Annotated in this window: 52 protein-coding genes, 4 tRNA genes and 1 pseudogene (2 of these 57 cut by a window edge); 26 read left to right on the top strand and 31 right to left on the bottom strand. The window is 31.3% G+C overall.

The window, feature by feature from the left end; translation table 11 throughout:
• From EF513_RS07760 to fumC, 4 genes are all read right to left on the bottom strand, one after another.
• Positions 1-1,584, bottom strand: partial view of a hypothetical protein gene (locus EF513_RS07760; RefSeq protein WP_125216819.1) — the 5' portion only. Its footprint begins 762 nt before the window's first position; only the first 1,584 of its 2,346 coding nucleotides appear in the window; its start codon is at positions 1,582-1,584; the stop codon falls past the left edge of the window.
• An 83-nt stretch (positions 1,585-1,667) separates the two neighbouring features.
• Positions 1,668-4,010 (bottom strand): hypothetical protein, encoded by a 2,343-nt coding sequence (locus EF513_RS07755; RefSeq protein ID WP_125216818.1) that lies wholly within the window; start codon positions 4,008-4,010, stop codon positions 1,668-1,670.
• Between the two features lie 88 nt (positions 4,011-4,098).
• Positions 4,099-7,002 carry a hypothetical protein gene (locus EF513_RS07750; protein ID WP_125216817.1) on the bottom strand — a complete coding sequence of 968 codons (2,904 nt, stop codon included), beginning with the start codon at positions 7,000-7,002 and terminating at the stop codon, positions 4,099-4,101.
• A 139-nt stretch (positions 7,003-7,141) separates the two neighbouring features.
• The gene (gene fumC, locus EF513_RS07745) at positions 7,142-8,536 is read right to left on the bottom strand and encodes a class II fumarate hydratase (protein WP_125216816.1); all 1,395 of its coding nucleotides are present in this window, start codon (positions 8,534-8,536) and stop codon (positions 7,142-7,144) included.
• 176 nt (positions 8,537-8,712) lie between these two features.
• On the opposite strand from fumC, the gene EF513_RS07740 reads away from it, so the two are divergent.
• Both EF513_RS07740 and EF513_RS08115 read left to right on the top strand, forming a co-directional pair.
• Positions 8,713-9,291, top strand: a complete 579-nt coding sequence (locus tag EF513_RS07740) for a ClpXP protease specificity-enhancing factor SspB (protein ID WP_125216815.1) — start codon at positions 8,713-8,715, stop codon at positions 9,289-9,291.
• A 727-nt stretch (positions 9,292-10,018) separates the two neighbouring features.
• Positions 10,019-10,195 (top strand): annotated as a pseudogene (locus EF513_RS08115) (DUF4385 family protein); the annotation flags it as partial.
• A gap of 570 nt (positions 10,196-10,765) precedes the next feature.
• On the opposite strand, the gene EF513_RS07730 reads toward EF513_RS08115, so the two are convergent.
• The 7 genes from EF513_RS07730 to EF513_RS07690 all read right to left on the bottom strand — a co-directional run bounded on the left by EF513_RS07730 (position 10,766) and on the right by EF513_RS07690 (position 15,285).
• On the bottom strand, positions 10,766-11,620 hold the full coding sequence (locus EF513_RS07730) for an OmpA family protein (RefSeq protein WP_125216814.1): 855 nt from the start codon (positions 11,618-11,620) through the stop codon (positions 10,766-10,768).
• 521 nt (positions 11,621-12,141) lie between these two features.
• Positions 12,142-12,232: transfer RNA gene (locus EF513_RS07725), tRNA-Ser, on the bottom strand.
• Positions 12,233-12,383: 151 nt separating this feature from the next.
• Entirely contained in the window at positions 12,384-13,097 is a 714-nt protein-coding gene (trhO, locus tag EF513_RS07720) for an oxygen-dependent tRNA uridine(34) hydroxylase TrhO (RefSeq protein WP_125216813.1), read from the bottom strand.
• Positions 13,090-13,617, bottom strand: a complete 528-nt coding sequence (gene ppa, locus EF513_RS07715; RefSeq protein ID WP_125216812.1) for an inorganic diphosphatase — start codon at positions 13,615-13,617, stop codon at positions 13,090-13,092. The genes trhO and ppa overlap by 8 nt, the downstream gene beginning before the upstream one ends.
• Before the next feature lie 24 nt (positions 13,618-13,641).
• Positions 13,642-13,718: transfer RNA gene (locus EF513_RS07710), tRNA-Arg, on the bottom strand.
• Between the two features lie 39 nt (positions 13,719-13,757).
• Complete coding sequence (locus EF513_RS07990; protein WP_164503881.1) at positions 13,758-15,170, bottom strand: phosphomannomutase/phosphoglucomutase; 1,413 nt, start codon at positions 15,168-15,170, stop codon at positions 13,758-13,760.
• A 38-nt stretch (positions 15,171-15,208) separates the two neighbouring features.
• Positions 15,209-15,285, bottom strand: a tRNA-His gene (locus tag EF513_RS07690).
• A 68-nt stretch (positions 15,286-15,353) separates the two neighbouring features.
• Between EF513_RS07690 and EF513_RS07685 the strand changes: the two genes are divergently transcribed.
• Positions 15,354-16,166, top strand: a complete 813-nt coding sequence (locus tag EF513_RS07685; protein WP_125216810.1) for a tetratricopeptide repeat protein — start codon at positions 15,354-15,356, stop codon at positions 16,164-16,166.
• A 201-nt stretch (positions 16,167-16,367) separates the two neighbouring features.
• On the top strand, positions 16,368-17,360 hold the full coding sequence (locus EF513_RS07680) for a hypothetical protein (protein WP_125216809.1): 993 nt from the start codon (positions 16,368-16,370) through the stop codon (positions 17,358-17,360).
• A 296-nt stretch (positions 17,361-17,656) separates the two neighbouring features.
• Here EF513_RS07680 and EF513_RS07675 read toward each other — a convergent pair whose 3' ends face one another.
• Entirely contained in the window at positions 17,657-17,971 is a 315-nt protein-coding gene (locus tag EF513_RS07675; RefSeq protein ID WP_125216808.1) for a hypothetical protein, read from the bottom strand.
• A 25-nt stretch (positions 17,972-17,996) separates the two neighbouring features.
• Between EF513_RS07675 and EF513_RS07670 the strand changes: the two genes are divergently transcribed.
• Entirely contained in the window at positions 17,997-18,368 is a 372-nt protein-coding gene (locus EF513_RS07670) for a hypothetical protein (protein ID WP_125216807.1), read from the top strand.
• 201 nt (positions 18,369-18,569) lie between these two features.
• A complete protein-coding gene (locus EF513_RS07665) occupies positions 18,570-19,520 on the top strand; it encodes a hypothetical protein (RefSeq protein ID WP_125216806.1) in 951 nt (316 codons plus the stop codon).
• A gap of 296 nt (positions 19,521-19,816) precedes the next feature.
• Here EF513_RS07665 and EF513_RS07660 read toward each other — a convergent pair whose 3' ends face one another.
• The 6 genes from EF513_RS07660 to xth all read right to left on the bottom strand — a co-directional run bounded on the left by EF513_RS07660 (position 19,817) and on the right by xth (position 23,642).
• Positions 19,817-20,263 carry a DUF892 family protein gene (locus EF513_RS07660; protein ID WP_125216805.1) on the bottom strand — a complete coding sequence of 149 codons (447 nt, stop codon included), beginning with the start codon at positions 20,261-20,263 and terminating at the stop codon, positions 19,817-19,819.
• 220 nt (positions 20,264-20,483) lie between these two features.
• A complete protein-coding gene (locus EF513_RS07655) occupies positions 20,484-21,653 on the bottom strand; it encodes an EAL domain-containing protein (RefSeq protein ID WP_125216804.1) in 1,170 nt (389 codons plus the stop codon).
• Between the two features lie 101 nt (positions 21,654-21,754).
• Positions 21,755-22,378 (bottom strand): thiamine diphosphokinase, encoded by a 624-nt coding sequence (locus tag EF513_RS07650; protein WP_125216803.1) that lies wholly within the window; start codon positions 22,376-22,378, stop codon positions 21,755-21,757.
• Between the two features lie 39 nt (positions 22,379-22,417).
• Entirely contained in the window at positions 22,418-22,585 is a 168-nt protein-coding gene (locus EF513_RS07645; RefSeq protein WP_125216802.1) for a Trm112 family protein, read from the bottom strand.
• Positions 22,585-22,842 carry a DUF2312 domain-containing protein gene (locus EF513_RS07640; RefSeq protein ID WP_125216801.1) on the bottom strand — a complete coding sequence of 86 codons (258 nt, stop codon included), beginning with the start codon at positions 22,840-22,842 and terminating at the stop codon, positions 22,585-22,587. Before EF513_RS07640 ends, EF513_RS07645 begins: the two co-directional genes overlap by 1 nt.
• A gap of 2 nt (positions 22,843-22,844) precedes the next feature.
• Positions 22,845-23,642, bottom strand: coding sequence for an exodeoxyribonuclease III (xth, locus tag EF513_RS07635; protein WP_125216800.1), 798 nt, complete (start codon positions 23,640-23,642; stop codon positions 22,845-22,847).
• Positions 23,643-23,970: 328 nt separating this feature from the next.
• Between xth and EF513_RS07630 the strand changes: the two genes are divergently transcribed.
• The 3 genes from EF513_RS07630 (at position 23,971) to EF513_RS07620 (ending at position 28,420) form a co-directional block, all read left to right on the top strand.
• Positions 23,971-24,047: transfer RNA gene (locus tag EF513_RS07630), tRNA-Arg, on the top strand.
• Positions 24,048-24,078: 31 nt separating this feature from the next.
• On the top strand, positions 24,079-27,528 hold the full coding sequence (dnaE, locus tag EF513_RS07625; RefSeq protein WP_125216799.1) for a DNA polymerase III subunit alpha: 3,450 nt from the start codon (positions 24,079-24,081) through the stop codon (positions 27,526-27,528).
• A gap of 196 nt (positions 27,529-27,724) precedes the next feature.
• Positions 27,725-28,420 carry a M15 family metallopeptidase gene (locus EF513_RS07620; RefSeq protein ID WP_125216798.1) on the top strand — a complete coding sequence of 232 codons (696 nt, stop codon included), beginning with the start codon at positions 27,725-27,727 and terminating at the stop codon, positions 28,418-28,420.
• A 48-nt stretch (positions 28,421-28,468) separates the two neighbouring features.
• Here EF513_RS07620 and EF513_RS07615 read toward each other — a convergent pair whose 3' ends face one another.
• On the bottom strand, positions 28,469-32,920 hold the full coding sequence (locus EF513_RS07615; protein WP_125216797.1) for a hypothetical protein: 4,452 nt from the start codon (positions 32,918-32,920) through the stop codon (positions 28,469-28,471).
• A 277-nt stretch (positions 32,921-33,197) separates the two neighbouring features.
• Between EF513_RS07615 and EF513_RS07610 the strand changes: the two genes are divergently transcribed.
• Positions 33,198-34,382: a BaiN/RdsA family NAD(P)/FAD-dependent oxidoreductase gene (locus EF513_RS07610; protein ID WP_241208584.1), complete on the top strand. Its 1,185-nt coding sequence runs from the start codon at positions 33,198-33,200 to the stop codon at positions 34,380-34,382.
• An 87-nt stretch (positions 34,383-34,469) separates the two neighbouring features.
• On the opposite strand, the gene EF513_RS07605 is transcribed toward EF513_RS07610, so the two are convergent.
• The 6 genes from EF513_RS07605 to EF513_RS07580 form a co-directional block, all read right to left on the bottom strand.
• Positions 34,470-35,384, bottom strand: a complete 915-nt coding sequence (locus EF513_RS07605; RefSeq protein WP_125216796.1) for a patatin-like phospholipase family protein — start codon at positions 35,382-35,384, stop codon at positions 34,470-34,472.
• A 228-nt stretch (positions 35,385-35,612) separates the two neighbouring features.
• Positions 35,613-36,182, bottom strand: a complete 570-nt coding sequence (locus EF513_RS07600) for a hypothetical protein (protein ID WP_125216795.1) — start codon at positions 36,180-36,182, stop codon at positions 35,613-35,615.
• Positions 36,183-36,395: 213 nt separating this feature from the next.
• Entirely contained in the window at positions 36,396-36,797 is a 402-nt protein-coding gene (locus EF513_RS07595; protein WP_125216794.1) for a GtrA family protein, read from the bottom strand.
• Complete coding sequence (locus tag EF513_RS07590; RefSeq protein ID WP_125216793.1) at positions 36,784-37,734, bottom strand: glycosyltransferase family 2 protein; 951 nt, start codon at positions 37,732-37,734, stop codon at positions 36,784-36,786. The genes EF513_RS07595 and EF513_RS07590 overlap by 14 nt, the downstream gene beginning before the upstream one ends.
• Before the next feature lie 25 nt (positions 37,735-37,759).
• Positions 37,760-39,118, bottom strand: a complete 1,359-nt coding sequence (locus EF513_RS07585) for a hypothetical protein (protein WP_125216792.1) — start codon at positions 39,116-39,118, stop codon at positions 37,760-37,762.
• Between the two features lie 501 nt (positions 39,119-39,619).
• Complete coding sequence (locus tag EF513_RS07580; RefSeq protein ID WP_125216791.1) at positions 39,620-40,066, bottom strand: YiiD C-terminal domain-containing protein; 447 nt, start codon at positions 40,064-40,066, stop codon at positions 39,620-39,622.
• Positions 40,067-40,430: 364 nt separating this feature from the next.
• On the opposite strand from EF513_RS07580, the gene EF513_RS07575 reads away from it, so the two are divergent.
• Positions 40,431-40,889 (top strand): NUDIX domain-containing protein, encoded by a 459-nt coding sequence (locus EF513_RS07575; protein WP_125216790.1) that lies wholly within the window; start codon positions 40,431-40,433, stop codon positions 40,887-40,889.
• Positions 40,890-40,915: 26 nt separating this feature from the next.
• Here EF513_RS07575 and EF513_RS07570 read toward each other — a convergent pair whose 3' ends face one another.
• A complete protein-coding gene (locus EF513_RS07570; protein WP_164503879.1) occupies positions 40,916-41,449 on the bottom strand; it encodes a phosphotransferase-like protein in 534 nt (177 codons plus the stop codon).
• A 525-nt stretch (positions 41,450-41,974) separates the two neighbouring features.
• Between EF513_RS07570 and EF513_RS07985 the strand changes: the two genes are divergently transcribed.
• From EF513_RS07985 to EF513_RS07545, 7 genes are all read left to right on the top strand, one after another.
• Positions 41,975-42,118 carry a hypothetical protein gene (locus EF513_RS07985; protein WP_164503877.1) on the top strand — a complete coding sequence of 48 codons (144 nt, stop codon included), beginning with the start codon at positions 41,975-41,977 and terminating at the stop codon, positions 42,116-42,118.
• Between the two features lie 610 nt (positions 42,119-42,728).
• Positions 42,729-43,760 carry a hypothetical protein gene (locus tag EF513_RS07560; protein ID WP_125216788.1) on the top strand — a complete coding sequence of 344 codons (1,032 nt, stop codon included), beginning with the start codon at positions 42,729-42,731 and terminating at the stop codon, positions 43,758-43,760.
• A gap of 89 nt (positions 43,761-43,849) precedes the next feature.
• A complete protein-coding gene (locus tag EF513_RS07980; protein WP_164503876.1) occupies positions 43,850-44,026 on the top strand; it encodes a DUF1788 domain-containing protein in 177 nt (58 codons plus the stop codon).
• Between the two features lie 880 nt (positions 44,027-44,906).
• On the top strand, positions 44,907-45,515 hold the full coding sequence (locus EF513_RS07555) for a hypothetical protein (RefSeq protein ID WP_125216787.1): 609 nt from the start codon (positions 44,907-44,909) through the stop codon (positions 45,513-45,515).
• 163 nt (positions 45,516-45,678) lie between these two features.
• Complete coding sequence (locus EF513_RS07975; protein ID WP_164503875.1) at positions 45,679-45,822, top strand: hypothetical protein; 144 nt, start codon at positions 45,679-45,681, stop codon at positions 45,820-45,822.
• A 16-nt stretch (positions 45,823-45,838) separates the two neighbouring features.
• Entirely contained in the window at positions 45,839-46,477 is a 639-nt protein-coding gene (locus EF513_RS07550; RefSeq protein WP_125216786.1) for a hypothetical protein, read from the top strand.
• A gap of 162 nt (positions 46,478-46,639) precedes the next feature.
• Positions 46,640-47,437 (top strand): GNAT family N-acetyltransferase, encoded by a 798-nt coding sequence (locus EF513_RS07545; protein WP_125216785.1) that lies wholly within the window; start codon positions 46,640-46,642, stop codon positions 47,435-47,437.
• 119 nt (positions 47,438-47,556) lie between these two features.
• On the opposite strand, the gene EF513_RS07970 is transcribed toward EF513_RS07545, so the two are convergent.
• The 3 genes from EF513_RS07970 to EF513_RS07535 all read right to left on the bottom strand — a co-directional run bounded on the left by EF513_RS07970 (position 47,557) and on the right by EF513_RS07535 (position 48,647).
• Complete coding sequence (locus tag EF513_RS07970; protein ID WP_164503874.1) at positions 47,557-47,724, bottom strand: hypothetical protein; 168 nt, start codon at positions 47,722-47,724, stop codon at positions 47,557-47,559.
• Positions 47,725-47,732: 8 nt separating this feature from the next.
• Positions 47,733-47,936 (bottom strand): GrpB family protein, encoded by a 204-nt coding sequence (locus tag EF513_RS08225; RefSeq protein WP_206425230.1) that lies wholly within the window; start codon positions 47,934-47,936, stop codon positions 47,733-47,735.
• 81 nt (positions 47,937-48,017) lie between these two features.
• A complete protein-coding gene (locus EF513_RS07535; protein ID WP_125216784.1) occupies positions 48,018-48,647 on the bottom strand; it encodes an NUDIX hydrolase in 630 nt (209 codons plus the stop codon).
• 63 nt (positions 48,648-48,710) lie between these two features.
• On the opposite strand from EF513_RS07535, the gene EF513_RS07530 reads away from it, so the two are divergent.
• The 6 genes from EF513_RS07530 to EF513_RS07965 all read left to right on the top strand — a co-directional run bounded on the left by EF513_RS07530 (position 48,711) and on the right by EF513_RS07965 (position 51,894).
• The gene (locus tag EF513_RS07530) at positions 48,711-49,841 is read left to right on the top strand and encodes a GNAT family N-acetyltransferase (RefSeq protein ID WP_125216783.1); all 1,131 of its coding nucleotides are present in this window, start codon (positions 48,711-48,713) and stop codon (positions 49,839-49,841) included.
• Positions 49,817-50,356 carry a P-loop NTPase family protein gene (locus tag EF513_RS07525; protein WP_206425201.1) on the top strand — a complete coding sequence of 180 codons (540 nt, stop codon included), beginning with the start codon at positions 49,817-49,819 and terminating at the stop codon, positions 50,354-50,356. The genes EF513_RS07530 and EF513_RS07525 overlap by 25 nt, the downstream gene beginning before the upstream one ends.
• Complete coding sequence (locus EF513_RS07520) at positions 50,353-50,901, top strand: hypothetical protein (protein WP_125216782.1); 549 nt, start codon at positions 50,353-50,355, stop codon at positions 50,899-50,901. The genes EF513_RS07525 and EF513_RS07520 overlap by 4 nt, the downstream gene beginning before the upstream one ends.
• Before the next feature lie 2 nt (positions 50,902-50,903).
• Positions 50,904-51,434 (top strand): dihydrofolate reductase family protein, encoded by a 531-nt coding sequence (locus tag EF513_RS07515; RefSeq protein WP_125216781.1) that lies wholly within the window; start codon positions 50,904-50,906, stop codon positions 51,432-51,434.
• A 122-nt stretch (positions 51,435-51,556) separates the two neighbouring features.
• Positions 51,557-51,742 carry a GNAT family N-acetyltransferase gene (locus tag EF513_RS08220; protein ID WP_206425200.1) on the top strand — a complete coding sequence of 62 codons (186 nt, stop codon included), beginning with the start codon at positions 51,557-51,559 and terminating at the stop codon, positions 51,740-51,742.
• Positions 51,739-51,894, top strand: a complete 156-nt coding sequence (locus tag EF513_RS07965; protein ID WP_164503873.1) for a hypothetical protein — start codon at positions 51,739-51,741, stop codon at positions 51,892-51,894. The genes EF513_RS08220 and EF513_RS07965 overlap by 4 nt, the downstream gene beginning before the upstream one ends.
• Before the next feature lie 374 nt (positions 51,895-52,268).
• Here EF513_RS07965 and EF513_RS07505 read toward each other — a convergent pair whose 3' ends face one another.
• Complete coding sequence (locus tag EF513_RS07505) at positions 52,269-52,649, bottom strand: GFA family protein (protein ID WP_164503872.1); 381 nt, start codon at positions 52,647-52,649, stop codon at positions 52,269-52,271.
• A gap of 200 nt (positions 52,650-52,849) precedes the next feature.
• Here EF513_RS07505 and EF513_RS07500 point away from each other — a divergent pair, with 200 nt between their 5' ends.
• Positions 52,850-53,131, top strand: a complete 282-nt coding sequence (locus tag EF513_RS07500) for a GNAT family N-acetyltransferase (protein WP_164503871.1) — start codon at positions 52,850-52,852, stop codon at positions 53,129-53,131.
• Positions 53,132-53,503: 372 nt separating this feature from the next.
• Here EF513_RS07500 and EF513_RS07495 read toward each other — a convergent pair whose 3' ends face one another.
• A complete protein-coding gene (locus EF513_RS07495) occupies positions 53,504-56,212 on the bottom strand; it encodes a coiled-coil domain-containing protein (RefSeq protein WP_125216778.1) in 2,709 nt (902 codons plus the stop codon).
• Between the two features lie 286 nt (positions 56,213-56,498).
• Between EF513_RS07495 and EF513_RS07490 the strand changes: the two genes are divergently transcribed.
• Positions 56,499-57,671, top strand: the 5' portion of a protein-coding gene (locus tag EF513_RS07490) for an ankyrin repeat domain-containing protein (RefSeq protein WP_125216777.1). The gene runs 1,089 nt beyond the window's last position; the window shows 1,173 of its 2,262 coding nt (coding positions 1-1,173); it begins with the start codon at positions 56,499-56,501; its stop codon lies off the right edge, out of view.

Below are 57,671 nucleotides of genomic sequence, written 5' to 3'. Positions count from 1 at the left end.
AATTTTATCGATAACAAGCCCTTTTTTCTGCCGCTTTATAAGTGCTTTATATAAGTCTTCTAGTGCGATATTTTGATCTGTTGCATCGAGTATGAATGATCTTATGCATGTAATATTTATTAAAATGTCATTCAGTTGTCTGGAGGATACCTCGGAAGCATTAAGGCTTGTAAGTGTAAAATTTCTAACCTTTCTGGAGATGCCGGCTAGATACTTACCAACATTTGCTTGTGATTCAATGTTGCTAACTACTCTATAATCACTTATACCTGTAAGTTTGACTTTTGGATAAAAATGTTTTTGGTTTAACATTTTGTAATATGCTTTACAGGAGTTAAAATCATCTAAACAAATTGCTTTTAAGAACTTATAAGAAAAGTCAAAGGAAGCTAAATCATAAGAAGACTCATAGGAAGCTAAATTAAGATTTAAATTATAAGCGTGAGTTGCTATAGTATTGATTTGTTGTACAAAGTTATTAGCCGTTACTATATCATTACTACCGTCTGTATCTATAATGAACTCTATATTTGGAAAGTTAGCTGGGTTTAGTTCTGTTGATAATAGATGACTATCGTTAAAAAGTATAATATTTGTAAAATTATTTAATATTATTTTCCAGTGTAAGTTGGTATTGTTAAATATAGTTAATTTTTGTTTAGCATCCCCTATGTTTGCATGCGTGAAATCAAATGTTATTCCCAAAATAACCTCTGGTTTAGCTTTCGCAAAGGAATCTGCTTTAATATGCTTAGCTAATTCCTGGTCTATGATTGATACATCCACCTCATTAAGTGCATGGTTAATAATATCATCTTGTTGAATTAGATTAAAAATAGTTAGCTTGCAATCCGGATTAATTTGCTTCAGTTTATTAATCACCATTTTAGCTTGTTCCAAAGTAATAGGAAAATCTAGGGTTAGTTTGCTAGTATGCCTTAAAATCTCGTCAGTAGTTGGATCATTACTATTAATATCGATTAAAAATTGCTGATGGAAACTAAAGGGGCTATTATTATAACCTTTTGTAATAGTAAGATTAAATTTATAGGTACGTTGCTTTTTATTTTGAGCGGTGAAACATTTTCTAAATTCTGTGCAAAATTTTCCCCAATGGTTGTATGTGGTTGCAGTACTTGCTAGTTCTATATCTTCAAAAATAACTTCCTGTTTTGCAGTAGGGTCAGTTGTGTTATCTTGAGCGGTTACTTGGCCTAAATAACTATTATGATCGGTTAATCTACCAGAGCTTTTAAAATATTCTTTTAAAGTTTCTAGGTTACAGTTTTCAAACTTAAGTTTTTTAACATGTAGCAAATCTATTTTTTGCTCATCCGTTAAGCTTGGCAAGATGCGCGCATCAACATTAGCTGTAATTTCCTGAGCAATAGTAGCATTGATTAGCTTTGATAGTTGTTTGCTAGTTCCTCTTAAAGCTAGTAATTCCTGAAAGGTTAGAAACTGAAAAGTATTAACAGTCATTTCCTCTGGAATATAAATTGGATTTGCTGTATTATTAAAAAATGTTATTCCTGCTTCAGACTCTTGGTCAATAGCATTCATAGAAGATGCATTGTTTGACATAATTTTATTATTTTAAATTTAAATTAATAATAATATGCTATTAACATATTTATCATATTTGTGCAATCTTTAAGTAATTTGCTTTAAGCTTCCCTGGTAGGCTGTACTTGCTCTGCTTGTCTTTCTCCAAGTATCTTACGGGTAAAGTTACCGCAGGCTTTGTAGGCTTTATATATATTATTACAGACAGAGAGGTTACGCATATCAACTACAGTATTAACCAGCCGTATTCTAACCATCTGCGGTTCTTGCGCATATAAAAGTTTAAAGTCACGATCGTTTTCCATAGATTCCGGGAGAGTAATTTGATAGGAGTAGCTTATAATAAAAACTATAGTTGTAATTGCAAAGCAAGCTAAAGAGATGATACAAGTAATCTTGCCCATTTCTTTAAGAAGTGATTGATTGGAATGTATCCTAAAAAATTCTCTTACTGCAGTAGAAAAATTATTATAAAAATATTTTATAGGATTGGTTTTTTGGCCCTTAAATAGATTTGCAGCAGAAATTATAATAGTATCTAACCCGGAACAAAACGCAAAGAATAAGCTGGCGGTTGATATAACTAAGCCACCGAAGAGCATGGATGTAGGCAAGCTTAAAGCTATACCATCAATCATATATGGTAAAAATCTTACAAGGTTAAATATTGTTCTATTACATTTGCTATTAAATTTAACTTTTTTAGTTGTTAGCCAGCATGTTTTAGCAAGATATAATAAGTTTGGAACTGATAGATTGCTATTTTGGAATTCAATAATAGTTTGATTTTGTGGAGTTGAAATTATCTCAGTAACGAATTTTTTATACTTATGAGTAAAAGCATTAAGGTTTTGAATAATAATTTTTTGAGTAATAAGTCCGTTCTCTTGGCGTTTTTTTAATGTTTCAAATAAAATTTGTAATTTTTCAGGGGTTAGTGTGGGATTGGATGCATCAATAATTAAAGATTCTACTTTAGATGCTTTGCCTAAAATTTCAGATAATTGTTTATCAGAAAAGTTAATATTATCAAGTTGTGTAATTTCTACTCTACGGTCTTTCCGAGTAATACCAGTTATATATTTAGCATAATCTGTTTGTTGGTTAGCCGCTATAGCAAAATTGTTAACATTATTAATTTCTATTGGAGCTGTATTTAATTGTCCAATTTTGACATAAGGGTAATTTGTTTTTTGATTTAATAATCTATAATAGTACCTTAATGTATTTAAATCGCTAATGCTATTATCAATGCTAAATTGTAAGTACATTATCTGCTTAAAAGGGGTAAGGTCATTATTAAGCATGGTTGCTAAGTTATCAGCTGTAGATGCAGTGATATATGGTAAAGTACCTGTTAGGTTTCTTGCTGCTATACATGGTTTAAGAGTATATTCAAGATTTGGGAAATTGCCTGAGTTTAATTGTGTAGCTAGATAGTTAGTATTAAATAAAGTGTTAGTATAAAACCCATACAAATTGATTTTGAATTTATAATTTGTGTTATTAAGGTTGGTTAAAACAGCACTGGCATGCGGTATGGATAAGTTATCATAATCATAATTTAATCCTAAAATAACCTGTGGTTTAGTAGGAAAATCTGCTTTAATATGCTCACGTAGATCCCTATCTATGCTTGATTCATCTATTGAATAGTCATCATTAATAATATCATCTTGTTGAATTAGATTAAAAATAGTTAGTTCACAATCCGGATTGATTTGCTTCAGTTTGTTAATCACCATTTTAGCTTGTTCCAAAGTAATAGGAAAATCTAAGGTTAGCTTGCTAGTATGCCTTAAAATCTCGTCAGTAGTTGGATTATTACTATTAATATCGTCTAAAAATTGCTCATACCAATTAAGGGCGGTAATATTATATTCTTTAATAGCAAGATTAAATTTATAGTTACGCTGTTTTTTATTTTGATCGGTAAAAGATTCTCTAAATTGTGTATGAAATTGTTCCCAAGGGGTGTATATCTCTGCTCTAATCCTTATTAGTTCTATATCTTCAAAAGCAACCTCCTGTTTTGCGGTAGGGTCAGTTGTGTTATCTTGAGCGGTTACTTGGCATAAATAACTATTATGATCAGTTAAACTACCGGAGCTTTCAAAATATTCTTTTAAAGTTTCTAGGTTACAGTTTTCAAACTTAAGTTTTTTAACATGTAACAAATCTATTTTTTGAGCATCAGTTAAGCTTGGCAAGATGCGTGCATCAATATTAGCTGTAATTTCATGAGCAATGGTAGTATTGATTAACTTTGATAGTTGCTTGTTAGTTCCTCTTAAAGCTAATAACTCCTGAAAGGATAGAAATTGAAAAGCATTAACAGCCAGTTCATCTGGAATATAAATTGGATTTGCTGTATTATTAAAAAATGTTATTCCTGTTTCAGGCTCTTGGTTCATAACATTTATAGAAGATGCATTGTTTGACATAATCTGATTATTTTAAATTTAAATTAATAACAATATGTTTTTAATATATTTATAATACTATATTTGTGCAATCTTTAAGTGATTCACTTTAAGCTTCCCTGGTAGGCTGTATTTGCTCTGCTTGCCTCTCTCCAAGTATCTTACGGGTAAAGTTACCACAAGCTTTGTATAAGTTACTACCAAGGTTTATTACTTTTTGCTCTGTCCTATAAATTTGATTACAAACAGAGAGCTTATAATAGTTATGGATAATTTTTTTAAATCTAGGAGCGCTATTTTCAAGCTGTACTTCAGATGAATAAAACTTATCTAAATCATTTCTAAACGGATCATCGTTATTCGCTAGTTCTCTGTAATCATATATTAATTTAACTATAGTTAGAATGAGAGTCTCCATGGCTGCAAATGGTATAATTATTAGTATAGCTAACCTGGATAGCTCCTTTGTAATATTACTGAAAGTTTTATCTTGTAACGAAACTGATAAAAAACGTAGGAATTTAAATTTGTTACAAAGGCTCTTTAAATCTTTAAAGAAAGGGTCGTTACTACGCTTTTTAAGCGTATTATACATTATATCTTGAAAGCTTTCTTTAAAATATTGAAATATATTAGAACTATTCTTTGGATACTTTACAGTTAATACTGAATTCAGCACCAGCACTGTAAAAAATGTAGTAATGCCTATAACAAGTATCATTAGAGCAAATAATATAGTACTATAGAAATATTTATCAATCAGCGTTGGAATATGCCTTAAAGTTTTAAACCATGATTTATTGTTGGTTTGATTAAAAATCACTTCTTTCCTAGTTATCCAGCAAGCTTTAGCTAATTGAGCTGTTCTGAATTTGGATAACTTGCATGATTCTAGAGTGATTTTTTTAATGCTTGTATTGTTGCTAATAAAGCGAGCTAATGCTCCTGCAGCTTTAGGTTGAGTAGATTTGAAATTTCTAATAATTAATTCTCGTGGTGCTACATTTGATCTAGTTAGGCGTAGTAGCATTTGAGGAAGAATATTTTCAATATTACTAAACTTATCTGCATCAATTATTAGCGTTTTAATATTAGGAGATTTTGCCAAGACTATCTCTAATACTTCTAGAGAAAAGTGTGATATATCAAGCTGCTCGCTATTAAGCGTAATATTTTGGTTTTTATTAAATAGTTCTGTTAAATATCTATTATATTCTGCATTATATTCTGCTTTTTGATCATTAGAAAGATTTTCAGTAGATAAGTTAATATTAATCGAGCTAAAAAAGGTGGCAGGCGGGCTGCTAGGTAGACAACTTAAAATTATTGAAGCAACCTTTAGATCGAGCAAGGTGACTATATCAATCTCACCTCCTTTAGGGTAAACAACGTTATTTATACTGATGTGTTCTAAATAGGTTTGAGAGGCGAAGTATGTTGCGATTGATGTTATAAGCTGAGAGTTTGAAGAATCGATGTTTATAAAATTTACCGCGGTAAATTCAGTATTGCCCTCCCTACAAGTAGCAAGAGTTTGAACTAACCTAGCCTCTAAATTATTAAATTGAGATGCATTAATGTTAATTTGCTGCAGTTCGGTAATGCTTGATAAAACCTTAGGGAGCTGCTCACTAGGAATAAGAGTAATATCTAATTTATAAGATGAAATTATAATATTAGGAAATTTATTAATAACTTCTAATATAGATTGACCGACTTGGACAGATTGCCCAGGAGTATATTGAAGGTAGCAAAGATTTATTTTTTTGATATTTGGAGCTGCCATGTCAATGTTAGAAAAATATACTTGGCTGTTTAGCATCCTTACTAAATATTCTAATTCATCATAAGAGTAAATTGCTAAAGATGATGGTAATATGATCTTCCATTTTTTATCAAGATTATTATTATTTAGTCCATTTAATAAGCATTCAATTGAAGTCATACTAAGTTCATTATTTAACTTTATAGTAAAGTTAATATCCGGAAAATGGTGAGGAGATAATTGAGTTATGATCTCAGCTATTTGCCACTCGATAATGTTATTACTAAGTTGTAAGCCCAATATAATATTCCAGGGTAATCTAGTTTGATTAAAGCTATCTAATGCCTGAGATGCAGTGTTAATTTCTGTGTTGTACTTAGCTTTAATAGTTAATTTAGAACCCATTTTTTTAGCAAAAGAGCTTAAATCAGTAATTACGCCGTTTAACCCTATATCTCCATTAAAAAATACTTCCATAAGTTGGTTAATAATTACTTCACACTCGGGGTTGGTGTTTTGAATAACGGTTAATATTTTATCTGCATCAAAAGAGTAACATGGAAAATCTATAACAAGTTTTGAGCAAGCTTTGAAAACTTCCTGTGTTGTGGGATTATCAAAGGCTTCATTGAAAAGGTTGTACCTTCGAATAAGGTTTGTTAAAATTAATGAAGAAAAGTTATATTTACGTCCTTTAATATTCTCTGGAGTAAAGCTTGTTAATAATGAGTTGAAATCTTCAGAAGTAAAATTTATTATAGTTTCAGTAATAAAATTGACTTGTTGTATAGCTGTTGCATCTGAGTTGGTACCTTTGTCATACGGTAAGTACCCAGCATGATTAGTTAATCTACCAGAAGCTGCAAAATAGTGCTGTAATGTAGCTATGGTTAAATTAGATATACTAAGGCTTTTCATATGTAATAGATCAAGTATTTCCTGATCATTTAATTTGAGCAATTTTTGTGCATCAATTTCATGGTGTAGGTAATTAGCAAAATAAAATCTTACTTCTCTATAAAAATCTTTTGAAATTAATTTAGCTTGAGTTTGTTCAGGTAATAATAAATATTTTAATATCTCTTCATATACATCCAGGGGAATTTCATTAAATTTTTTAGGAAAGACGGCTGGCAATAATGTATTATCATTATTTACATCTAAATTTGCCAGTTGCAAATCTGCTATGTTAGTTTCTTTATTAATATCTTTCATATTCTGAATTAAGTTATTCGATATATTAGACATATTATTTTGCCTGAATTCGTAATATTTTATTGCATTATTAACTTGATTTTAACTTGTTGACAATGATAAAAAATAACCTGTCATTGTTATGACAATGACAGGTTATTTAGTAATGTGGTGATGTAAGGCAAGCAAAAAATTAAGCTTTTTCTCCTACCATATTTTCTGGTTTAACCCATTGTTTAAATTGTTCTTCTGTAAGTAATTCTAAAGCAAGAGCGGCTTCTAGCAGACTACTGCCATCTTTATGAGCTTTTTTGGCAATTTTAGCAGCATTATCATAACCAATATATGGGTTTAAAGCTGTTACCAGCATTAGGGATTGTTCCATAAGCTGTTTAAGCCTTAGGTGATTTGGTTCGATGCCTTTTAGACAATTATCCACAAAACTGCGGATGCCATCGCTAATTAATTCAATTGATTTTAATACGTTAAATATCATTACTGGCTTAAATACGTTAAGTTGCAGATGTCCATTCGAACCGCCTATAGTTACTGCAATATGGTTACCCATCACTTGTGCCGCCACCATAGTTAGAGCTTCACATTGGGTAGGGTTAATTTTACCCGGCATAATCGAAGATCCAGGTTCATTTTCAGGAAGGTTTAATTCAGCAATTCCTGAACGAGGTCCTGAGCCTAATAATCTGATATCATTGGCAATTTTCATAATGCTTACCGCAATCACATTAAGTGCTCCAGATACTTCAACCATAGCATCATTCGAGGCAAGAGCTTCAAACTTATTAGGAGCGGTTTTAAATTCATAGCCTGCAATAACGCTAACTTTGCTTGCAAATTTTTCAGCAAAACCTTTTTTAGCATTAAGCCCGGTACCAACTGCAGTTCCACCCTGGGCTAATAAAGCCAAGCGAGGTAGGGTGTTTTTTATCCTTTCAATGGCAAATTCTATTTGAGTCAGGAATGCTGAGAATTCTTGGCCTAAGGTCATCGGTGTAGCATCTTGCATATGGGTACGGCCAATTTTAATAATATCTCTAAATGCATTAACTTTTTCGGCTAAAGCTTCTTTGATATATTCTAGTGCCGGTAATAATTCCTTATATATGGCAATAGTAGTAGCAATATGCATTGCTGTAGGGAAGGTGTCATTAGAAGATTGCCCCATGTTAACATGATCATTAGGATGAACTGGTTTTTTGCTGCCCATTTCTCCCCCCATCATTTCAATGGCCCGATTCGAGATTACTTCATTAGTATTCATATTAGTTTGGGTGCCCGAGCCAGTTTGAAAAATAACTAAAGGAAAATGCTCCATAAGTTTACCTTGGATAACTTCATCAGCCGCTTGGATGATATATTTGGCAATATTGGCATCAAGACCTGCAATTTCTTGGTTAACGATTGCAGCAGCTTTTTTAACCATTCCTAGCGCTTGAATTAAAAATTTAGGCATTTTATCAGTGCCAATTTTAAAATTTTGTAATGATCTTTGGGTTTGAGCACCCCAATAAAATTTAGATTCAACTTTGATTTCACCAAAACTATCTGTTTCAATCCGATGTTGTACCATATAAGTAACCTTGCTTTTAACTAATTATGTGAACTAGATTAACAAATGATGTCGCAATTTCAATTGTTTATTATATTATTTTAATAATGAAAATACTTGTATTATTTTTAAAAAAATATTAACATTAAATAAAGAGTGAAAAGTTAACATATTAATACAACTGTAATATTATTCAAATGAATCATAATAACGATATAAATTACGCACTGATTATTGAGAAATCACTATATTATGTAGTGAGGAATGTATTAGAAATTGTAGTAAACCATGGTTTGCTAGGACAGCATCATTTTTTTATATCATTCTTAACTAATTATCCTGGAGTCGAGTTATCAGAAAAGCTTAAGAATAAATATCCACATGAAATTACTATTGTGCTTCAGCATCAATATGATGAGCTAATAGTTAAAGAGGATTATTTTAGTGTGGTATTAAGTTTTGGTGGATTAAAAGAACGTATTGTAGTTCCATTTGCTTCTCTTACTGCTTTTGCCGATCCAAGTGTTAAGTTTGGATTGCAATTTAGACATGCTCATTTGTTTTTACACGAGCATGATGTTCATCATGTTACTTCTAAAGAAAATAAAGAAGAAAAATTTCTTAATTTTGAAACCAAAAAGGAAGTAGCCCAAAAAGCCTCTAAGCAAACTGAAATTAAGTCTGATAATGCTAAAGATGCTGATAATAACATTAAATCTAACGTCATTGACTTTAAATCATTTTTAGCTAAAAGAAAAAAGAATAATGAATCATAAGCTCAGCTGATTGTAATATATTATTATCTTAACCTGTCATCTTGCTCTATTTTCACAATAAATAAAAATTTATATATCTTGGTTGCAGCAAATACTCTAATATTTCGCTTTAATAAATAAATTTTTTCATCTTTAATTTGATAGCGCTTTTATATTAATTTTAGCTTATATTAATGAATTAAGATTAGCCTAAATGTAGGATTTTTAGGAATACAAGTAGGTCTGTTGTAAGTAGGTATGCTAGAGCTTATAATATTATTTACAAAATATTATATCAATCCCGTGGTAAAAAATATTAAATCTCTTGGAGAATTCAGAAAGGGGTAAAAGAAATTAAGGTGAGCACCGAGGAATATCTAAATCTATTTGAAAGCATAAGATTTGATCTTGATAGCAAAAGTACCATTCATAACAAACTAAGCAATAGTCCTATAAAAAAAAGAAGAACTAGAAAAACTTATTTATTGAACTCGCCTATACTCACCATTAAGAATAATCCATAATAGGCTTTGGGCTGCAAATGATTAAAAACTTTGAGCATAATAAATATTCTTTTAAGGCAGATATTGATTATCACAAGCATCCTGAGAAATATAGGGTAGCTAAGGGTGCATGCAGGGTGTATTAATTGGTGAGCCTTATAAAATGAAATTTTACCTTATTGACGATTTGCAGGGCCGATTATAGCTCAAGAAAGTGCTGATAAAACCTTTATCTTTTTAAACAATATTTAACTGAAGGCGAATTTGTTGACGCCGATATAGCGCGTAAATTTTTACAAATGGGCTTTACTAGAAACGCGCGTTATTATAATTATAAAGGTGGTAGAAAATTAAAGATAATCATCAAACTTTATTACCATATGTATGGCGCAAGTGATCCTAAAAAAATGCAAAATTCTTGAATATTTTATAAAAAATGGTGGCAAGCAGAAAATGATCAAGATTATAAGGTATTGAAAGTTGAGTGGAAGAAAAAATACGGGTGGATTTTAATGGAAAGAGCCTGCTATTTTCTAGAGTTAAGTGGGTCATAACTTTTGCTGCGCATATATAATAGAGCATGGCAATTTCTTCTCAAACCATTTTTTATAAATCTTTATTATTAAGTAGCGCATAAAACATAAAGTTATATATGCCTAATGCTGGCTAAGAAGTTACTTTCTGGATTGGTTAACGCTGTTCTCTAGTTTCTCTTTTAAAACCTGATGGTAAACCCCAATAAGGTAATCCTTTTTCTTTTAGCAAGACGGCAATTGAGCCACCAATATTTACTGCCATTGGTATTACTTTAAGATGTAAGTTTTTTTGGTGAGGGTTATCGCAAGGAAGTTTAGTATTCTTGTATCCGTTAACGTTGGGGGCATCTTCCGTCCAGAAGAAGTTTGCGCCCCCATAATCTCTCCAAATGTAAATATATTTTATTAAAAATTAAAATAACCGGACAATAATTTAACCCAACAATGGTGGAGAAATTATCTTACGAAATCAATTTCAACTCTTCTGTTTTTTGCAGAACTGCCTTTAGTATGTTTAATAGGTTTTTCTTCACCATAGTTTAAAATTTCAATGTTGTGTTCATGCACCCCTAATTCCATTAAAGCTTCTTTAATATGAGCTGCTCTTTCCAAAGCAAGTCTATGGTTAGCAGCATCGCTACCCACTTTATCAGCATGAGCAGAAATTACGATTTTTGATAATCCCATATTCTCATGCATCGCTTTGTTTAAAGCTCTCATAAGAATAGTTTTACCTAATTTACTTACATAGCTTGAATTGTTGTTGAAATATAATGTTTCGCTGTGAACAATATCATTATGCGCTAAATGGGTAAAATGGTGATGACCTAATAAATGGTTATGACCAAAGAAATATCTTGCATTTTTAATGAAAGCATCACGTTTAGTAAGAATACTTTCAATATCATTTCCTTCCGCTTGTTCATCTAACAAATTATCATATGAACTGATAAGAGCAGCAAGCGCACGTGGATGGTTCTTTCTATTATGAGGAGTATCTAACCATAATATCTCATTACGATATTCTTGGAATGTAGCTTTTAATTCAGGGGTAAGCCAACGATATGCTGGATTATCAGGTGTTACTTCTCTATAATGTGCAGCATCAACAGCTTTTTTAGCAAATCTTTCTGCATCTATCCAATTGAAAATTCTAGCTTCTTCATTAGCCATTTTTCTATATTGCGAAGATAAACTGGAATTGAAGTCACCTCTATCTCTATCACCTATATGTGATGTTTTAAGGTGATGAAAATTGTTACAAGCAGTAACAGCTACCAAAAGCGGTAAAGTTAACCATTTTTTTTTCATATCGTGTTCTCCGTAAAATTTAAAACTAAAATAAATTACTTTAAGTAATTATTATTAAATGGTAACTGTAGAAAAAATAAATAGCAATAATAAAAAATTAATAAATTGAGTTTTTGGTAATATTGAAAATTATAATTATATGTTATGGGCGGCAAAAGAGGTGGAAAGCTGCAGGGATGCACTTCGGTATTTGTGGTGTTGAATCTTTCTGATTTTTTATCAAAAGAAGATTAGCTAACTTTAATAGTCTTAACTAATGATAATTTCTTCCTTTATTATGAATATCTATAAAAATCGAGGATGGTCACAAGGAAAGAGGCTATAAAATACATGGTAAAAAGTAGAAAATATATTATCGAATAACCAAAATAACTACCGGGATAAACAATAATCTGGCAACTGTACTGTTCTTTCTATATCTAGTTTCTTCTATTTCTTTCCATCCCAGTGCTTCTTAATTCCCCTGTGCGAGCAGATGTTAATATCATACACCTTATTTATTAACTATATAGATAATTACATGGCGGAGAGAGAGGGATTCGAACCCTCGGTATAGCAATGCCATACAACGGTTTTCGAGACCGCCCCATTCAACCACTCTGGCACCTCTCCATTTATGATGCTTCTACAATAGCTATAAGCCAGTTCTTTACAAGTGTAAAATAAATACACCATAAATTCTTAATTTACTCTTCCTTACCCTTAAATTAAGGTATGAGTGTTAAGGAAAATAAATCATTATTATAAAAAAGAATATTAGAAGTTATTTTAATTCTTCATCAACTGTTCTGCGTTCATCAAACACAAAGCATTTACCTTCCCATAACTCATTTTCATTAGCGGTATCTTCTAGATACTTAAGAATTCCGCCTTTTAGATGAAAAACCTTTTCAACTCCTAGATTTTTTAAGTAAGCTGTAGATTTTTCACACCTAATTCCTCCGGTGCAAAACATTGCTACATTTTTATCTTTAAGCTCAGGAAGCTTAGATTCAATCCAAGGTTTTAATTCAGTAAATTTATTTATATTAGGATTGATAGCACCTTTAAAGCTACCTTCTCCTACTTCATAGTCGTTACGGGTATCAATCACAATAGTATTATTGTCTAAGATTAAATCTTCCCATTGTTTAGAAGTAAGGTACTGGCCTTTTTGCTCTTCAACATTTAGTTGTTCATTAAAGGTAATAATTTCTTTTTTGAGTTTAACTTTAAGCCTTTTAAAGGGCTTATTATCCGCAAAAGATTCTTTATATTCAATATTCTCTGTTAGGGCTAGGTCTGTTAATAGAAAGTTTTTTAGGGTATCAATAGCTTCTCTGCTGCCAGCAATAGTAGAATTAATTCCCTCACGGGCGATGAGAATGGTGCCCTTAAGCTCGCCATTCTCGCAAATTTCTAATAGTTTAGATTGTATATTCTCTAAGTCAGAAAATTCTTTAAAAGCATAAAAGGCGGCAACAACAATTTTAGGCATTGTTATTTTCTACTGCCTTTGTAATTATTTCTTTTGCATGTTCAGCGCTTTCCCAGCCTGTTATTTTCACCCATTTGCCTTTCTCTAAGTCTTTATAATGTTCAAAGAAGTGATTGATTTGATCTAAGAAAATTTTAGGTAAATCCTGATATGATTTTACATTTTCATAATAACTATCAAGCTTGGTAACAGGAACGGCTAGAATTTTTTCATCAATGCCGGATTCATCTTCCATCATCAATACCCCAATCGCACGAGCTTTAATAACACTTCCAGGCATTACTGGAATACGTGTAATAACTAGCACATCCGCAGGATCGCCATCTCCGGATAAAGTATTAGGAATAAAGCCATAATTACAAGGATAAAGCATACTGGTTTGTAAAAAACGATCAACAAATAAAGCTCCGCTATCTTTATCCATCTCATATTTAATAGGTTGAGAAGACATAGGGATTTCAATTATAACGTTAAATTCTTCAGGAAGTTGTTTACCTGCAGGTACTTGTGAGATATCCATAAATTTACCATTAACAATAAGGAGTGGTGCACCCTAGAGGATTCGAACCTCTGACCTACGGATTAGAAATCCGTTGCTCTATCCAGCTGAGCTAAGGGTGCCTAAAACTTTTAAACAAAAGGCATTATAATAGCAAAATTCTAAAGCGCAATAGAAACTGTAACTTTACTTAAAATTAATTGCTGTTTCACTTCCTGCTGTAAGGCAACTAGTTCTTCTTCAGTGCTGGCTTCAAACCTTATAACTAATGCTGCTTGGGTATTTGATGCCCTGATGAGCCACCAACCACCTTTGCTTTCTGCCCTAATACCATCAATATCTAAATATTTTTTATCTTCTTGTTTTAAGCGTTCTTTAATTTCATTTATTACTTGAAACTTACGCTCATCAGCACATTCAATTCTAACTTCAGGAGTAATTATAGTTTTTGGAAGTTCATTTACGAGTTCTGCTAAATCCTTTTCGCTATTGGCAATAATTTCAATTAGCCTAACAGCTGCATATAAACCATCATCATAACCATAATATTTATCCGCAAAGAAGATATGCCCGCTTACCTCGCCGGCCATAATAGCACCTATTTCCTGCATTTTTTCTTTAATATTAGAGTGCCCGGTTTTCCACATTAAAGCAATGCCACCGTTATCATTAATATAATCAATAATTGTCTTGCTGGCCTTAATGTCAGTAATGATTCTAGCTTTAGGGGATTTGTTTAAAATGCTGCGTGCAAAAATTGCAATTAATGCATCACCGCTTAACATCCTTCCTTTATGGTCTAGTGCCACAAGACGATCAGCATCGCCATCAAAAGCAATTCCTAGATCACATTTTTCTTTCTTAATGATTTCCCCTAGCTGAATTAGATTTTTAGGGTTAGTAGGATCAGGATCGTGAGCAGGAAAATTGCCATCAATATAATTATTAATTACAAAATGTTTGCCAGGTAGCTTTTCAACAAGCTTGTTCACAATGTCTGCACTTGAACCATGCCCCGGATCCCAGGCTACTTTAAGAAATTTTTTTGCAAAATTAAGCCCGTTAGCTACTGTTGCGGTATAAGCCTCATTCACCTTTAAATCAACAATCTTTACTGCATTCTTACCGGTGGTACGATAATCCGCCTTAGCAATAGTCTCATATAATTTTTGGATTTTATCTCCAAAAAAAGGTTTTTTATTTATAACAATTTTAAAACCATTATGATCAGCAGGATTGTGAGAGCCGGTAATCATAACTCCATGTGGAGAATCAGTTGAATGAGTTGCATAATAAAGCATAGGAGTGGGACAAACTCCAATAGAAATAACATCAACCCCACATGATTTAATTCCATCAATTAAAGTACTTTCTAGTACAGGAGAGGTTAATCTACCATCGCAGCCAATACAAATACGATAATTGTTAGAGTTATCAATCACATAAGAGGCAATCGCTTTACCGATATAATATGCATCTTGAGAGAAAAGATTTTGACCAATTTCTCCCCTAATATCATATTCGCGAAAACATTGGGGATTAATATAATGCGAGTAGCTTGAATGACCTGACACTACGCGTTGCCTAAGTAAAAATTGGTATAAAAAATTAATGGGGCGAGCGACGAGAATCGAACTCGCGACCTCCAGAACCACAACCTAGCGCTCTAACCAACTGAGCTACGCCCGCCATTACTGAATGATGAAATTATTGCAAATAAGCTTGAACGTCAAGAATATTTTGCATATGATTTAAAAATGATTATAAAAACACCAAAAATCACATTTTACTTTAATATAAACCAACATTTAAATTTGGGTATTCATCATTTTGATGATAATCAAAACAATATTAATTGGTTAGTCCATAAAACTTTTCAAGTTGAAAAGCTTGAAGATAAATTAAATTTACTTACTCTTGCTGCTCAAAAAGTTGAAAAATTTCATAGTTATTTTCATTTTGAACAATCTTTTTTTCACTTGCTTTATGCAGAATTTTATTACTTTCAAAATGATTTTCAAAATGCTATTGCTCATTATGAAAAAGCCGTATTTCAAGATCATCTCAATCAAAAAGCTCATATTAGGCTAATTAATTTATATAGGAAGCTAGGCTTAAATGAGAAGTTTAAAAATCAGTTAAATTACTGTGCCAGATTTAAAATAGCCAATAATGCTGCCATAGAAACCATTAGCTATCAAAGAAACTTTAATGAATTTATTGAATATTTAAAATTTGCTACCAACTCAAAATTCTTAAATAAGCAATTTACTAGCGAAGAGCTTAAAATTGTTTCAGAATATGATTACAATCTGAAATTTAAAATACTCAACCTTAATACATCCAATTATTGGCTATATTATGCGAATTTCTTACTAACTAACAATTATAAGTTTTTAGCTAAAACCTTAGAGCTTATTACCTATAATCATAAATCATATCATTTACATGCCGGGATGATTTATTATAAGAGACATCAACTATATCTTGCACTTGACAAAAAAGCTTTAGCTAAAAATGATTTAGAGAAAGCTAAAAACCTTGAGATTGATCAAATTATAAATTTATAAGCTTAAACTCTAAACTTTACTGCAACAGATCTCAGTTAAAGAGCTACTGGCGTATGGATAAGCTTTACAAAAAATTCACATTAAAAAATAAGAAGTGAGGCTAGGGAGGATCTTCATAAGGAGGTATCTAATTGCATTTTTCCAAAATTGCAGATAAACTTATTAATAAATTAATAAATTGCAACGTAAAATAGGTACACCATGGAGCCGCAATTAAACTTTGTAGAACTAATTGAAAAAATTAAAATTACCCAAGATCCTCAAGAGAAAATGTTATTGCTGGGTGAGTTACTAAATAATTATAATAATCCCTTTTTAGAATCTTCAGGAAATAAGTTGTCTACAATTAATAAAGATCTAGCAATATGGGTGCTAGATTATCGACAAAGTGTAATAGATGGCGATATAGATGGTTGTGCTGCAGCTTTAATTAAAATTTATCCTAAGGTGACTGGTTCAACTAAAAATAACCAGGAATTCCTTCAGTTTATCGACCTTATGACGCAAATACGAGATAAGATGAAGCAAGATATTAACAAGGCTAAACGCTCACCATATTGGGCAGTGGGCATTACTTGTTGTTTAGCGTTAGGTTTTATTGCCATAGGCTTCATGACTTTTGGAATAGGCCAATATCTCAAAATTTGTATGATATCTGATATATGGAGGTGTACTATGTCAAGTGCTGATCTTAGTGGACTAGCTCCACATTTAGTAGAAGATTTGTATAAAAGGATAAGAGAGGAGAGTTCGCATAAACCTATGAGATATATTAGTGCTGCCGTAGAATATATCAAAGCAATATGTAGTAAAGACGGATTAAATATGCTCTGGAATATATCTTCATATAACACTGGTTGGGAATGTGGTTGGAATAGTCCAGTAGAGGCTGTAGAGGTTATAATCACCAATGACTGGGAAAATAAAGCATTAAAAAATGTAATCAACCTTATTCCTTTTGCTTCCACTTTGCTTGGTACTATTTTAGGAACACTGGGTATTATCCAAGGAGTGATGATCGGTAATAAAGGGCAAGAGGAGATTGAAATCAAAAAAAATGATACAATTAAAGAAATTAAGAAAGAAGCGATTAAAGAATTGGCTAAAGTATTTAAATGCGGTGATAAAACTATAAGTATCATTGTAGATGATATTTTAAGCGCAATGCAACCACCGCAGCAGCAAGTGCGCTAATAACCCTGCTATCAATATAATTGGCTTAGTATATTTATGGGTTGCCTAATTATTTATGAAAAACAAATAAGATTTATTCTATATTTGATAACTTTTTTGAAATTTGAGCAAGGTTTATAATATTAACAGAGTATATAATAGTAAAGGACTTGATCCAGAAACTTTTATACCGATTAAGCGACTTAAGCTTAATTCGAAAAAACGGCCTATAGTGCAAAATAAATACTATAGGCCGTTTTAAGTAATAAGAAAGATAGTTTAAATGTTAACAGTTTAACTTAACTGGATAAATTAAATTAATGAACAGTTTTATCAAACCATTGTTTATATTTCGTTTCATCTTCAAAGCCTTTTTTCAAAACAGATTTAGCATCTTCCCAAACATCATTACGTTCTAAAAGTCTGCTATATGCAGTTTTTGCATCATTTTCATTAGTTTGCATTGCTGATAGAATTGCGTTATCACCAATTAAATCAGCGAGCACAAGCTTTCCTTTGGTCATCCATTGTTTGGTGTTATCAGCACTGGTTGGTGCGTTTTCACCATGCTTTTTTAGAACATGGGCAAGTTCTTGAATGTGGGCATGATGAGCTTGTTGCATCTCTGTCATTTTCCTTTTATATTCATTGTTATCAATGCGGTTAATTGCTGTTTTAGTTGAATATTTAAAATTTGCTACCAACTCAAAATTCTTAAATAAGCAATTTACTAGCGAAGAGCTTAAAATTGTTTCAGAATATGATTACAATCTGAAATTTAAAATACTCAACCTTAATACATCCAATTATTGGCTATATTATGCGAATTTCTTACTAACTAACAATTATAAGTTTTTAGCTAAAACCTTAGAGCTTATTACCTATAATCATAAATCATATCATTTACATGCCGGGATGATTTATTATAAGAGACATCAACTATATCTTGCACTTGACAAAAAAGCTTTAGCTAAAAATGATTTAGAGAAAGCTAAAAACCTTGAGATTGATCAAATTATAAATTTATAAGCTTAAACTCTAAACTTTACTGCAACAGATCTCAGTTAAAGAGCTACTGGCGTATGGATAAGCTTTACAAAAAATTCACATTAAAAAATAAGAAGTGAGGCTAGGGAGGATCTTCATAAGGAGGTATCTAATTGCATTTTTCCAAAATTGCAGATAAACTTATTAATAAATTAATAAATTGCAACGTAAAATAGGTACACCATGGAGCCGCAATTAAACTTTGTAGAACTAATTGAAAAAATTAAAATTACCCAAGATCCTCAAGAGAAAATGTTATTGCTGGGTGAGTTACTAAATAATTATAATAATCCCTTTTTAGAATCTTCAGGAAATAAGTTGTCTACAATTAATAAAGATCTAGCAATATGGGTGCTAGATTATCGACAAAGTGTAATAGATGGCAAGATAGATGATTGTGCTGCAGCTTTAATTAAAATTTATGGTAAGGTGACTGATTCAACTAAAAATAACCAGGAATTCCTTCAGTTTATCGACCTTATGACGCAAATAAAAGATAAGATGAAGCAAGATACTAACAAGGCTAAACGCTCACCATATTGGGCAGTGGGCATTACTTGTTGTTTAGCGTTAGGTTTTATTGCCATAGGCTTCATGACTTTTGGAATAGGCCAATATCTCAAAATTTGTATGCTATCTGATATATTGATGGCTGTGGGTGGAGAGTATAGCATGCTAGATGAGGCTTGTTCGCATAAACCTATGAGATATATTAGTGCTGCCGTAGAATATATCAAAGCAATATGTAGTAAAGACGGATTAAATATGCTCTGGAATATATCTTCATATAACACTGGTGGGGGATGTGGTTGGAATAGTCCAGTAGAGGCTGTAGAGGTTATAATCGACAATAAATGGGAAAATAAAGCATTAAAAAATGTAATCAACCTTATTCCTTTTGCTTCCACTTTGCTTGGTACTATTTTAGGAACACTGGGTATTATCCAAACAGTGATGATCGGTAATAAAGGGCAAGAGGAGATTGAAAGCAAAAAAGAAGATACAATTAAAGAAATTGAGAAAGAAGCGATTAAAGAATTGGCTAAAGTATTTAAATGCGGTGATAAAGCTATAAGTATCATTGTAGATGATATTTTAAGCGCAATGCAACCACCGCAGCAGCAAGTGCGCTAATAACCCTGCTATCAATATAATTGGCTTAGTATATTTATGGGTTGCCTAATTATTTATGAAAAACAAATAAGATTTATTCTATATTTGATAACTTTTTTGAAATTTGAGCAAGGTTTATAATATTAACAGAGTATATAATAGTAAAGGACTTGATCCAGAAACTTTTATACCGATTAAGCGACTTAAGCTTAATTCGAAAAAACGGCCTATAGTGCAAAATAAATACTATAGGCCGTTTTAAGTAATAAGAAAGATAGTTTAAATGTTAACAGTTTAACTTAACTGGATAAATTAAATTAATGAACAGTTTTATCAAACCATTGTTTATATTTCGTTTCATCTTCAAAGCCTTTTTTCAAAACAGATTTAGCATCTTCCCAAACATCATTACGTTCTAAAAGTCTGCTATATGCAGTTTTTGCATCATTTTCATTAGTTTGCATTGCTGATAGAATTGCGTTATCACCAATTAAATCAGCGAGCACAAGCTTTCCTTTGGTCATCCATTGTTTGGTGTTATCAGCACTGGTTGGTACGTTTTCACCATGCTTTTTTAGAACATGGGCAAGTTCTTGAATGTGGGCATGATGAGCTTGTTGCATCTCTGTCATTTTCCTTTTGTATTCATTGTTATCAATGCGGTTAATTGCTGTTTTATATGCCTCAATTGCATCATATTCAAGTTCTACTAAGTCTTTTAAAGCACCTGCGAAAGTAGGTTGTGTTCCAACTAAAGTTGCCATAATTAATTCTCCCTTTTGATCTTGTTTAATCTGCTAATTCATTCTTAGCATAATTTTATTAAAATAGATTACTTGCTATAAATAAACGTAAATTTAGGATATTTTTAATGTGAATAAATTTGAAGTATTTAAGTATTGTATTATAGATTAATAAAATCTAATGAGTTGGTAACTGTCTACTTGTAAATGATAGGGGTAATTGCATAGCTTATTTGGGAAGCTACTTAATATCAAGTCCATCTAAATGCCAGCCTTGGAAAATTTGAATGCCCATTGCACGACCGTAATTAATAGCTTTAATATCATCGCATCTACATAGAATAATACGATTAGTACCGCAAGCTAAAATTTTTTGTTTAAGCTGCTGATTTTCTTCAGAGTGAATATTTTCGGCTAAATCAGCATTCCATTGTAATTTAAGCAAATCAAAGCCTAATGAAGAGCGATCAATTTGTTTTAAGGTAAGAGAATTTACTCCGTCTAAGCAAAGTTTAATTCCATGTTGTTGCAATAACTCTCGTGCTGAGAAAAAAGCACGAATATCATTAAACATCTCACTGATATTGATCTCAACTACTGTCATTTTTTTTTGCTCAGCAGTTAGTTTTTCTATGAAATTACTAAAACTATCGGTAAGGACTGAGCTTACATTTAAATTAATACTAATCGCTTTTTGATAGAAAGTATTTAGATTACTAGTAATATGATAGATTACCGTTTGATCTAACAGATCAAATAAAAAATCATTATAGAGCCTATCAGGAAAGTTTAATACATCTTCGGGTAATATTTGCTTTAATTTTGGAATGTTTACAAATATTTCTTCGCAAAAAGCTTTGTAATTAATACCATCAGTACTAATAGCAATAATTTGGCGTTTTAAAAGTTCAGCAATATTAATGCTTTTTAAACTATGCTCTAAAACGGTGATAAATTCACCAAATGATCTTGAAATTGTTGTTTTAGTAATACCCGCAGGATGATCTAAGGAAATAGAGTGTTCTACATCGCTTACAAATTTTTTAAATTCAAAGGTCAGAAAATATATTTTACAAAAATCTTTATTTTCTACTCCACGATTAATATAGGCTAACGGATCATCTATAAATAAATATCTTAATTGGAAAATCACCTGCTCAATAGTTTTTTCAAGAGCAGTTTCCATAATTATAACAATATCATTATTTTTTAACTGAAAAGTATAGCCTTGATAATGTACTAAAATATCCGCAATAGTTTTTAATGCGATCTTTAATTGCATGTTACTTTGGTAGGCGCGTGAAAGCTTAGAAAAATTGCAATATATAGCGCTCATCCCACGACTGTTATTTCTAATGTCGTTGAGATATTTACGCAATTTTGCTTCGCTATCTTCTATTATTAATTGCAAATTACAATACTTTTTGAAATATTAATATATTAATTTAATTATAATATGAATAGCTCCAAATGCAATATTAAAATTTTAATAAACTCTCTTGTATCAAAAGGTTATAATAAATTTACAGTTCGTTCCATCATTAATATTAGGTACCCGCCTTTAAAGCTGATTCGGAAAGTATCCAAGAGCATTTCATTAGAGGAACCATGACGAAAGCCATTTTCTAAACTTTCATTATTAAGTGTATATTTTAAACCTAAAGTAGTGATAGCTTCTGCTTTGCCGGATAAAGGAAATAAAGATACTATTCTACCTTGCCATCCGGAAAATTCATAATCTCTATTGGGAATTAGCACGCAGCTTATAAAATAATGATCAATAATTTGGATATTTAAATGGCTATATTTTTGTAGTAAACATAGATTAGTTAAGGTTTGGTCGATCCTTTTGCCGGTTGCTGCATAAACTGTAATAAAGGTTATTCCAAGCTCCTCACATAATTTTAATGCTTTTTCAAAATCATTAGATTCCTGGCAATTAATCTTAATTATTTGAGTGTTTTTAGAAAAATTATGATTTTCAAAGCTATCTAAATCGCCAATAATATAATGTGGATTAATGTTAAAACTAGAGCAAATATTTGCTCCACCATCTGCTGCAATGATGATTTTATCGGTGACATTAAAGGGAAAGCTAGGCGCTTCCCCATTACAAATTATTATTGCTTGTTGCATTTATAATTTCAGCTTTTATCAGTACTATTGCTAAAGAAATTATCTTAATTTTCTAGCTTCATCAACAAGCATGATAGGAATACCATCTCTGATAGGAAAAGCAAGACCTGCAGCTTTTGAAATTAACTCTTGTGCTTGAGTATCATGCTCCAAAGGTTCTTTGGTAAGAGGACAAACTAAAATTTCTAATAATGTTTCGTTAAACATTAAATAAGTCCTAATGCTATTTTATAGGTCTCTAATAAGGCTTCTTCTTCAGCTATTTGATGTTGATCTTTTTTAAGGATGCTTAAGATTTTTTTGATAGTTTTAGTATCGAATCCATTGGATTTTGCTTCTGCGTAAATTTCATTGATGTCTTGAGATAAATCTTTTTTCTCTTGCTCAAGTCGGGTTAGTCTATCAATATATTGTTTAAGTAATGTTGCGGTGCTAGTATCTATTGTTTCTAATAAGTCACTCATGATTATTTTCCTCTGTTAAAATTAATTAGTGCAGTTAATGGTATATGATCGGATGGCTTTGGTTTTGACCTAAATTCCTTACTAAAATAAATTTCTTCCACGTAATCTATAAGCTGAGGAGAAAAAAGTAAATGATCAATTCTCATGCCTTGATTGCGTTGAAACGCTCCGGCTCTATAATCCCACCAAGAAAATTGCTGGGTATTAGGATGAAGTAATCTATAGCCATCAAATAACGGTAAATTGAAAATTTTATTTAAGCGTTTTTGTTCTTCAACATGAAAGCAGGTATGATTAAAAAGTTGAGAGCTATCATATACATCTATATTTTCTGGAGCTATATTAAAGTCTCCGCCAATGACAAAATGTTCCTTCCAAGAACAAACTTGCTGTAAATGCTCATAAAGCCTATCTAAAAATTTTAGCTTATACTCAAATTTATCTGATCCTACCTCTCCACCATTAGGTACATACACATTACCTATCCTAAGAATTTGGCCATTAAAATTAATTAAACTTTCAATATATCTGGCGTGTTCATCTTCATGAAAAACTTCTTTACCTAAAATAGTTTCTTCAACCAAATGCTTGCTAATAATTGCAACCCCATTATAGGTCTTTTGCCCATACACCTGTGAGTTGTAACCTAAATCACTAAAAAATTCATATGGAAAGCTTTCAGTAATTGTTTTAAGTTCTTGAAAAATTAGAACATCTGGGTTTTCTTGAGTAATAAATTCTTTCACCAGATCTATTCTGGCCGGTAGTGAGTTAACATTCCAGCAAGATAATTTAAGCATAAAACCTTAATATTTTTGAGCAGAAAATAAAGTAGTTTTAGCTAATAATCAAGAAATTATATCTAGATTAAATTAAGCATGGTTGCTCTGGTTTTAGAAGAGGAATATTAATATTATTAATACTAAAGTTGTAAAATTATGTTATTTTTTGCTGCTAATTATTTGTATGAGCTTGAAACTAATAGATAAAAAGAATAATTTGTAAAGGTTTTAAGCTGCTGTGCTGTTAAACTATATATTCAACGGCTATGTATTAATATATAGCTATCCAGTTATACTTAACTCTTGACGAAATTTTAATTCTTCGTTACAACTGCCCCTAAGAAATGCACCCTTAGCTCAGCTGGATAGAGCATTAGACTACGAATCTAAAGGTCGGGCGTTCGAATCGCTCAGGGTGCACCATACTTAAACATTTAGATGCTTATTTTTAGCAATGCATCCTTTTATTCATCTTAAAGTACACAGTTCTTATTCACTTGCACAATCTACACTAAATATTAGTAAAATAGTAGAATTAGCTAAAGCTAATAATATGCCTGCTATAGCATTATGCGATAAGGGTAATTTATTTGGTGCTTTAGAGTTTTCAGTTGAATCTGCCAAAAATGGTATCAAGCCAATTATCGCTTGCGAGATTCCTATATATATCGATTATGGGTATAATAAATATGATATAGATTGTTTAAATCTTTATGCTCAAAATCAAGAGGGTTATAAAAATTTACTGCATATTGTTAGTCAAATTTATCTTAATCCTGTTCCTAAATTACACAGCTTTGCAATACATTATGAGATTATTAAAGAACATAGCAATGGATTAATTGCTCTAACTGCTTCGAATAAAGGCAGGTTAAATAAGCTTTTAAAAGCTGGGCAGAGCATCCAAGCTAATGATTATATCAATGAATTACAAAATGATTTTAGTGATCGGCTATATATTGAAATAGAAAGAGATGATGATTATGATGCTGTGCTTGAGGAAAAAGTTTTAAATCTGGCCTTTGATAAGCATTTACCAATAGTGGCGACTAACCAGATTTTTTATGATGCTCCGAGCATGCATAAAGCCCATGATATTTTGTTGTGCATTGCCAATAGCACCTATTTAATGGTAGAGGACAGGACTAAATCATCTAAAGAACATTATTTTAAAAATACAGCTCAAATGAATGAGCTCTTTGCTGATTTGCCTGAGGCATTAGCTAATACTATGCTTATCGCTGAACGTTGTTCGGTGATGAGTGAACCTGAAAAACCAATGTTACCGACTTTTACCGGGAATAATCAAGAAGATGAGGATAAATCTCTTATTGATAATGCAAATAGCGGGTTAGAAGCTCGACTTATACAGAAAAAGGAACTTGAAAACCTTGCTGATGAGCAATTTACCCAAGTTGTTAAAGAATATCAAGAGCGGCTGGATTTTGAATTAAAAGTTATTACTTCGATGAAATTTTCTGGCTACTTCTTAATAGTTTCAGATTTTATTAAATGGAGTAAGCGAAATAATGTACCAGTAGGTCCAGGAAGAGGGTCGGGTGCTGGTTCGCTTGTCGCATGGTGCCTTGAGATCACTGATTTAGATCCTCTTCGCTTTGGTTTGCTATTTGAGCGTTTTCTTAATCCTGATCGTATTTCTATGCCAGATTTTGATATTGATTTTTGTCAAGAAAAGCGAGATCAGGTCATTGAATATGTAAGAAATAAATATGGCTCAAGTAGGGTTGCTCAAATTATTACTTTTGGAAAGTTGCAAGCTCGTGCAGTACTTAAGGATGTGGGAAGAGTAATGCAAATGCCTTATGGGCAGGTAGATAAAATTAGTAAAATGGTTCCACATAACCCTGCAAGCCCTGTAACTCTTGCTCAGGCTATTGATCTAGAACCTAATTTACAAAAAGAAATTAAAGGCAGTGAAGAAGTTAAAAAACTGGTGGATATTGCTTTAAGCTTAGAAGGTATTTATCGTCATGCTTCTACTCACGCCGCAGGTGTAGTGATAGCGGATAGGGATTTAACTGAAATTGTACCACTTTACAGTGATCAAAAATCAGAAATTCCTGTTATCCAATATTCGATGAAATATGCAGAGATGGCAGGGCTAGTTAAATTTGACTTTTTAGGATTAAAGACTCTTACCATCATTCAGCATACAATAGATCTACTTAAAACTCAAAATATCCTAGTTGATATTGAAAAAATTTCTTTTAAAGATCCGCTAACTTATGAAATGCTATCTCAAGGTGATGGGGTAGGGGTGTTCCAGTTTGAAAGCAGAGGAATGCGAGATACTTTAAGAAAGTTAAGACCTGATTCTATTGAAGATTTAATAGCTCTTGGCGCTTTATATAGGCCAGGTCCTATGGATAATATTCCCTCCTATATCGCTCGTAAGCATGGACTAGAAGAGCCAGATTATATCCATCCATTGTTAGAAGGTATTCTTAAAGAAACCTTTGGGGTAATAATTTATCAAGAACAAGTAATGCAGCTGGCGCAAATTCTTGCTGGATATTCTTTGGGTAATGCGGATTTACTTAGAAGAGCCATGGGTAAGAAAATTAAAGCAGAGATGGATGCACAACGGGAAATATTTGTAACTGGTGCAATTAAAAACAACATTGAAGCAAACCAAGCTAGCCATATTTTTGATCTGGTAGCGAAATTTGCTAGCTACGGATTTAATAAATCTCATGCGGCTGCTTATGGTTTAATTTCTTATCAAACCGCATATTTAAAAGCTAATTTTAGAGTAGAGTTTTTAATTGCCAACTTAAATTTAGAATTAATGAATACAGAGAAAATTGCAATTTTCTTACAAGAAGCTAAGAATGCTAAAATTAAGATTTTACCTCCTGATATTAATAAATCCCAAGCTAAATTTAGTCTAGAGTTAGATGAGCAGGGAACAAAATGTATTCGTTACGGTATGGCGGCTCTTAAAAATATTGGAGTAGGCCAGATTGATGAAATTATTAAAGTTGGAATGGAAAAAGGAGCATTTAAGGATTTAGAAGATTTTCTACAAAAAATTAATGGGCTAATTATTAATAAGCGTTTTATAGAAAATTTAGCTAAATCTGGGAGCTTTGATTCTATACATCCGGTTCGGGCTGAAATTGTTGAGCAAATTGAACATATTATTAAGTTTTATGATTCATTAAAAGCGGCCAGTAATAGCTCTCAATTAGGATTGTTTGAATCTTTAGGTTCTACTAATTTGCATAGTATCAACAAGCTTAACTTACCAAAATTGGAAGAGTATAGTTTTGATGTTAGGTTAGAAGGTGAATATCAAGCTTTTGGTTTCTATTTTCATGATCATCCACTGAATCAATATAAAAAATATATTGATGAGTTGCATATGGTAGATTATGAAACGTTAAACGAAATTGTGGGTGGTAAGGATAGAGTTTATAAACTGGCAGTATTACCCATTGAGGTAAGAATGCGCGTTTCTCAAAAGGGGCGTTTTGCTTATATTGCTGTTTCCGATCCTTTTCATACATATGAAGTTTCAATTTTTGATCAAGATCTACTTGATGCAGCTAAAAATCTATTTGAAACTAGAAGACCGCTATATTTAGAAGTTAACGCCTATCGTGATGAAGGTGGAGGGCTTAGAATAATTGTTCAAAAAGCTGAATATTTAATTAATGTTATTTTAGATAATTATCCTCGTCTTGCTTTAGAAATTGATAATCCTGAAATAATAGAAACGTTACAACGTTCAGATCAAGGAAGAATGGTAAATATAACTCTTAGAACTCATCTTGATAATCAGCTGATTACTATTGATCTTAATCAAAAAATTAAAATTAATTATCGTTTATTTGATGAAATTAAAGATTCTGTACGTCATTTCGAATTTCTTCCTAGGTAGGTAAAAGAGGCTTCTTTTAAAACTCAGTCCACTAAAGTGTTAAAGCTTGCCTGCAATGCTCTTTCATATCTAAATAAATTCTGTTTTTTTCCGTTTTTTTCTAACTTTAATAAGTCTCTAATAAATAAACCCTTTTAAATTCAAAGTGGATTTATTAAACTTTATGTATAAGTGCTGTTAAAGTAAGAAGATGGTTATGACAGAGCGTAATAAAAATGAAGCAATTATATTGATTGCTGATCCACGTATTTTAGCAATAGAGATTAAAGATAATCAGGAAGAGATGCTTGACCTTACCTTGCAAACCGCAATTATTTATGGTTCTTCACCAGAAATTCCTAATAATAATGATTATACTAAATTAAGAAAAACGGTGTATGAGAGGTTAAGGCAAGCTCAAAGCTTACTTCCTCAGGGTTTTAAATTTTGTTTGTATGAAGGTTATAGAAGTATTAAATTACAAAAAAAATTATTTGATATGCGTTTTGCTAAGATTGCATATTTGCATCCTGATTGGCCAGAAGAAATGATATTTGATGAAACTATAAAAATGGTTTCTCCGGTAGTTAATAAAGATAAATCCCTTAATATACCTCCTCATTCAACTGGTGCAGCTTTTGATGTATACTTGCTTAATGATAAAGGTGAGGCCGTGGATATGGGCATTCATCCAAAAGATTGGGCACACGATACTGAAGGAATAGTGTCCCTTACTAGCTCAGATGAAATTTCTAATGAGGCTAAATTTCATCGTCATATAATGAATAGGGCATTAGAGGCAGTAGATTTTGTTAATTATCCAACCGAATTTTGGCATTGGTCTTATGGTGATCGTTACTGGGCCTATCATAAAGGAGCGGCTAATGCTTTATACGGGAGCTGGGAAGGATAAGATTTATTACTTATCCTTTTAAATAACTGCTTTTTGTTAAATTAGTAATTATCTACTCATATCAGTTTTAAAACTTATTGCTTTAGCTATAACATCTCTAAATTGTTGCTGTTCAATAGGGTCCTTTATTTTTTGAACAATAGTATTTACTACGCTATCAATGTTATTAGAAGGAACGGCGTTTAAATTAACTTGGGCTCCGACAAAATTACAATGTGTAATTTCAAAATGTTGTTTGCCAGCAAGGTCTGCCAGGGTTTTTAAATCAATAGTGATTCCATAAAAATCTAAGTTATGCATGGTCTTCATTTCGCTTGCTAGCTTGCTATCAAAATCAAGAGAATATAAAAAAGATTTAAAAATTCCATTTGTAAGCATATTTTTTTGATAGGCAGATTTAGTTAAAATTTCTCCAAGATTGACATAAGAATTGTTCTTATCAGCTTCTTTAGATTTTTGTTCAACTAAATCCCGTAAATTGTTTAAGTCTTTTTTATACCATCTCTTAAAGAAAATTTCGATTGGTCTAAAATATAATAGCCTATGTGTATAATTGTTATTAAAAATATTCAGTAATATTTTTACAGCTTCAAGTAATAATCCATAATTCAATATGGGTAGTAACATTAATTGGCCAAGTGTTTTGAGACAATATGCCCCAAACAGCATGCTTCTAAACGGTAAGGTAACTAACAAAAATTTAGGTAAAGACTGTTTTTGAGAATCGGCTGCTAGTCTTGTTAAGTTACTTATACCTTTTAAAAAGCTTTTAAGTGGATTAACTATCTTAAATATCTTGGACGGTTGTAAGTTACCTAATGTATCTTTGCTAATTGTAGTAGTTCTTATATCCATTTTAGCAGGTATTGCATGTTTAACTGAAAGACGTGCTATAGACAATAAGGGTAATACAAACATTTTGACATAAAATCTTCTGGTAGAATATGCATTACGTTTTTGGGCAATAAAATCAATTGCTCTTACTTGAAAATTTTTTACCCGTACATCAGCAAAATTATTAATTTGCTCAAGATTGCTATGCCATGTGCTATTAGATGAAGCAGCTTGTATAGTTTCTGGTTGAGATTGTGTTGGAATTATTGCTTGACCAGGATTTGGAATAGTAATCGGCATAATTTTATCTAGCAAGCTAGTATTATTCATAGTGTAGGAAGCTAAATTTGAGATAAAACTGGTTAGTTCTTGCTTAAATTTATTATCATTAATAATATCTACCGCTATATCAAGGGCTTTATTAATTAAAGCGATTGCACTATTGGCGATCTCTGCATATTGATAAATAGCTTTTCTTATAGCAGCAATTTTGCCGATTTGGCCTTCATAAGGAGAAGGGGTAGTATAAACTTTAAGAATTTGCTGGCTACTTTCAATTAACTCATCAATTAGCTTATTATCAATCCTATTATTAAAATTAGCAAAGAAAGAAGTAGCTATCCTGTTTAATATATCCATGCCTTGAGCGGTAAGGTTATGTATTTCATTATAGCTAAAGTTTATTCTTGAAAGGCTTTTTAACTGTTCTGCAGTCATTTGATTGTGAGTAGCGTTAATAAAATTCAAAATAACATTAGTTACATAAATAGAGTTATCTTTTGAAATAAAACTGGTAATTAGATTCTTAAGATTATTTGATACATCATGAGTTATATTAGTTAAATCTGTTTTAAGATGTTTACGGTAGTCATTAATAGTTTTATTTAATTCTTGGATTTTTATATTATAATCTTGTAGCTCGGTTTTTTCTTGGGCAGTAAGGGAGGGCTGTAGCTTTAATGCTTTAAGTCTCGATTGTGTTAGGTGTAAGTTTTGTATAGTTTGTTGTTGCTCTAATATATTTTTATTGATGTATTTTCTTCCTTGAATTACATCTCCTACTAACTTGCTAAGCTCTGGGCTTTTGGTAAATTCATAAATAGATTTAAAAATCAAAGTGCTGGCATTGCGTGCTGCAGAAATTGCAGAATTTTGGGTACTTTCTGTAGCTATCAATTCTGATGGCAATATGCCTTTATTCACAGCATTTTGAATGAAAATTTTGAGTGCCTGCTGCTGGGAGAGAGAACGGTCTAAATTAATCCATAAAAATAATACAAATTTTTGTATATATAAGGTAAAAAGTTCAGGAGTATGCTTATTGTTAGCTATTTTCAATATAAAAGGAGTAAGATCAAAGTTATTTTTTAAAATATTAGTAAAAGCTGCAAATAATTGAGCTACATTGGCAGCAAGATTTTTTAAGAGATTAAATTGAGGTAATGTCTTAAGGGTGCCTGCTGTTGCCACTGCCAAGATTAATGGTATAGGATAACCTATTATAGCCAAAGGAAGTGATAAAACTAAAGCCGCATTAATTACGCTAAAATTTAACCTGGAGGTTACATAAGCAGATGAAGAACCTGCTCCTATCCCAAAATTTGCTATTCTTGTACTTAAGTTATGGATAAAAGAAGTAGAAGTAAAATATTGTTTGAGTTTATCTATGGTTCCTGGATTAACTTTTTCATATCCAATAATAGTTCCTCCTAAAGCGGCTATAATACCTACAATAGGTAAGCTAAATAAAGATAAAGCCAAGCTGCCTAACAAAGACACGCCTGAGTACAATATAGCAAGTACTGCACTAATATACATGGTTAAAACGCTGCTTCCTATTACAGCTGTATTGAAAGATATATTATTAGCTATAATAAAAGGTGCAGCGGTAGCTGTTGCTACTTTATTTTCTTTAAGGAGATCAATGTTGTTATATATATTAAGTGTTTTTTCACCTAAAGGGATTAAATGTTCTAATAAATACATTGGACGGTTAGTGAAAAACTGATCATTTACAACCCCATCTACTAAATCACATAATGATTTTATTAATGTAAAAGATTCAGTATGGGCATAGCTTTCAGTTATATCAGAAAATTGAATGCGTAGATTTGCCTCGACCTTGCTAGCAAGCAATGTTTTAAGGTTATTATCTGCTAAATTAAGTTGTCCTATATTACCATTTCGAGCCTGATTGTGAATAAATTTGATTAAAAATTGATCAAAAAGCTGTAATTGCAATGTATAATAGGTTGGAAATCTGTTATTTGAAAGGTTAGCATCATTTTTAGTTTGGATTTTGGCTCTTTCTTGGGCAATTAAATCGGTTAATTGTTCTCCACCGGCTAAACCAATATTTATTACATTAATAATGTTATCGGTTTCTGTAGTAATTTTGTGGATCACTTGAGCGGATAATACACCAATAAAATGCTGATACTTACCATTATCAAGTTGCAAAGTTCCATCAGCGTCTTTAGTAAAGAATTTCTTCTCAGCTGCCGGCTCTGAAATAAGTAAAGAATTCTGAAGTAAGCTCATACGTTGGGTTAGATCTTGAACAATATTATTGGTTGTATCAGCAATTTGAGATACGGTTTGTGTTTTGTAGTTAGTATAAACAAATTCTAAATATTCCGCTGCTAAAGCTACCCTTAATGGATAACTAATTGTCATTTGATCATCTTCTTGTTTAAAATCTTCAATTAACTGAACAGATCTTTTATTTAATTTATTAAATTCTTCACTTAGAAAAGTTGGAATATCGTGCTGTTTTTGAGCTTTTTTCCTGGTTGCTATCACCAGGTTATCTGTTTTTAGCAGATTTTCTGTAGTCTCTTGATATGCTTTAGTTGCTTTGCTAGTAAGAGTAGCTTGAATTGCTCTTATAATCATATTAGCTTTTTTCAAAGCAGGATCGATAATTGCAGGAGTGGTTATTAGTAATTCATTTTGTATTAGCCATTTAGTGGCTTCAACTTTTAAAGTTGGTTCAAGTTCTTCTCTTTTTCTTTCAGCAATATCATCACGTGCATCATAATAAGACTTATGAGGATATAAAAGTTGCTCATTTGCAATTTCTTCTTCGGAAATTTGTATTCCACGGGCTAACAAAATTTCAGTAGCTTTTTTAGTAATTAAGCTCTCAATATAGCTTTGTTCACTGTTTTGGGATATTTCTTCTAAACCTAATAAAGGACGGGTGAGATAACTGGCTGTAGAGAATAAACCGCTATCTTGTTTAAGTTTAGCTCTACCTGAGTTGGTAAGAATAAGTTGCGTTGTTGGTGTAAATTCAACAATGCTGTTAAGATAATTAATAATAAAGCTAATATCTTCTAAACTATTGGCTGCTTTTATGTACCATTGTATACCATCAATTGTGGTTTGGGTGCATTTGTTTTGGGCTAAAGCCTGATTAAGTTTATCCTCAATAATGCTGCTTAAGTTGTTAATACTAGTTTGGTGTTTGTTTGAAATTTCTACAAAATACGAAGGAAGAGTATGGAGCTTTAAATGTAAAGAAATAATGGTTATAGGTTCAACTATACCGGATTTGTCATCCTTCAATAAATACCCGGTTGGATTATTAATTGCTATATCTTCAGTAAGTTTTGATAGATCTGTTCTAATTAAATAGTTTAGTTTATCTACAAGTATTTGCATTTTACTGGCCTATAGTTAGCAATTCAGAGTGGTAGTTATTTAACTAATTGTTATATTATAGCAAAATTATAACTTTGTCAACTTTATATTAACCAATTGTTAACTTTTTTGAGATTGTTAATCTAAAGCCTTTTAAGGTTATAAAGCAAACGCTAAGAATAAAGTATTATAAGATTAATTGTATAAAATTATCCATTTATAGAAAATATAGTTGTTATTAATTTGATTTTTCATATGTTAAGGACTCAAAGCTTAATATGAAAACTAGGATAAATTTGTGCAGGCTACCCAATATGATGTTATAGTAGTAGGAGGGGGAGCTGCAGGGCTTATGGCTGCAGCTCAAGCTGGAAAACGTAACAGAAAAGTATTATTACTAGAACATAGTAATAAAATTGGTGAAAAGATAAGAATTTCTGGTGGTGGAAAATGTAATTTTACTAACCTTTATACTACCCCTAAAAATTATCTTTCTGATAATCCTCATTTTGCAATTTCTGCTTTATCACAATATACTCAACATGATTTTATAAAATTAGTAGAAAAATATAATATTACTTATCATGAAAAAACCTTAGGGCAGTTATTTTGTGATGGATCTTCAGGACAAATTATTAATATGTTACTTGAAGAGTGTAAAAAATTTGATGTCACAATCTTACTTAACAGTACAATAATGGATGTTAATAAAAGTGAAGATTTCATAATAAAGACACTAAATGATGGGGATTTTTCAGCAACATCATTGATTGTAGCTACTGGTGGTCTTTCTATCCCTAAAATTGGTGCAACAGATTTTGGTTACCGTATAGCTAAGCAATTTGGTTTAAATATAGTTCCTACTTATCCTGCATTAGTACCGCTTACCGTAAGTGAGTATGATCTAGATTTTTTTAAAAGCTTAAGTGGTATATCTATTCCATCAATAGTGAATTATGATTCGGCTGCTTTTAAAGAAAATATTTTATTTACTCACCGGGGTTTAAGCGGGCCTGCAATTCTACAAATCTCTTCTTATATTAAGCAACCACAAAATCAGATAATTAATATTAATTTATTACCTAATTTAAATTTAAAAGAATTATTTATTAAAGAAAAAAATAACAAAACTTTGCTTGCTAATATTCTTAAAGAATTTTTGCCTAATAGATTTGTAGAAACTTGGTGTACAGCAAATATTACACCTAAAAAGCTTATAGATTATAAAGCGAAAGAATTAGAAAAAATTGCTGAAACCCTACATTGTTTTAAAATTAATATTAATGGTACTGAAGGTTACTTAAAGGCTGAAGTAACTGCAGGAGGGGTGAGTACTGGAGAGTTATCTTCTAAAACTATGGAATCAAAAAAAGTACCAAATTTATATTTTATAGGAGAGGTGGTAGATGTTACCGGCTGGCTTGGTGGATATAATTTCCAGTGGGCGTGGTCTTCGGGCTTTGTAGCGGGTTTTAGTGCATAAAGCTAAAATATTTTAATCATTTAAACGATATAGTTGTTCTCTTTTATCAATAATAAGCAGTAGCTACTACTGCTTATTATCACGTCGTTAAGAACCAATCATTTTTAGTTTTGCTTTAATTGCAGGAATTTGTTTTTCGGCTGCTTTTACGCCTAAATTATATAATTCATGTGTATGATCATTATTAAACATCCCAAATCCTTCTAATTCTGGTTTAATTACTATATCAGCAATGCCGCCTTGAAGATGAGCAAGCTCATTGTAGGAAACCCATAATGCCCAGTAAGTTAGATCTAGAGTATTCTTAGGTAATGATTGTGATGGAGGAGGCTCACAAATATCCACTGCTATAATAATTTTAGGATGATATTTTTTAGCTATTCTCACTGGTACCGGTTCCATTACGCCGCCATCAATTAAGATCTTATTATAAACTTCTACAGGAGGTATTACCGGCGGAATGGCAGATGAAGCCATAATCGCAGGGATCAATGGCCCTTTATTAAAAATGAATGTTTTTTGTTGTAAAATATCAGTAGCTACGAACACGGCAGGTATACTGGCTTGCTCAAAATTAGCAATAGTTAAGTTTTTGCTTAGAAATTTTTCAAGCCGCTTACCCTCAATAAGCCCAGAAGTAGTATAGAGCAAATTAATGGTGTTTATAATAGAAAGATCTAGTATATCCCATTTATTTAATTGAAAAATCTTTTCCTTAATTTGAGGAACAGATAAAGAATCAGCATATAAAGCACCTATAATGCTTCCTGCACTAGTAGCTACAATCAAATCAATAGGTATTTTATGCTTTTCTAATACTTCCAATACGCCAATATGGGCTACTCCTCTCGATCCGCCACCACCTAAAACTAATGCTACTCTAATATTCTCAATTTTTCTGTTTTGCTCAATAAATTGATGTTGATTAAATTTGATATGTGGACGAGTAATGCACGAAGTTGCAATAACTAAGACCATTAGTAATATAAGCTTATTTTTCATAAATTATAATTTATTGATCGATGAGTTATTACTCTAAGAATAATAAAGTACTTATTCAAGTAATAGTTTATATGAGCTATTAAATATAGATGCAATGAAGATGTGATATAAAAATAAATTAATATTGTTATATTGCGCTAATAATTTGGTTGAGAAAGTTTAATAAATATTACTCTACTCGCGTGAGACCATCCTAGTTTAATTATTAAACTTTCTCAAATTCAAATATTAGCTCATTAAATAATCTGTATCTAAGACAGCAGCATCCCAACTAAAAAAGTTACTATTGTAGTTAGTTGGTATATCTGCTTCAGCATATTTATGATTTATAAGATTATCTATAATATTACCATAATGGGCTGATTTGTTAAATTGAAATAAATTATAATCATAATATTCATTCAAAAATTTGGTAACTTCTCTACCGGAATAATGGTCATCTTTAATATCAGTTACTTTGAATCCTGAATTATAACGGTTATTATTATTGTAGTAGGCGCCACCAATATAATAGTTATTTGTAGTAGTATGGTTGTTGCTGCTACTGCAGCTCTCATTATCTTCCTCAATGTTACTAGCTGCTAAAGCTGTAACCGCTATAGCACTAACAATTACAACAGCCGCTGCTGCTATACCCAAAGGTACAGCTAAAGTTTCAGCAGTGCTACCTAAGGAATAAAAATGCTGCCCATTTGATAAAATATGATGCTTAAACGTATCGTTATTTATAAGGCTTGCAACCTCTGCTCTAGTATAATCTCTATCTTGAACATGATATTTACAAAAATTTAAGTACATTTTAATGTTCCTTTCTATAATAAAATTTCAGCAAAGTATGTTAACAACTATTTTAAATTTATAATAAAGTTAACGCTTTGTCAATTAAATTGTAACTAAACAAGGATGATTGTAAAAATAATATGCCTACAAAAGAAGCTAAGAATTATAGCTAATTACTAGCTGTTGATGGGTTTTGATGAAAGTTCAAAGAGCATAATAATCAGGGTATTATTAATGTTTAAAAGCCCAAAAGTTATTAACTATAAATGTAATAATGGGGATTACACAGATAATAATGATAAAGCCAATGCGATAATTTAGCCTAAGTATTTCTATGCTAATACACATGATTACTTGGTTAAATAATATGCCTAAAAGGGCACAGGCCAAAAATCTAGGCAAGCTATTGCGATATTTAGCAGTTGATTTAAACGACCAATGATGGTGACCTAAAAAAGAAATAATAAAAGCTATACAAAAAGCTATAAAATTGGCTGGTAAGACCGCTAGGTGTGCTGCTTCAACTAACAAAGCTAATATGCTTGCATGAATAAGGGTGACTATAATTCCTACAACTATGAAACGAAGCAATTTATGAGTAGGGGGTAGTAATTTGTTACTACTTAACGGCATAAATCACCTCACGTAACACATAAATAGGACGCTGTTTAACCTCGTTATATACTCTGCCTAAATATCCTCCTAAAATTCCCATAAAAGTTAGTTGGATGCCTCCCAGTAAGGTAATGCCAACCATTAAAGAAGCGTATCCAGGTACATCTCCACCATAAGCGATGGTCTTAATAACTAGCCATGCAGCATAAGTTAATGAACAGAGAGAGATTGCTAAGCCAATATAACCAGCTACACGTAAAGGAAAGGTGGTATGAGAAGCTAAGCCATTCATTGCCAAAGATAATAATTTAAAGAAACTCCATTTACTATTACCAGCATTTCTTGCCTGCACATCAAAAGTTATAGTAATACTATTAAAGCCAGGCCATGAGAAAATCCCTTTCATAAACCGATGACGTTCTGGTAAATTACGGATAACATTTATAACTTTTTGATCTAATAAGCGAAAATCTCCAACATCTTCAAAAATTTTGGTATCTGAAAGTGAGTTAATCAATTTATAGAAAATATATGCGCTAAATCTTTTAAGGTAAGATTCATCATTTCTACTGCTGCGTTTAGCCAAAACCATATCATATCCTTCTTGCCATTTAGCAATCATAACGGGAATTAGCTGAGGTGGGTGCTGAAGATCTGCATCAATAGGCACCACCACTTCACCTTGAGCATGATCCATTCCTGCGGTTAAAGCAGCTTCTTTACCAAAGTTGCGGGCAAAATCTAATATTATTAGCTGAGGAATAGATTGCTGCTTTGTTAGTAAAGTAAGCAAAGTCCCATCTGTGCTACCATCATTAATACAGATAATTTCAAAAAGATAATTTTGTGTATTTAAAATGCTAATAAGAGAATCTATAAAAAGATTTACATTTTTTTCTTCATTATACATAGGAACAATTATCGAAAGCAGCTGTGGTAGGGGCCTGACGCTCATCTTATCATCCATAAAATATTTTTTGTTATTGTTGTATCAAAGTTTGATCTTCAGGTTCAGGAAGGTGTCTAAACAAATTCAGACGTTTTTCCGCTAGAAACTTAAGCCCATTTTGGAGTTTTTCCATATGCCAATATAGCGTGGATAAATTTTGTTCGCTCATAGTTGGATATTGTTCAACAATGAGTTTTTCTAAGGTTCTATATTTGTAAGATATAAATGCATTTTTTTTACTGACTTGAATAGAGTTAATCAGCTTTAATGAAAGTATTATAGTTAGTAATCCTATCAATATTTTATGAGTATGTTGCGATTGATTTTGTTTTTTTACGAGGATGCTTATGATGATTAAACCAAAGATACCTAACCAAAAAAAGTTTGCAAAGCTGATATATCTACTAATTAAAGCTTGATTAGGGCCATACTCCATTCTACCAAAAGCTGTGAGTATAGCTGTACCTAGACCGTATAGTATAAAGGCAATGTAGGGCAGGGCAATGGTAATAATTTTAGGTTGCTTTCTAAAGGAACATATAAACCAACCAAATATACTTAAACCTAAAATGGTAAATAAAGGTGCCAAATCATTGGCAAACCTCACAATAGGAGAACCAATATATAATAAAGTAAAATGACCTAAATATTTAATGATTTGAAATAAATTTAAAGTGCTTACTGAAAAAGATTGGCTAATAATAGCCAAGTAAAAATGCGAGATGATAGCTATACCGCAAACTAGCCAGATAATGATATAATTATATTTCTTAGTAATTGGTAAATTCTGATGTAAGCAAATTAAAGTCAGTCCGATTGGCCATAATGCAAGGCCGGTAGTAAAAGTATAAAAAGCAATAAATACCCCGATTATAGCAAGTATCATGTTTGATAAAGTTAGCTTAGTACGGCTTAAATTTATTATTACTAATATGGTGCCTAATATATTAATAAATACCGCAATTTGCCAGCCCCATACAAGGTTGCTCGCTTGGTCTAAGGAAAAGAGAGTGAATGCTGCGATAGGTAAAAAAAAATGTAAAAATTTATAATTATTTAGCTGAGAAGCGGTTTCTTTAATTTGGATATATAAAAAACCAAAAGCTATCAGAGTAAAAATAATATTTCCTATAGCATCGTATAAAAGATTGCCCTTGCTTAAAATTAAATTGGCTAGCATAAACCAATAACCCACAGTATGAAAATGACTGCCATGAGGTTGAAAGGTGTCCAGTAAAGTCAAAGTACCTTGATAATATTTTTCGACATAAAATAGTATATCAAAATGATCCCATAGCAGCATGGTGTGATAAAAGCTTAGGGTGTAAATAATAAAAATTATTGCTGGTAAAAAAGTTAAAATTAAGATCTTTTTTGATAAAGCGACCATCATGCCTCCTAACTAAACGACAGAATATGCATAGCAAATTTTATAACTTTTTCAAGTTATAGTTGAAATGTTCAATTAATAATTATTAATATGAATATATTATTGTGCAAGCTAAGTTGCTATAGGTAGTTGAAAATAAGATTGAACATAAGAGAAAGCTAAGATGTTAGATTTCGCTATTACACAATTTCTGCTAATAAAAATAAATAAAATTTAGATACTTTATATCTAGCAAAAGCTTAGCTTTTACCTGGATGCATAATAACTTTTTATATAAACTACTGTGTAGTAAGTAGCTATAGTAAGGTAAAATTTATAAGCATGGGAAGGTCTATTTTGAATAGATGTAAAAAGCTGAGTTCTTACTATCAAGCTACTGATTGATATGGTATTTGATATGAATGTATATTTATAGTTTATATTTTGTTTTTAATAATAATTAGAAATTGTTTCAAAATACCCGTAAGGCTTACCTAGAATTAAGGAGATTATATAACAGTATTATTTTTTACTAATTGCCACAAAAACTCCCTGATAATCAATTGCTAAATCTCCGCCTTGATAAATATTAGCATTTAGCTTAATACGGCTTTTACCTTTTTCATCGAGTACTTCTTTAAATTGTATCCAATCATGTTTATCGATTGTAGAACACTCTACGGTAAAATTGTTTTTTACGGGAGTGAGGTATTTAATTTCACTATTAGCAATAACAATCTCCGTTGGTAGCGGATAATCTGCTAGATTCATAAAAACTAAACCCCAACAAGATAAAGTAGCTAAAGAGTGCAAGCTACCCCCAAACACTGTTCCTTTATGATTAATATTTAACTCAATTGGAGCGCTTAATACTACCCTGCTGCAAGTAGCATCTTTGACCTCTACTCCTAAAGCAACTGAAATAGGAATATTTTTATGAAGGTAATTTTGAAGATCAATCGGTTTCATAAGCATTTTAACTATATTATGTGATATGTAACAATGTACGTAAAGTTATTTGTAATATATGCCTCAACTATTCGTTTGTCTAGTCTGTACGTATAAGTTTAATAATTGTAAGAAATTATGAGTTATAGCATATATAAATTATTGTTGGGTCATCCATAAAGTATCTGGTTTATGTGTAAGGTTAATATTTTAATTGGCACATTAAACTTGATATGCAATAAAGTTTTTGTTAATTTTGCATTAATAATTGCTGGATTGAGGATATTTTTATAAAATATGGGTATAGAAAATTTATTATTAAGCTTTTTTAAGACTATTTAAAAAGATGTTTTATCAGTTAGATATAATAGTTTGGGTCTTATAAATGAACAATATAGTAGTTAAAGTTAGAGGAGTCATTGTGGAAGAAAATCATATACTTTTACTCACTCCAACAGAAAAAAATACCAATTTTAATACCGACCAATTTTTCTTACCTGGGGGTCATGTTGAACTTGGTGAGCCAGCCTGGTTAGCTTTAAGAAGAGAGATAAAAGAAGAATTGGGTATTAATACGGTCTATGAAGAGTTCTTAGGAGTTCTTGAGTGTTCTTGGAATAATAAAGGAAGATTGTATCATGAGATAAACATGGTATTTAAGATAAAGTGCGATGGTTTAAGCATAAAACATGCTCCGCAATCCTTAGAAGATCCTGTAAAATTTATCTGGTGTCCTCTTAGCGAGTTGGAAAAATATAATATACTTCCACAAAAATTTTTAACGATTTTACCTTTGTGGTTAAGAAAGAGTGATCAATCAGCATATTCCAGCCAAATGTTATAGCCTGTTGAGTACCTGCAAGCTAGCTCTTAAAAATTCTTGAGGTTGTTAAAAATTATCTTTGTGGTTTCCTCAGGTGAATTAGTGGTGTTATCTACTGTAAACGCATAAGGTCTGTTTTGATGAATGCCGTCTTCAATTTGGGCGCGTCCCCAGCCTGCTTTACGATCACCTCGAGCTATTTCACGCTGTTCTAAAACTTCTAAATCACAAATTATGCCAATCATAATAGGATTAAAATCTTTTAAGCTGCCTAGATAATATTGCATCATCTCATCTGCTTTGGGGCCATCAAAGGTAGTATCTATACAGATATCAAATCCCTGCTTAAGCATAATTAAGCTTTGAGCAATAACCATTTCTCTTATTGCTACTTGGCGTTTATATCTAACTTCTCCCCATTCGGGATCATGAAAATAATTATCATGAAACATACCAAAATAAAGGAAGGCAATATCTGATAATCTTACATGAGCTAAATCAGGCATAAGTGTTTGTAGGGCTTTGATAATTGTTGATTTGCCGCTACTAGAAGCTCCGTTAAGTATAATACATTTGGTCATACTTTTCATACCTTTGATTTGTTATTGCTAATAATTGAGAATATATATTTTCTTATTGAACTCTAAACTTATAGTTGCTAATTATGTCTCTCGATAGTTCTTAATGTTTAATTAATAAATAATATCTATAATTAGTAATAGCAAACAGAAAAATACTAATAATTCCCAAGGTGAAATCTATAATATTTAACTTATGCGTGCGATTGCAGCGTGAATGGTAATATTTGCTCATTTTTTATCTGATGCTCATAAATATAATAAAATAACTATGAATTTATCCTAGTTAAGCTGTATTTATTAAAGGGTGTGGATATATTCTTTTTCATCTCCGGCGTGGTTATATGTTACCAAAATGATAGTTGTAGCCAGTTTATAAAAAAACGTGCTATTAGGATCTTACCCACTTATTATATATTTACATTCTTAGCAATTTTTGGTGTCATGAGCAGGAATTTGTTACTATGAATAATAATCCTATAAATACCTTTCATGTAATATATAAAAAGCCTAATTAAGAGATTGTAAATGAAAAGAGTAATTTTAACGCTTATCATCATGCTGTTTGGAAGTGTTGCTCCATTGCCAGCTAATGCAAGAATTAGCTCTATAAAAAATATGGATCAAGTTCTAGCTAAAACTAATGAAATTATAAAATACTATAAAAGCTAACGATGTATTGGCGAACAAGCAGGATTTAATAATATTAAGTTTACTGAGCGTATTAATCACTACAATATGCATACAGGTGCCTGCTTTTCAAAGTAGCAATTAAGTTCAAAGAAGATGGTAAGTGAACTACCATAACTTATTAAAGTTAGGGTGGTTCATATAAATATAAAAGTAATGTTTTTACTGTGTTTATACTTATAATGTCTTGTATAAGCTTCATAACTCTTCTTAGGGGTAGCTTCTAATGCTTTTTGTGTAGTACTTACCCAAGATTTATTTTTGCTTGATGGTTCTTAGATGTTATATAATTGTAGTTTGCGGCTTATTTCTTGATCATTTACCTTTTCTACTATAATAAATGTTTGACCATTATATAAAGTTTGAGTTTTATATGGAATGGAAAGATCATTTAGTTTTTGGGGTATCTGAGATCCATCTAAAAGGCTGAATTTCAAGGGTGGCATCTATATAATAACTATTATCAATATGCCAATAATAATGAAATGCAGCTTTGGTAGCTTTATTTAAGGTTTACTTGGAAGGGGGTTAAGATCTAATATCTTTTATTATTCTAATAAATTTATATTTAATTCTAGTAAGAGGACTAAAGATGAGTACTATATTTAGCAACCTAGATGAACAATTTAAGAATCACACTATTACTAAAGACAGTATCTATTCAGTTGCTTGCCAATATTATATGGCAATTACTAAAGTTTTACCTAAAGAACTACAGAATCCTGGCAGTCAGGGCTATATTACATGGGCTGCTTTGAATAACTATTTAATAAAAAATATTACTCAAAATGATAATATTAAGAATATACCTAAAGAGGTTATGGATTATATTAATGATATCTCAATTAAAGTTAAAATCTGTCGTGATAAGCTAGAAAAAGATTGTAATAGCCAAGTTAGTGGTGATTTAAAACCTCTCAATCTATTTAGTATTAATAACATGAATAACACGATGCAAAATGATTTGATATTAGAGCTACAAAAAAAAGATTGCATTGATAAAAGTAAAATTTTGAAGGGTGAGTGGGTATTATTATATAGGGAAGATGGACGCTTCTTTGTGATGCAAAATAATCCTCAAAAGCATTTAACAGATTTTGTACCAAAAGAACTTGGCCTTGAAAAGAACGCTTTAGGAATTGCTAAGCCTCACCTTACTGTAAACGAAGGACAAGGCATCGAAAGTAAAGAGCGTCTGGAAAAAGATAATTATATTTTTGCTAAATTAGATACAGATTCTAGCATTATTAAAGATAATGGAATAGATATTGATCATAAAAAACCATATTATTTAGTTAAAGATTCCAAAGCACAATTGGTCATATTTTCTGATTTAACATTAGGTAAAGTGAGTTTTATAAACAATCCTCAACCACGTGTTGAAATGGTATGTTCATTTGGTGTTAGCTCTAACCAATTAGAAGATTGGAAAAAGCAATTTGAAGTTTACCCAATAAATAGAAATGTGACTCCACATATAAGTTTAGGTCAAAAATCCAGAAAACTAGAAGAAGAACTTAAAGAAGATAAAGTAGATTCTCTTTATCCAAATTTAAATAATCAAGACAGAGAACTCTTGAAAAAAATGTTACAGAAAAACATTGAAGCTTATAAGCCAAGATAGAGTAGAGAAGAAGCTATTTTAACCAAACCATCTCCCTTTTCTATGAATAATATTCAAAGATAATAGGATATATTAAAGACGAGGTAGTTTTGGAGTCATTAGGTATCAATAAAGGATTTGACTTTCTATTAAAGTATCTGGATAAAAAACTGAATATAACAGTAATTATAAATGATATTGCTAGATTAGCAAGGGATGAAGCTTATAGCATAACTTTTATTCTAAGATTGAACTTGCAGAAGCATGATCAAAAAGACAGGATGTAAACAAATTAAAGCAATATCTGATGGTAAGGTAATCAATCAGCAATTGCCAAAGAATTTCATGAAGCTTTTAATAAACTCTTTTGTGAAGGAAGAACAGGGGAAGTACAAATATTAACTACTAAAATTCTTTTACCTCATGGTGGCTTATTATGAGAAGGTTACAAATCAGTAGCTTCAGAAGATTGTTTGAGTAAGTTAAGATTATAGAATCAATACTACTAACTTTAAACAGGTTAAAGATAAAATTATATTAAAATATATCAAAGTATATAATGCATTTTATTTTTAAGATGTTATCAATCAAATGAAGCCATTAGCTTCTTCTCTTCATAATGCTTAAAGCATATTTTAACTTCTTCTAATGTTACTCTTCCTGTTGAAAGTTCTGGTAAATTATCTTCTGTAAAAAATGCTATGTCTGTTGTTTCATAACTAGTTTTTGGTGCGCCGCCAATTATTTCACATAAAAAGAAGCATCTTGAAGATATAGAAAAGTTTTTAAAAACCCATGATCCACAAATTCATTTTATTGGGTTGGAGTATCAAGGAGCGTATAAATATGCTCCGAAGAGCATTTTAAGAGCAGAGTTTAGAGATTTCTGGGAAGATCTAGCGAGTAAGGTAAGAGATAAGTAATGGACAACAAAGAATGCTAATTATATTATATTAAAATTTTAAGCTCAGTAGAAAAGTAAAATATCTAAACAATAACAAAATACAGCAAGATTTAAAATTTTTGCCTGTAGATAGTAAGCAAAGAAAAATTATGCTTTATAACTGTAACTGTAGTAGCTATTAATTAATCAAAAATAAAAAATTAAAATTATTTTAAATTCACCAAAATAAACAAAACAATTAATATTACATTTGGACAACATTTATGTATTCTAACTTCTTTAAATATCACGTTCAAGATAGAGATTATAATAGAACAGAAGTAGCTAGCCTTATTAATAATAATAGTGATAAACATCATTTATTAGCTAATAAAAATCATTTTTATTCATTAGGAACAACTGCTGAAACGGTGGTGATTCCTGCAATTTGGGCTATTCCTGCAATAATTGTTATCGGATTAGGATTGGCAACGGAGACAGCTTTATATGGAGGAATGTTATCCGTTCTTCCTATATTAAGTGCATGGGTAAATTTAGAGAGCATACAGAAGTGTGATGATTGTAGAGATATATTGCATACATATTATTATAATGGCGTTGAATTTGATAGATATCTTGAAAAAAAGTTTAAACCTCAAGATGTAAAGTATAGTAATTATTCTGGAAAAGAAGTTACTAAATTTTTAAACGAATGTACTATAAGCAATTTTATAGATGCTGATTATTACGATAAAATTGTGAATGATTTCTTAAATCATAAATATATTGATGCGGAAATACCAACAACGTTTAATAGCGGCTTTTTTGATTGGAATGCTGCAGTATTAGATCTGCAACCTGCTGTAATTGAAACAGATTATGTTAATAGCTAGCTAGATACCTTGGTATTATAATTTATTAATCAGTAAAATGCCTAATATAATTATGTAATTATATTTTTTTAAAAGAACTACGCAAAACTTTTTGATAAAATAATTGACTATGACAACCGCTGTTGTTAATGTTTTATTAATTATTTGCTAAAGGACACTATTTATGAGCAAACTTACCAAAGAGTTTATCCATACGCTTTATAAAGATAATAGTTATATAATTAAAACAGATAATTTATATTGCCGCCCTTTAGTGCTAGAAGATTTTGATTTAATTAAAGAAATAATAATAAAGAAGCAAATATAATAATAGGTATTTTATAATGTATTTTAATTTTTTTAAATATCATGTTCAAGATAGAGATTATAATAGAACAGAAGTAGCTAGCCTTATTAATGATAATAGCTATAAACATCATTTGTTGGCTGGTGGAGCGCATTTTTATTCATTAGGAACATTTGCTGAAACTACATTTTTGCCATCACTTTTTGCTATTCCGACAGTAGGCTTTATAGGAATAGGTGCACGGATAGGCGAGTCATCATTATTAATGGCTGTACCGGTGGGAGTATTCTCTCTGCTTACAACCGTCGTAGTTTCAATTATAAATTTTAATGAAATAAGTAAGTGTGATGACAATAGAGATATATTACATATTTATCGTAATCAGTATGGTGTTGAATATGCTTCTAATTTGGTACTAAAATTTCAGCCTGAAGAAGTAAAAGATGAGCATTATTCCGGGAAGGAAGTGACTAAATTTTTGAATGAATATCATAACTATAATATGCTCAAAACCAATAGTAATACACATTATGATAAAATTGTGAATGATTTCTTAAATCATAAATATATTGATGCGGAAATACCAACAACTTCTAATAGCTGGTTTTTTGAATGGAATGCTGCAGTATTAGATATACAACCTGCTGTAATTGAAACAGATTATGTTAATAGCTAGCTAGATACCTTGATATTATAATTCATTAATCAGTAAAATGCCTAATATAATATGTAATTATAATTTTTTACAAGAACTACGCAAAACTTTTTGATAAAATAATTGACTATGACAATCGTTGTTGTTAACATTTTGTTAATTATTTGCTAAAGGAAGCTATTTATGATACAGAATATTAAGGACTTTATACATAAGCGTTTTGCAAAAAAAGGTTATATCATTAAAGAGGGTAATCTTTATTGCCGCCCTTTAACTCAAAAAGATAGAGATCTAATTAAGAAAATATATTCTGATCCTTATTGCCGTGCTTTGTTAGTTGGAGATGTTAATCCCGATGATCAACCAATAACGGAATGGATAGGCAAAATGATTAACGAGTATGATAAATGTGGGTTATCTTTTTATGCAGTATGTAAAAAAGGCGAAAAAGGAGAAAATGAAGAAAAAGTAGGTATAGTAGGTTTAGGATTAAATCCTCCTAAAACTGAGCTTGAGCTTCCTTGGGTTAGCATTCATTATGCATTTCCATCTGGTTCACATCAAAAAGGTTACTGTACTAGAATTTGCCAAGAATTAGTAAGATTTGCTGTTGAAGAATTAAAAATTGAAAGTATACATGCTCAAACTTTGTCCTATAATAAAGTTTCTCAGCTTATACTAAGAAGGCTTGGTTTTCAGCCAAATGGAACTGAAATATGTACCAAAAGTTATAAAGATGAGTATGTAACTAAGTTTTTGCTGACACGCGAATCATATAACCAAGCTTCAACTCAGGAAAAGATTACGATAGAATCTGTCCTACATAAGGATTCAAGATATTTTAGAGACCTTATAAACAAAGATTATAAGAAATGGTACAACGATAGAGAAAATGTCGAATCAAATAAAGTATATAACAAAAGAATTATAAATTATCTAAACATAGTATCTACTCCTGGTATTAAGAGAGAGATATACTAGGATTTGTAATAATGTACTTTACGGCTCTTGTTTGTTAAGTAAATTGAGGCCTGCTATAATATGTGGTTTGTTTCTAAATAATACCTCCTCTTCCATGAACTTAAAGCCAAGTTTTTTCATTAAAGGAATATAATCATCACTCTGGTTCTTATTGTCATAATCATATGGGTGATATTAAGACTACTTAAATCTATAATAGGAATATTATTTCCATAAACCATTCTTATAGCTTGCAGGGTATTGCCATTACTTCGTGAAGTTCCTAAAATTGCTAGTGGGATAATCATAATTTTTATTACTGTATATAATTTAAAATATTTTCTACCCTGCCGCGAGCTTCATAGCCAATTTGCGCCATATTATTCGTAGCTTTATCAACCACTAAAATATCTTTAACTACAGGAATCTTGTCGATGGTGGGCTTGGCGGCAAGCCCAGGAACTGAGGTGGAGCCAATATGATGAATTTCTAGGAAATTATCACCGAATGCCTGCTTTATTTTCTCAGCTTCTTATTTAAACGTTTGTGGCCAATTTGGGTTATAAAGTAAGATTTCTATCATAATATTCTCATAAATTTACTAATCAAATGATGGCAAGAGATTGCTCTCATTATAATGTTCAAAACAAATTTTAACTTCTTCTAATGTAACTCTTCCTGTTGAAAGTTCTGGTAAATCATCTTCTGTAAAAAATCCTATATCAGTTGTTTCATAACTAAGTTGTGGTACACCGCCAATTATTTCACATAAAAAGAAGGCAATATAAACATGTTGAAATTTTGACTTATGCTCATGAAGCCGGTTGTCGAATAATCCTATAAGTTTAGTAGCTTTTGCTATATAGCCAGTTTCTTCTAATATTTCTTTTTTAATATTTTCAGCTGGAGTTAAATTGATATCCGCCCATCCACCAGGGAGCGCCCATAATCCGTCGGTACTTTCTTTCACAAGTAAAATTTTATTATCTTTAAAAACCGCACCCCTTACAGCTACCTTAGGAGTAGCATAACCTGAATTATTACCAAAAAAACTTTTTATAATTTTTTCATCTAAAGGGTAATTTTCTATAAGCATCTGAGCAGTAATTTGATTTAACCTTTCAAAACGTTCCTGAGTATAATGATCCTTACTATAAGCAATTCCACTTTGAATGATACTTTGTAATTCTCGTATGTATTCTAGCAAGTTATTTTCTTTTATTTTTTGCATAGTATATTTGGCTCTAAATCAGGTAGCTTTGAACTTAAGTTTAATTATATCTAAATTTGTATAATGAAATTATTGGAGAAGTTAGTAAAGCTAAAAGACGTATTACGTAAAATATATCACAAAATTTACCTAAAATTATTTTACAATCATAAACAAGATTTAGTAAAAATAATATCTCATCAGATTGAATGGAAAAGCAAAGCTGAGCACGAAATTGAAATGTTAAAAGCAAATCTGTCATTTACTTGGGTTAAAGCGATTGAGCATTTTGGTAGCACTGCTATTAGCGATCTTCCTGCTAAGCCCATTATCGATATAATAATTGGAGTAGAAAATTTAGAGCAAGCTCAAGAAATAATCTCTATATTAGAACAATTAAATTATAATTTTTGGGAAGATAACCCTAAAAAAGATCGATTATTCTTTGTTAAAGGTATGCCCCCCTTTGGTAAGCAAAGAACACATCACGTGCATGTATTTGAAGTAAGTCATTATGAGTGGTTTGCAAGAAGAGCTTTTAGAGATTATTTAAATACTTATGAACAAGTAAAGCAACAATATTTAAACTTAAAGCAAGATCTTGCTTTAAAATACAAAGATAATAGAGAAGCTTATACAGCAGCAAAGACAAATTTCGTTAAAAATATAGTACAACAAGCTGCTTATCATTTCATTCAATTTGAGAGATTAAAAGAACCCCATCTGTCATTGTTACTTAAATGGCTTGAAACTCCACATGTTAAAGCGTGGTGGGATCAGGATATAAAATGGTCAGATGATCTAATTAAAGAAAAATATGGTACTTATATAGATGGTTATAAGTTGGAAAATAACACCAAAAAGCCCATGCATGCTTTTATAATTCAGCTAGATTCTAAGCCAATAGGATATATTCAATATTATAATGTTTATGACTTTGCTCATGAGGATAATATTCCCCTTGAAGGGTTGCCAAAATCACTTGCTGCTTTTGATATATTTATCGGCGAAGAAAGCTTTGTAGGTAAGGGCTTAGGAGCTGTAATTATAAATAAAATATTAGATGAGCATATTTGGCCTCAGTTTCAAGCCTGCTTTGTTGACGTGGAAAGTAGCAATATAGGTGCAATCAAAGCCTATGAAAAGGCAGGGTTTAGAAAGATTAAAACATTAGATGATGGCAAAGTAATATGGTTACTAAAGGAAAAGATATAAATTCAGCTTATAAAAGAATTATGATCTTTGGTAGACCAGGTAGTGGTAAATCTACTTTTGCATATAAATTACATCTTCTGACTGGTATACCGGTATATCATTTGGATAAGTATTTCTTTAAAGATAATTGGCAGAAAAGAGATCCTGAACACTTTTTATCTATTCAGCATTCTTTAGTTAATGAACCAAGCTGGATTATTGATGGGATGAGCTATTCTCTTGAAATGCGTTATCAAAAAGCTGATTTAGTGTTGTATTTTAACTATCCTAGGATTACTTGCTATTATCGAGTGTTTAAGCGGTTATTTAATAAAAACCCATTAATTGATGATCGAGCGCCGAATTGTAAAGAAAAGGTTAAATTTGATTTTCTCAAATATATGTGGAATTTTGAAAAACGTATAGAGAAGCAGGTTAATCCTCTTAGAGCACAATATCCATCTACACGTTTTGAAGAAATCAGAAATGATAGCCATCTGAAGATAATAGAAAACGAATTAATGGAAGATATATGAACAAGCCCATAACTCTGTATCTAATAGCTCTTGCAGGAAGTGGTAAATATACTATTGCCAGCGAAATTGCAAAATATGGTTATAAGATGGTTGATAATCACCTGATTAATAACCCTATATTTTCATTGCTTGATTTAGATAAAATTAGCTCTATTCCTGAATTTGCTTGGGAGAAAATTAGAATAATCAGGTATGCAGTAATTGACTTTGTAACTCAGAATCAAGCACACAACTTCATTTTTACTAATGAGCTTCTAGAAACCGAATATGATCACCAAATATATAATCAAATTAAGCAAATGGCAGAACAACGAAAATCCATTTTTATTCCTGTAAAGCTTAAATTAAACAAGGAAGAACATTTAAAAAGAATAATAACTCCATCTCGTAAAGAATGTTTTAAGAGTATTAATCCAACGCTCGTGAAAAGGAAAGTTGAAATGATAAATATTTCTCACCTTAATTTATTAGAGTTAGATATAACTGATTTAAGTGCAAAAGATGCTGCTAAAACAATATTGGATTTTGTTAATATAAGGAGATAATAATGAAAATAATATTATACATTGCAACCAGCCAGGATGGCTTTATTGCAGATAAAAATGGTAGTGTAGATTGGCTAAACTCATATAACAATATTGAAGGAGAGGATTGTGGATATGCAGAATTTTATAACTCAATAGATATTATAGTAATGGGTAGTCATAGTTACGAACAAATTTTAGGATTTGGCGAGTGGCCTTATAAAGAAAAAGATACCTATATATTTACTAAAAGAAATTTGAAATCAGATTTATCAAATGTATTTTTTATCTCTAAAAATCCTAAGGTGTTTATTCAAGATCTCAATGTTACCGAGCCAACCCAACAAATCTGGCTATTAGGAGGTACTGAGCTTATAAAGTCTTTTGATCAGCATAATCTTATAGATGAAGTTATCATTACTGTAGTTCCTACTGAGTTAGGGCAAGGAATAAAGCTTGAGCTTTCATATGCTAATTTCGAGTTAACTGACCAAAAAGTTTGTAAAGCAGGTATTATACAAAAGGTGATGAGAAGAAATAATCAGAGAAAATAGATGAGATTAGAAATAATAACCGAAGAAAATAGCAATGATGAAATAGCTAGAATTATTAACCAAGGAATTCTTTCGTATAATCAGCAATATTTTGGATAGATGAAAATTACCGCAGGCAAGGATTGGGTAGAAAGTTATTTGCTGAATTAGAACAATATGCAAAAAGCAAAAATTGTAAATATATACAATTAGATACTTTTGAATTCCAAGCTAAACCATTTTATGAAAAGCTAGGTTTTAAATGCATTGGTACCATAAAAGAATGGATTAAGGGCTATGACTGGCACTTTATGAGGAAAGTTTTATGAAAGAAAAATTGATATTAGCTTTGCAACATAAAGGATTAATTGCTCAAATTATTACCGAAAATCATCAGGAAGCCTTACAAGAATTTATAGATTATTTTGATGATTTCTTTTTATTATGTGAGGGAGAGAAGGGAACAGCTAGGTATTCTTAAATCATATCCTCGTGGTAAAGTTATATTTAACTGATAAAATTTGTATTCGCATTATATGAGCAAGAAGAGTTAATAGCTTTTGTAAATGTGATTTAAAATTATCCTGATGATAAAGTAATTAGTATTGGTTATTTGTTAGTTCATCCTGAGCATCGCTCAAAAGCAGCGGGAGCTAAAGTTGTAGGCTTATTATCGAAAACTTCTAGCGAATAAGATTTTCAGAAATTAGGATGGAGAGCCCAGGAGCACAACTCCAAAACTTTAAAATTCTGCCAAAATAATAACTTTAAAATTACTGTTAAAATTACTGATAAAACAGAAGATCAATTAGGTAATGACATTAATCAAACGTATATATTAGAGAAAAACCTAAATTAACTTTCTATTCTAACTTTCCACCAAGAAGGTGCTTCTTCCTGATAGCTATGTTGGTTGCCAGGTATTACTGAGCTAGGTTCGCGTAACGAAGCAATTGTAATTGAGATGTTTTCATAGCCGTCATCAAGTGCACATAATGTGCTACCACACTTCGGACAGAAACCACGTTGTGTTTTTTTAGAAGAGCGATAAAAAGCCGGTTCACCACCTGGGCCGTTCCATGTAAGAGTTTTTATCGGAAATTCCGTCCAAGCAACAGTTAAAGCTCCTGACCATTTCTGGCACATCTTACATGAGCACAAATGAGGAAAAGCAGGCTTACCTTCAACTTTGTAAGAGATATGTCCACACAAACATCTACCAGAATATTCTTGCATAATATATACCAATATGGAATTTAACATTAGTCTCAATATACCTGACGTTATGCTTTTAGTGATAAATTGTCTATGCCGTTCTTAAGAAATATATTGTAATCATAATCTATAATATTAGAGAAAAACTTAGATGGCAAAACTATCATACCCTCTTGAGACTAAGCGATTAATCTTAAGACCTTTTACCCTAAATGATTTGCATGAATTTACCAGATTACATACTGACTGATAAGGAAGTAATATGTTTCTTTCCTGATTTTGTTAGATCCCAGACCGTCTTATCAAAACTTAATTCTTTTATTGATCATCAAAATAGATATGGCTTTAGTGATTGGGCAGTATTTGAAAAATCCTCCGGCCAATTTATTGCTAGAGCCGGTCCTATGTATTTAACTAAACCGTCTTGTGAAATAAAAATTGGCTATGTTATTAATAAAGATTACTGTGGTAAAGGTTATGCAACAGAGTTACTTGAAGCGTGAATAAATTGGTGCTTTGCCTATTTGGATCAGCAAAATCTAGTTTATATAACATTGTTTGAGAATAAATCCTACCAGCGAGTAATGGAAAAATGTGGTATGCAGCATTATTTATAAGATTATGATTATCAAGGTATTAAAACAATGTATTCTACAATAGAAAAGCCTAATAATTATAAACCATTATTATAGGTAATTAATATACAAATTTATTAATATGACCAATCGACCTACCTTATAACCATTCTAATATTATACCAGTATTTACTCAAATATAATTGAGGTGCTTGGGACAATAGAGTTTCTAAGCCTAAGCTAGACTACTGTACAGTATCAAATAAGCCTTCTAAGTGTGCATAATATTAAGATGCGTGCCTACCTAATATTATGCCCTATATATTCTTTAGCTTGACTATCCATTCTGGTTGCAAAGCTCTTAGCTTTATTTATTACTTTACTTAAAACAGGAGCAGTTGGTAGGTAAGAACCAATTTTTTGTTGTATATTGCTTACTGTATTAGGACTGATTTTCTTTGCTCCGTAGTATAAAATTACTAATCCAAGAGTTATACCTGCCAAGCACAAGCAACCTAATATAATTTTACCAGCTAGTTGAGTAGCCTTATTATAGTTAAATATTTTATTGACAAATTCTTTTAATCTTTGAAAGTATGATTTGTCTAATTTTGTAATGTTCTTTCTTTTTTGCTTAGTTTCTACCTGTTCTCTTTGCAGTACGGTTTGCCTTTGAGGTTCAGCTTCTGAAGGTACTCTTTTTTCTGCCTGCTGCCTTTGCAGTTCAGCTTCTTCTTGTGCTTTTCTTTGTTCTGCTTGTAAGTGTACTCTTTTTCTTGCCTGCTCTCTTTGTAGTTCAGCTTGTCTCTGACGTTCAGCTTCTAAACGTGCTCTTTCTTCTTCCTGCTGCCTTTGTAGTTCGGCTTGCTTGTGGCGTTCAGCTTCTTCTTGTGCTTTTATTTGTTGGTCTTCTAAAAGTGCTCTTTTTTCTGCCTGTTCTCTTTGTAGTTCGGCTTGTATCTGGCGTTCAGCTTCTTCTTGTACTTTTCTTTGTTCAGCTTCTAAATGTACTCTTTTTTCTTCCTGCTGCCTTTGTAGTTCGGCTTGCTTCTGGCGTTCAGCTTCTAAATGTACTCTTTTTTCTTCCTGCTGCCTTTGTAGTTCGGATTGCTTCTGGCGTTCAGCTTCTAAATGTACTCTTTTTTCTTCCTGCTGCCTTTGCAGTTCAGCTTGTATCTGACGTTCAGCTTCTTCTTGCGCTTTTCTTTGCTCGGCTTGTAAACGTACTCTTTCCTCTTCCTGTAATTTTGCTTGTTTTTTTAAATTGAATAAAGAATCTTCCCTAGCTTCCATATTAATATTATTTATCTCTATATTTTTTAATGTAGCTAACTTATTTAAATCAACTATTACCATTGGTTCGGTTCCACTTCGAGACTCAAATTGATGCGCATGTTGAAAGAACCAAGCGTATTCACCTTGCTGCAAGTTACGATCGAGTCTACATAACTCGTTATTCTCCTTATCTATAAGGATAAATGTGCAGTCTTTATTTCTTCCTTCTGCCTCATTATTTAAATATTCAATTAATACAGGCTTAAAATTTTCTGATTTTTTTATGGCATCTTGCTGTTGTAATAATCTTCTTTCTAAGCGGGTATCATGGAAAGTAGCAGTGATGTTCAATCTGTCATAAGAAAGTTTCATAACTTCTTTATATTTAGGTTCCAATGCTTTTTCTGCGTTTAGCAGTTGTTCTATAGTATTACCACTATATTTTGTTTTATCATCGGAAATATATAATGCATTCTGCATATTTTTGCTTTCAAAAGCTCTACATAAAATATCTCTCATTTCCCTCATTGGAATGTTAATCATATATTTTTTCTGCGGGTAACGTTTGAGCATAACTTGTGCTGCAAAAGTATGAAGATGTGTAGCCAAATCTCTATGCACCTCTTTATCTGCAAGTAATGAAGTTGCAGAACGAGTAATACCCATATGAGAGGTAAAGGGAGAATTTTGCGAAGTTGAAATAGTAACAAACATTTCTATTTCACTTAAATTAACTTCATTAGGATCAGTTACTGGAACATAAGAAGCATATGCTACCCACACTTCTGTTTTATCGTTATCGTAGAACGATAGGCTCGCATCAAACCCAATCAGACCTACTTCAATTTGATTGATTATTGTTTGATATTCCTTTTTTATATTATCTTGATGCTTGCTAGCTAGCCGGCTTTGATTATGTGAATATTTTTTCCACTCTTGAACATTTGCTTCAGTAACTTTTACCATATTAAAGTATAAATTATCATAATGTTTAACTGAATATATTTCGCCTATAATTTTTTGCTCGATATATTGCTTTAGTAAAAAATCTTGAATCTTTATTTCTTCTGAATCCATATTGACATTAGGCAATTCAGCAAGCTGGGATAAATCTAAGTTGAATAAAATTTTTACTGCTTTATGATAGTCCGTTGGATAACCATCTGGTGAGCATGCTTTATTACACGCCTCATGTATCATCTCAATTAATGATACTGGGTCTATAGAGGGATTATCGTTATTATACTTTGTTATATTAAGATAAAATTCACGAGCTAGTTTCAGTTCCCGCAGGTCACCTTCACTTAGTCTATGATATTCCCGTTTTACGATAATTTGTATTCCTGTTTGAATATATAAGTTTTTTAAAAAAGTATATTTTGACAAATAAGGTAAGCTGTAATCAAAACTTTTAAATTGTATAAATTCAGGTTTAAAATCCGAAGAATTATTTTGTACAAATGATAAAATAAAATCATTATATTTTGAAAGATCTTCCTTTTTTAATGCTATTGAGATTTTTAAAGATCTTACTATATTAGGAATTATAATAGGTGATAAATCATTTATATTACATAAGGCATATGCAATATCTTCAAGCGTAATATCAGCATCATTTAGCAACCCGCTAATATCTACATAGGATTCATTAATAATGATTTTTTCAAATATTAACTTACTTTTATCTTCCCAATTTAATGGCTGAGAAGCTTGTTGTGTAATTACCTTTTTCATAATATGTATACTCTATAAAATTTTGAAATTATTATTACATTATTTAAATTAGTTAATAAAGCAAGTGCCATTAATATGGCACTAATTATATTTTAATCATATATTTTATTAATCCTTCCTAATAAATAGCAAAGTTAAGCTTCTTAGGGATATCTATATCCTGCACATACCCATATGTGGCAATGTGAGTTTAAGTTTTATAACTAAAACATTAAAATTGTATAATAATCAAAATAATGTTAGTTTGATGTGTATTTTAAATGAATATTAAGAGAATTGAATTAGTATGTTGCCTTCTGATAATATTTTAACAAAACAGTCCAATGATGAAGCAATTAGTAATGCATTGACAAAATTACAGGCTGTTACAGCAGGATATATTTACTCCTGTTTTTTTCATTGCTTCTCAGCAAGCTTAAAAAATTTTGAGGCAAGTAATACTAAACTAAAAAGCCTAAATGATCAGTATAATTATTTTTTACAGGCTATTAAAGGGATTATTCTGAGTGATAATTGCTTCGCAGAAGAATTAGTGGATCTCCAAGAAATTTTTCAATTACCAGGGAGGTTGGCTCGTGTAAGGGATATTTGTAGGGTTGAAAGAAAAGATGCTCTTACTTATCATGCAGATGGTAACTTTATCAGAATAACTATTGCCCATATGCTTATAAGGAACCTCATATTCTATCGTAGGCAACTTGAAAGCTATAAACCAAGCGACCTTGCAATTGAATATACAGAAGATAATTTTCAGCAATTTTGCATTGGAGATATAAAAACTGGGCTTGAGGAGCTAACTGAAGATGAGAGGAAATATTTATCTCAGGAAGGTTTTACCTCAGATAAAATTGAAGCTGCAATCAAAGAATTTGGAGATAAACCTGAGAGCTTAATTGATGAAAGTCCTTATTTCCAAGTAATTGATGAACAAAACGAAACAAAACTATCTGCTTTATTAAATTTAAAAAGATTTGATTTTAATTTAAAAAATAAAGAAGGATATCCACCAATTAATTATGCATTAGAGCATCGATTATTCAATGTTGCTTTAAAATTGTCTAATGAAGTTAGTTTCAGGCCTAATACTCGTGATACCAAGTTTCTACGTACTCCTTTAATTGCAGCAGCTATTACAGGTGCCAATAAAGTTGTAGATAAACTACTAGAATTACCAGAGACAGATATTAACTTACAAAATATTTATGGGGCCACAGCTCTTATGTTAGCTATAGCACAAAAGCATACCTATATTGCAAATAAATTGGCTATTCAGCCGATGCTAAATCCTAATCTTGTTGATCAAAATGGTCAAAGTGTACTTATTCATGCATTGATGAATGGTAAGGTTAATATTGCTAAATTAATCGTTAGATCACTTAAAGAGAAAATTAACCCTAACTTAGCTCATCCTAAAAGCCGATCACCTATCTTACACTATGCAGTTATACATAAAAAAGAT

It is taken from the genome of Rickettsiales endosymbiont of Stachyamoeba lipophora (genome assembly GCF_003932735.1).
Taxonomy (GTDB): Bacteria; Pseudomonadota; Alphaproteobacteria; order Rickettsiales; family 33-17; genus RICK01.
This window is presented reverse-complemented; position numbering and strand designations above follow the sequence as displayed.

Coding starts and splice junctions, on each gene's coding strand:
- EF513_RS07755 (WP_125216818.1), bottom strand. CDS start 4,010: ATGTCAAACAATGCATCTTCTATAAATGTTATGAACCAAGAGCCTGAA.
- EF513_RS07750 (WP_125216817.1), bottom strand. CDS start 7,002: ATGTCTAATATATCGAATAACTTAATTCAGAATATGAAAGATATTAAT.
- fumC (WP_125216816.1), bottom strand. CDS start 8,536: ATGGTACAACATCGGATTGAAACAGATAGTTTTGGTGAAATCAAAGTT.
- EF513_RS07740 (WP_125216815.1), top strand. CDS start 8,713: ATGAATCATAATAACGATATAAATTACGCACTGATTATTGAGAAATCA.
- EF513_RS07730 (WP_125216814.1), bottom strand. CDS start 11,620: ATGAAAAAAAAATGGTTAACTTTACCGCTTTTGGTAGCTGTTACTGCT.
- trhO (WP_125216813.1), bottom strand. CDS start 13,097: ATGCCTAAAATTGTTGTTGCCGCCTTTTATGCTTTTAAAGAATTTTCT.
- ppa (WP_125216812.1), bottom strand. CDS start 13,617: ATGGATATCTCACAAGTACCTGCAGGTAAACAACTTCCTGAAGAATTT.
- EF513_RS07685 (WP_125216810.1), top strand. CDS start 15,354: ATGATTATAAAAACACCAAAAATCACATTTTACTTTAATATAAACCAA.
- EF513_RS07680 (WP_125216809.1), top strand. CDS start 16,368: ATGGAGCCGCAATTAAACTTTGTAGAACTAATTGAAAAAATTAAAATT.
- EF513_RS07675 (WP_125216808.1), bottom strand. CDS start 17,971: ATGACAGAGATGCAACAAGCTCATCATGCCCACATTCAAGAACTTGCC.
- EF513_RS07670 (WP_125216807.1), top strand. CDS start 17,997: ATGCGGTTAATTGCTGTTTTAGTTGAATATTTAAAATTTGCTACCAAC.
- EF513_RS07665 (WP_125216806.1), top strand. CDS start 18,570: ATGGAGCCGCAATTAAACTTTGTAGAACTAATTGAAAAAATTAAAATT.
- EF513_RS07660 (WP_125216805.1), bottom strand. CDS start 20,263: ATGGCAACTTTAGTTGGAACACAACCTACTTTCGCAGGTGCTTTAAAA.
- EF513_RS07650 (WP_125216803.1), bottom strand. CDS start 22,378: ATGCAACAAGCAATAATAATTTGTAATGGGGAAGCGCCTAGCTTTCCC.
- EF513_RS07645 (WP_125216802.1), bottom strand. CDS start 22,585: ATGTTTAACGAAACATTATTAGAAATTTTAGTTTGTCCTCTTACCAAA.
- EF513_RS07640 (WP_125216801.1), bottom strand. CDS start 22,842: ATGAGTGACTTATTAGAAACAATAGATACTAGCACCGCAACATTACTT.
- xth (WP_125216800.1), bottom strand. CDS start 23,642: ATGCTTAAATTATCTTGCTGGAATGTTAACTCACTACCGGCCAGAATA.
- dnaE (WP_125216799.1), top strand. CDS start 24,079: ATGCATCCTTTTATTCATCTTAAAGTACACAGTTCTTATTCACTTGCA.
- EF513_RS07620 (WP_125216798.1), top strand. CDS start 27,725: ATGACAGAGCGTAATAAAAATGAAGCAATTATATTGATTGCTGATCCA.
- EF513_RS07615 (WP_125216797.1), bottom strand. CDS start 32,920: ATGCAAATACTTGTAGATAAACTAAACTATTTAATTAGAACAGATCTA.
- EF513_RS07605 (WP_125216796.1), bottom strand. CDS start 35,384: ATGAAAAATAAGCTTATATTACTAATGGTCTTAGTTATTGCAACTTCG.
- EF513_RS07600 (WP_125216795.1), bottom strand. CDS start 36,182: ATGTACTTAAATTTTTGTAAATATCATGTTCAAGATAGAGATTATACT.
- EF513_RS07595 (WP_125216794.1), bottom strand. CDS start 36,797: ATGCCGTTAAGTAGTAACAAATTACTACCCCCTACTCATAAATTGCTT.
- EF513_RS07590 (WP_125216793.1), bottom strand. CDS start 37,734: ATGAGCGTCAGGCCCCTACCACAGCTGCTTTCGATAATTGTTCCTATG.
- EF513_RS07585 (WP_125216792.1), bottom strand. CDS start 39,118: ATGGTCGCTTTATCAAAAAAGATCTTAATTTTAACTTTTTTACCAGCA.
- EF513_RS07580 (WP_125216791.1), bottom strand. CDS start 40,066: ATGAAACCGATTGATCTTCAAAATTACCTTCATAAAAATATTCCTATT.
- EF513_RS07575 (WP_125216790.1), top strand. CDS start 40,431: ATGAACAATATAGTAGTTAAAGTTAGAGGAGTCATTGTGGAAGAAAAT.
- EF513_RS07570 (WP_164503879.1), bottom strand. CDS start 41,449: ATGACCAAATGTATTATACTTAACGGAGCTTCTAGTAGCGGCAAATCA.
- EF513_RS07985 (WP_164503877.1), top strand. CDS start 41,975: ATGAAAAGAGTAATTTTAACGCTTATCATCATGCTGTTTGGAAGTGTT.
- EF513_RS07560 (WP_125216788.1), top strand. CDS start 42,729: ATGAGTACTATATTTAGCAACCTAGATGAACAATTTAAGAATCACACT.
- EF513_RS07555 (WP_125216787.1), top strand. CDS start 44,907: ATGTATTCTAACTTCTTTAAATATCACGTTCAAGATAGAGATTATAAT.
- EF513_RS07975 (WP_164503875.1), top strand. CDS start 45,679: ATGAGCAAACTTACCAAAGAGTTTATCCATACGCTTTATAAAGATAAT.
- EF513_RS07550 (WP_125216786.1), top strand. CDS start 45,839: ATGTATTTTAATTTTTTTAAATATCATGTTCAAGATAGAGATTATAAT.
- EF513_RS07545 (WP_125216785.1), top strand. CDS start 46,640: ATGATACAGAATATTAAGGACTTTATACATAAGCGTTTTGCAAAAAAA.
- EF513_RS07970 (WP_164503874.1), bottom strand. CDS start 47,724: ATGATTATCCCACTAGCAATTTTAGGAACTTCACGAAGTAATGGCAAT.
- EF513_RS07535 (WP_125216784.1), bottom strand. CDS start 48,647: ATGCAAAAAATAAAAGAAAATAACTTGCTAGAATACATACGAGAATTA.
- EF513_RS07530 (WP_125216783.1), top strand. CDS start 48,711: ATGAAATTATTGGAGAAGTTAGTAAAGCTAAAAGACGTATTACGTAAA.
- EF513_RS07525 (WP_206425201.1), top strand. CDS start 49,817: ATGGTTACTAAAGGAAAAGATATAAATTCAGCTTATAAAAGAATTATG.
- EF513_RS07520 (WP_125216782.1), top strand. CDS start 50,353: ATGAACAAGCCCATAACTCTGTATCTAATAGCTCTTGCAGGAAGTGGT.
- EF513_RS07515 (WP_125216781.1), top strand. CDS start 50,904: ATGAAAATAATATTATACATTGCAACCAGCCAGGATGGCTTTATTGCA.
- EF513_RS07965 (WP_164503873.1), top strand. CDS start 51,739: ATGAAAGAAAAATTGATATTAGCTTTGCAACATAAAGGATTAATTGCT.
- EF513_RS07505 (WP_164503872.1), bottom strand. CDS start 52,649: ATGCAAGAATATTCTGGTAGATGTTTGTGTGGACATATCTCTTACAAA.
- EF513_RS07500 (WP_164503871.1), top strand. CDS start 52,850: ATGAATTTACCAGATTACATACTGACTGATAAGGAAGTAATATGTTTC.
- EF513_RS07495 (WP_125216778.1), bottom strand. CDS start 56,212: ATGAAAAAGGTAATTACACAACAAGCTTCTCAGCCATTAAATTGGGAA.